51 protein-coding genes and 1 pseudogene (2 of these 52 running past the window's edge) are annotated in these 57,671 nt (G+C 47.5%); 27 read left to right on the forward strand and 25 right to left on the reverse strand.

Translation table 11 applies throughout. From position 1 onward, the window contains the following. Together B3A20_RS01375 and B3A20_RS01380 are read right to left on the reverse strand one after the other, a co-directional pair. On the reverse strand, positions 1-659 hold the 5' portion of the coding sequence (locus B3A20_RS01375; RefSeq protein ID WP_290761039.1) for a hypothetical protein. The gene continues 187 nt to the left of window position 1, outside the view; 659 of the gene's 846 nt are visible here — the first part of the coding sequence; the start codon lies at positions 657-659; the stop codon falls past the left edge of the window. A gap of 187 nt (positions 660-846) precedes the next feature. Further along, on the reverse strand, positions 847-1,290 hold the full coding sequence (locus B3A20_RS01380) for a hypothetical protein (protein ID WP_290761041.1): 444 nt from the start codon (positions 1,288-1,290) through the stop codon (positions 847-849). Between the two features lie 274 nt (positions 1,291-1,564). Here B3A20_RS01380 and B3A20_RS01385 point away from each other — a divergent pair, with 274 nt between their 5' ends. Next, positions 1,565-2,386, forward strand: a complete 822-nt coding sequence (locus tag B3A20_RS01385) for an outer membrane beta-barrel protein (RefSeq protein ID WP_290761043.1) — start codon at positions 1,565-1,567, stop codon at positions 2,384-2,386. Positions 2,387-2,509: 123 nt separating this feature from the next. Here the strand turns inward: B3A20_RS01385 and B3A20_RS01390 are convergent, their stop codons facing one another. After that, positions 2,510-5,611 carry a spermine synthase gene (locus tag B3A20_RS01390; protein ID WP_290761045.1) on the reverse strand — a complete coding sequence of 1,034 codons (3,102 nt, stop codon included), beginning with the start codon at positions 5,609-5,611 and terminating at the stop codon, positions 2,510-2,512. 238 nt (positions 5,612-5,849) lie between these two features. Here B3A20_RS01390 and metH point away from each other — a divergent pair, with 238 nt between their 5' ends. Both metH and B3A20_RS01400 read left to right on the forward strand, forming a co-directional pair. Next, positions 5,850-9,500, forward strand: a complete 3,651-nt coding sequence (gene metH, locus B3A20_RS01395; protein WP_290761047.1) for a methionine synthase — start codon at positions 5,850-5,852, stop codon at positions 9,498-9,500. Then, positions 9,500-9,982 carry a GNAT family N-acetyltransferase gene (locus B3A20_RS01400; RefSeq protein ID WP_290761049.1) on the forward strand — a complete coding sequence of 161 codons (483 nt, stop codon included), beginning with the start codon at positions 9,500-9,502 and terminating at the stop codon, positions 9,980-9,982. Before metH ends, B3A20_RS01400 begins: the two co-directional genes overlap by 1 nt. Before the next feature lie 38 nt (positions 9,983-10,020). On the opposite strand, the gene B3A20_RS01405 is transcribed toward B3A20_RS01400, so the two are convergent. Genes B3A20_RS01405 through B3A20_RS01415 form a run of 3 tightly spaced genes read right to left on the reverse strand, consistent with a single transcriptional unit; the run spans position 10,021 to position 12,314 of the window. Beyond that, positions 10,021-10,356, reverse strand: coding sequence for a P-II family nitrogen regulator (locus B3A20_RS01405; protein WP_290761050.1), 336 nt, complete (start codon positions 10,354-10,356; stop codon positions 10,021-10,023). Positions 10,357-10,358: 2 nt separating this feature from the next. Beyond that, on the reverse strand, positions 10,359-10,772 hold the full coding sequence (locus B3A20_RS01410; protein ID WP_073423875.1) for a hypothetical protein: 414 nt from the start codon (positions 10,770-10,772) through the stop codon (positions 10,359-10,361). A gap of 9 nt (positions 10,773-10,781) precedes the next feature. Then, positions 10,782-12,314, reverse strand: coding sequence for a DUF1538 domain-containing protein (locus tag B3A20_RS01415; protein ID WP_290761054.1), 1,533 nt, complete (start codon positions 12,312-12,314; stop codon positions 10,782-10,784). Positions 12,315-12,524: 210 nt separating this feature from the next. On the opposite strand from B3A20_RS01415, the gene B3A20_RS01420 reads away from it, so the two are divergent. The 7 genes from B3A20_RS01420 to B3A20_RS01450 all read left to right on the forward strand — a co-directional run bounded on the left by B3A20_RS01420 (position 12,525) and on the right by B3A20_RS01450 (position 24,677). Further along, entirely contained in the window at positions 12,525-13,070 is a 546-nt protein-coding gene (locus B3A20_RS01420) for an RNA polymerase sigma factor (RefSeq protein WP_290761056.1), read from the forward strand. Continuing rightward, complete coding sequence (locus B3A20_RS01425; RefSeq protein ID WP_290761058.1) at positions 13,063-13,410, forward strand: hypothetical protein; 348 nt, start codon at positions 13,063-13,065, stop codon at positions 13,408-13,410. Before B3A20_RS01420 ends, B3A20_RS01425 begins: the two co-directional genes overlap by 8 nt. Then, a complete protein-coding gene (locus B3A20_RS01430) occupies positions 13,410-14,135 on the forward strand; it encodes a Spy/CpxP family protein refolding chaperone (RefSeq protein WP_290761060.1) in 726 nt (241 codons plus the stop codon). Before B3A20_RS01425 ends, B3A20_RS01430 begins: the two co-directional genes overlap by 1 nt. Positions 14,136-14,289: 154 nt before the next feature. Continuing rightward, positions 14,290-18,021, forward strand: a complete 3,732-nt coding sequence (locus tag B3A20_RS01435) for an exodeoxyribonuclease V subunit gamma (RefSeq protein WP_290761061.1) — start codon at positions 14,290-14,292, stop codon at positions 18,019-18,021. A 2-nt stretch (positions 18,022-18,023) separates the two neighbouring features. Further along, positions 18,024-21,764, forward strand: a complete 3,741-nt coding sequence (locus B3A20_RS01440) for a UvrD-helicase domain-containing protein (RefSeq protein WP_290761063.1) — start codon at positions 18,024-18,026, stop codon at positions 21,762-21,764. Position 21,765: 1 nt separating this feature from the next. Continuing rightward, on the forward strand, positions 21,766-23,904 hold the full coding sequence (locus B3A20_RS01445; protein WP_290761065.1) for an ATP-dependent DNA helicase: 2,139 nt from the start codon (positions 21,766-21,768) through the stop codon (positions 23,902-23,904). 71 nt (positions 23,905-23,975) lie between these two features. After that, positions 23,976-24,677, forward strand: coding sequence for a hypothetical protein (locus tag B3A20_RS01450; RefSeq protein ID WP_290761067.1), 702 nt, complete (start codon positions 23,976-23,978; stop codon positions 24,675-24,677). Between the two features lie 323 nt (positions 24,678-25,000). Here the strand turns inward: B3A20_RS01450 and B3A20_RS01455 are convergent, their stop codons facing one another. From B3A20_RS01455 to B3A20_RS01480, 6 genes are all read right to left on the reverse strand, one after another. Next, positions 25,001-25,360, reverse strand: coding sequence for a hypothetical protein (locus B3A20_RS01455; RefSeq protein ID WP_290761068.1), 360 nt, complete (start codon positions 25,358-25,360; stop codon positions 25,001-25,003). Positions 25,361-25,450: 90 nt separating this feature from the next. After that, a complete protein-coding gene (locus B3A20_RS01460) occupies positions 25,451-26,329 on the reverse strand; it encodes a hypothetical protein (RefSeq protein WP_290761070.1) in 879 nt (292 codons plus the stop codon). After that, entirely contained in the window at positions 26,247-26,648 is a 402-nt protein-coding gene (locus tag B3A20_RS01465) for a hypothetical protein (RefSeq protein ID WP_290761072.1), read from the reverse strand. The genes B3A20_RS01460 and B3A20_RS01465 overlap by 83 nt, the downstream gene beginning before the upstream one ends. Positions 26,649-26,882: 234 nt before the next feature. Beyond that, positions 26,883-27,617, reverse strand: coding sequence for a hypothetical protein (locus tag B3A20_RS01470; protein WP_290761074.1), 735 nt, complete (start codon positions 27,615-27,617; stop codon positions 26,883-26,885). Continuing rightward, entirely contained in the window at positions 27,614-28,951 is a 1,338-nt protein-coding gene (locus B3A20_RS01475) for an AAA family ATPase (RefSeq protein WP_290761076.1), read from the reverse strand. The genes B3A20_RS01470 and B3A20_RS01475 overlap by 4 nt, the downstream gene beginning before the upstream one ends. Before the next feature lie 24 nt (positions 28,952-28,975). Beyond that, on the reverse strand, positions 28,976-29,419 hold the full coding sequence (locus B3A20_RS01480; RefSeq protein WP_290761078.1) for a hypothetical protein: 444 nt from the start codon (positions 29,417-29,419) through the stop codon (positions 28,976-28,978). On the opposite strand from B3A20_RS01480, the gene B3A20_RS01485 reads away from it, so the two are divergent. From B3A20_RS01485 to B3A20_RS01535, 11 genes are all read left to right on the forward strand, one after another. Continuing rightward, a complete protein-coding gene (locus B3A20_RS01485) occupies positions 29,418-29,690 on the forward strand; it encodes a DUF1016 N-terminal domain-containing protein (RefSeq protein WP_290761080.1) in 273 nt (90 codons plus the stop codon). The two genes, B3A20_RS01480 and B3A20_RS01485, sit on opposite strands and share 2 nt — an antisense overlap. Before the next feature lie 325 nt (positions 29,691-30,015). Continuing rightward, the gene (locus B3A20_RS01490; RefSeq protein WP_088660125.1) at positions 30,016-30,393 is read left to right on the forward strand and encodes an Hsp20/alpha crystallin family protein; all 378 of its coding nucleotides are present in this window, start codon (positions 30,016-30,018) and stop codon (positions 30,391-30,393) included. 204 nt (positions 30,394-30,597) lie between these two features. Beyond that, positions 30,598-30,990, forward strand: coding sequence for a Fur family transcriptional regulator (locus B3A20_RS01495; protein WP_290761084.1), 393 nt, complete (start codon positions 30,598-30,600; stop codon positions 30,988-30,990). Positions 30,991-31,359: 369 nt separating this feature from the next. Then, positions 31,360-32,457, forward strand: a complete 1,098-nt coding sequence (locus B3A20_RS01500; protein ID WP_290761086.1) for a metal ABC transporter substrate-binding protein — start codon at positions 31,360-31,362, stop codon at positions 32,455-32,457. A 15-nt stretch (positions 32,458-32,472) separates the two neighbouring features. Next, the gene (locus B3A20_RS01505) at positions 32,473-33,111 is read left to right on the forward strand and encodes a metal ABC transporter ATP-binding protein (RefSeq protein ID WP_290761089.1); all 639 of its coding nucleotides are present in this window, start codon (positions 32,473-32,475) and stop codon (positions 33,109-33,111) included. A gap of 79 nt (positions 33,112-33,190) precedes the next feature. Continuing rightward, positions 33,191-34,033: a metal ABC transporter permease gene (locus B3A20_RS01510; protein WP_290761091.1), complete on the forward strand. Its 843-nt coding sequence runs from the start codon at positions 33,191-33,193 to the stop codon at positions 34,031-34,033. Position 34,034: 1 nt separating this feature from the next. Beyond that, a complete protein-coding gene (locus B3A20_RS01515; protein WP_290761093.1) occupies positions 34,035-34,463 on the forward strand; it encodes a hypothetical protein in 429 nt (142 codons plus the stop codon). 3 nt (positions 34,464-34,466) lie between these two features. Continuing rightward, positions 34,467-34,637: a hypothetical protein gene (locus B3A20_RS01520; RefSeq protein WP_290761095.1), complete on the forward strand. Its 171-nt coding sequence runs from the start codon at positions 34,467-34,469 to the stop codon at positions 34,635-34,637. A gap of 82 nt (positions 34,638-34,719) precedes the next feature. Then, positions 34,720-35,265, forward strand: a complete 546-nt coding sequence (locus B3A20_RS01525) for a hypothetical protein (protein WP_290761098.1) — start codon at positions 34,720-34,722, stop codon at positions 35,263-35,265. A gap of 193 nt (positions 35,266-35,458) precedes the next feature. Further along, the gene (locus B3A20_RS01530; RefSeq protein WP_290761100.1) at positions 35,459-35,728 is read left to right on the forward strand and encodes a hypothetical protein; all 270 of its coding nucleotides are present in this window, start codon (positions 35,459-35,461) and stop codon (positions 35,726-35,728) included. Between the two features lie 75 nt (positions 35,729-35,803). Continuing rightward, the gene (locus tag B3A20_RS01535; RefSeq protein WP_290761102.1) at positions 35,804-36,517 is read left to right on the forward strand and encodes a TonB-dependent receptor domain-containing protein; all 714 of its coding nucleotides are present in this window, start codon (positions 35,804-35,806) and stop codon (positions 36,515-36,517) included. A gap of 50 nt (positions 36,518-36,567) precedes the next feature. Here the strand turns inward: B3A20_RS01535 and B3A20_RS01540 are convergent, their stop codons facing one another. Together B3A20_RS01540 and B3A20_RS01545 are read right to left on the reverse strand one after the other, a co-directional pair. After that, positions 36,568-36,861 (reverse strand): hypothetical protein, encoded by a 294-nt coding sequence (locus B3A20_RS01540; protein ID WP_290761104.1) that lies wholly within the window; start codon positions 36,859-36,861, stop codon positions 36,568-36,570. Further along, positions 36,791-37,582, reverse strand: coding sequence for a hypothetical protein (locus tag B3A20_RS01545; RefSeq protein ID WP_290761106.1), 792 nt, complete (start codon positions 37,580-37,582; stop codon positions 36,791-36,793). The genes B3A20_RS01540 and B3A20_RS01545 overlap by 71 nt, the downstream gene beginning before the upstream one ends. A gap of 215 nt (positions 37,583-37,797) precedes the next feature. Here B3A20_RS01545 and B3A20_RS01550 point away from each other — a divergent pair, with 215 nt between their 5' ends. Beyond that, a complete protein-coding gene (locus B3A20_RS01550; protein WP_088641010.1) occupies positions 37,798-38,703 on the forward strand; it encodes a DUF58 domain-containing protein in 906 nt (301 codons plus the stop codon). A 34-nt stretch (positions 38,704-38,737) separates the two neighbouring features. Here the strand turns inward: B3A20_RS01550 and B3A20_RS01555 are convergent, their stop codons facing one another. Genes B3A20_RS01555 through B3A20_RS01575 form a run of 5 tightly spaced genes read right to left on the reverse strand, consistent with a single transcriptional unit; the run spans position 38,738 to position 43,596 of the window. Then, the gene (locus B3A20_RS01555; protein ID WP_290761110.1) at positions 38,738-39,148 is read right to left on the reverse strand and encodes a hypothetical protein; all 411 of its coding nucleotides are present in this window, start codon (positions 39,146-39,148) and stop codon (positions 38,738-38,740) included. Between the two features lie 16 nt (positions 39,149-39,164). After that, on the reverse strand, positions 39,165-41,198 hold the full coding sequence (locus B3A20_RS01560; protein ID WP_290761112.1) for a GTP-binding protein: 2,034 nt from the start codon (positions 41,196-41,198) through the stop codon (positions 39,165-39,167). A gap of 18 nt (positions 41,199-41,216) precedes the next feature. Further along, positions 41,217-42,326, reverse strand: a complete 1,110-nt coding sequence (locus B3A20_RS01565) for a GTP pyrophosphokinase (RefSeq protein WP_290761115.1) — start codon at positions 42,324-42,326, stop codon at positions 41,217-41,219. Continuing rightward, positions 42,326-42,895 (reverse strand): HD domain-containing protein, encoded by a 570-nt coding sequence (locus B3A20_RS01570; protein ID WP_073424775.1) that lies wholly within the window; start codon positions 42,893-42,895, stop codon positions 42,326-42,328. Before B3A20_RS01570 ends, B3A20_RS01565 begins: the two co-directional genes overlap by 1 nt. A 2-nt stretch (positions 42,896-42,897) precedes the next feature. Then, on the reverse strand, positions 42,898-43,596 hold the full coding sequence (locus tag B3A20_RS01575) for an SIMPL domain-containing protein (protein ID WP_290761118.1): 699 nt from the start codon (positions 43,594-43,596) through the stop codon (positions 42,898-42,900). A gap of 218 nt (positions 43,597-43,814) precedes the next feature. Here B3A20_RS01575 and pgi point away from each other — a divergent pair, with 218 nt between their 5' ends. The 4 genes from pgi to B3A20_RS01595 all read left to right on the forward strand — a co-directional run bounded on the left by pgi (position 43,815) and on the right by B3A20_RS01595 (position 48,958). Further along, positions 43,815-45,479, forward strand: coding sequence for a glucose-6-phosphate isomerase (pgi, locus tag B3A20_RS01580; protein ID WP_290761120.1), 1,665 nt, complete (start codon positions 43,815-43,817; stop codon positions 45,477-45,479). Positions 45,480-45,819: 340 nt separating this feature from the next. Then, a complete protein-coding gene (locus B3A20_RS01585; RefSeq protein WP_290761122.1) occupies positions 45,820-46,221 on the forward strand; it encodes a putative toxin-antitoxin system toxin component, PIN family in 402 nt (133 codons plus the stop codon). Between the two features lie 197 nt (positions 46,222-46,418). Continuing rightward, entirely contained in the window at positions 46,419-47,912 is a 1,494-nt protein-coding gene (locus B3A20_RS01590) for a hypothetical protein (protein ID WP_290761124.1), read from the forward strand. 29 nt (positions 47,913-47,941) lie between these two features. Beyond that, positions 47,942-48,958, forward strand: a complete 1,017-nt coding sequence (locus tag B3A20_RS01595; RefSeq protein WP_290761126.1) for a hypothetical protein — start codon at positions 47,942-47,944, stop codon at positions 48,956-48,958. Between the two features lie 274 nt (positions 48,959-49,232). Here the strand turns inward: B3A20_RS01595 and B3A20_RS01600 are convergent, their stop codons facing one another. Next, the gene (locus tag B3A20_RS01600) at positions 49,233-51,173 is read right to left on the reverse strand and encodes a bifunctional diguanylate cyclase/phosphodiesterase (protein ID WP_290761128.1); all 1,941 of its coding nucleotides are present in this window, start codon (positions 51,171-51,173) and stop codon (positions 49,233-49,235) included. Between the two features lie 108 nt (positions 51,174-51,281). After that, a complete protein-coding gene (locus tag B3A20_RS01605) occupies positions 51,282-51,551 on the reverse strand; it encodes a hypothetical protein (protein WP_290761130.1) in 270 nt (89 codons plus the stop codon). Between the two features lie 113 nt (positions 51,552-51,664). On the opposite strand from B3A20_RS01605, the gene B3A20_RS01610 reads away from it, so the two are divergent. Continuing rightward, entirely contained in the window at positions 51,665-54,055 is a 2,391-nt protein-coding gene (locus tag B3A20_RS01610; RefSeq protein WP_290761132.1) for a histidine phosphatase family protein, read from the forward strand. A 477-nt stretch (positions 54,056-54,532) separates the two neighbouring features. Here the strand turns inward: B3A20_RS01610 and B3A20_RS01615 are convergent, their stop codons facing one another. The 4 genes and pseudogenes from B3A20_RS01615 to B3A20_RS01630 form a co-directional block, all read right to left on the reverse strand. Beyond that, a complete protein-coding gene (locus B3A20_RS01615; protein ID WP_290761134.1) occupies positions 54,533-55,516 on the reverse strand; it encodes an AAA family ATPase in 984 nt (327 codons plus the stop codon). A 237-nt stretch (positions 55,517-55,753) separates the two neighbouring features. Next, positions 55,754-56,509 carry a hypothetical protein gene (locus tag B3A20_RS01620; RefSeq protein ID WP_290761136.1) on the reverse strand — a complete coding sequence of 252 codons (756 nt, stop codon included), beginning with the start codon at positions 56,507-56,509 and terminating at the stop codon, positions 55,754-55,756. Next, positions 56,503-57,258, reverse strand: a complete 756-nt coding sequence (locus B3A20_RS01625) for a hypothetical protein (protein ID WP_290761137.1) — start codon at positions 57,256-57,258, stop codon at positions 56,503-56,505. Before B3A20_RS01625 ends, B3A20_RS01620 begins: the two co-directional genes overlap by 7 nt. A 19-nt stretch (positions 57,259-57,277) precedes the next feature. Next, positions 57,278-57,671: pseudogene (locus B3A20_RS01630) on the reverse strand (hypothetical protein); its annotated part runs 2 nt beyond the window's last position; the annotation flags it as partial.

Here is a 57,671-nt window from a genome sequence, read left to right on the forward strand (position 1 = left end):
TTAGCCGTTTTCAATCTATTGAAACGCGGATCTCCGCCAGCACTTAATCGCAAACCTCCACACCAATAATCCGTTTGTTCGTCATCATAAGAAGCAAGGCTGACGCTATTACGGTTTTCTCTGCACTGAGCTTGAACGGCTGCAGCCAAAGGAGCAGCGTGGTCCAAATCGATCCAAGTTCCTTGTTCGCACTTGAAATAGTAATAATCTCGATAATAGACGGCTGAATCCGTAAGCTGAACAAACATAGAATCAATAGCGCCTTCACGTTCCGAACCGCATGTCGGAAAAACTCTCAACGCTCTTTGATACCGAGATTTTTCCCAAGTTCCCTGTTTGCACTCATAATAAGTCCAATATAAAGCTAGCACAGAATCCACAGCACCTTCGTTATCGGTCCTACATTCAGAAAAATCTTCCACTCGACGAATAAACGTACTTGCCGAACTTAAAATTTCAGAACTACTCGAAGCCACATCGCTAGAAGACTCAGGGCTTGAAACAGCCTCGCTGCTAGAAGATACTGGACCTGAGCCTGTTTCACTACTAGAAGCCACGCTGCTCGACGATTCTACAGCTGACGATTCAGTCGCCACAGGCGCCGGGTTACTCACCGCATCATCGCTGCACGCCGTAAAAAACAAAAAAGATGCCAGCATCGCTAGCACGGAGACATGATTCCTTTTGAACATAAAAACAACTCCCATTATGTTCCAAAAATTTATCCGTAAAATACAAACTCACAAATTCAAAAACCATTTTTACAAAAAAAATGTAAGAAAAAAAGAAGCCCCAGAAGGCGGCCACCCTTCCAGAGCTAAAATTACAAGTCTACGCTATTAGTTTTTAGTTTTCACCGTTTCGCATTTCAGTCTGCTCACGGTCCATGGTGTAGGTCAGATATTCCTTGAAATCACGTTCGATTTTTACCTCAGGGGTATCATCAACATAACCGCCGAAAATATCAATAAGATCTCGATTGTCTGTCCAGCCAAACACACCGACAGCGTTAAACGTCATGGACTTATCGCCCGGAGCGCTTGCTATATATTCAATCTTCGCCTTTTCGACCCAGCCCTGTCCGCAGCTTCCTTTTACGAAAACTTCCGTGTCAGCTTCCCTGACAATCGTAAGAGCGTCGTTAAAGCCTGCCGTGCACACGACTTTGCCACCACCTTTTTCTGATGTAACATTGATATCACCCAGCTTAGACTTTACTTGCCTCGCCGCAAAAGAAGACGAGACCAGAACAGACAAAGCAAGGAACATCATCATCTTTGCGGTTTTCATGATTGACCTCCTTAGTTATTAGGGCGAACGTCCGCCCATTTTTCAAATTACAAAGTAAAGTTTACACAAACCACAAAACGCATGGTTTAAGTTAGAATAGAGACATTTTTTCCCGTTTTTATTCTCCATGCCTGGCAAGCGGCTTTCATGTCCAATCTGTAAACTTTCTTTTTCTATTTATTTAACCCTTATTAAAATATTTTTAAGTTGTTGAACCTCCACGATTTGTTATTATTTCGTCATGCTTCTAAAAAAATCTTGCTTACTCGCATCCATGATTTTCGCACTTACCACAAGTGCATTCGCACAAAGTTCCGATGACGACGAATGGGTCTCTGTAGACTCTCCAAGGCCCGAAGCCTCAAGTGACAAGTCCGGTTCTTACGACGGATCGAACGACAGTGAATTCGCAAACGACGAGGAATACGCAAGCGCATACGCAAGATACAAGACACAGACAACGTCTCGCTCAGAAATCAGCAAGCAGCGAAGCGAAGGGTTCTCGCAATCCGTGTTCCTTGGCGCACATCTGCAGGGTGGCTTCAACACATTCTTCGGTTCGCATTCCGATGGCTGGGGTGCAGGCTGGAACGCCGGCGCAGGCCTTCTCATCAAAATTTCGATGTTCACCAAGAACTTCAGTCTTGTTCCAGAACTTACGTTCAACTATCGCCAGTACAATTACGAAAAAGACATGGGCGAAGTTTATACAAACAAGGCAAAGATTAGCGTCATGCTGTTCGAACTTCCGATCATGTTCCGTTACACCTTTGACCAATACGATTTCTTCGCCGCGGCCGGCCTCCATCTTGGGCTTGTCATGACCGGCGAAACGGAATTCTGCCCCGAAGCAAAGAATGGCGTAGTCGCCAAAGACGAAAACAAGCGCACAAACACTTTCCGCACAACAAACATGGAGGTTGGCATGGCACTTGAAGGCGGCTACATGCTCACAAGAAACGTCCATCTGAACCTCCGCATCGTGCAAAGCTTTACAAACCTTCTGAACAAGGCTTTAAGCTCTTCGGAACCGTCATTTGACAAATCGACGCTCCTCACGTTCTACACGAACGTCGGCATTTCGTTCTTGTTCTAATCGAATAGTTATTAGTCAGTGGACATTAGTCAATAGTTAGAGCTATGAAAAGCAAAAAAGGAAGCGTCAAACGCTTCCTTTTTTATAACTGAACAACGCTCGCCCAGGACACCACACGGGCACTTACTTTCGGCGGACTCTCGGGATTTCCTTCCGGATGAGGAGTTTCTCGATCGGAGCGAATTCTTCGTGCGGCTTGATGGCCTCCTTGTAGAGCACGTCGGCAAGCGTCGGGTTGTGCGCAAGGAAAGCAATCAGAATCGCATTGCGCAAGAAAAACTCATCCATCGCAGCGACTTCGTACTTCTCGTAGAAATTCGCGACATATTCCGCAGCAAGCCTGTAATCCTTGGCACGGGCCGCTTCCATAATGTTGAACTCATCCACGAACGATTCCGGCAGCACGTTTGCATTCACAAGCTTGCGAACCTTAACGTAAACCTTATTCGTGTCACGAGCTTCCATCGGCACGCCACGCATCCATTCCACATATTCTTCGCGGAACTTTTTCCAATCCGGGGAAGTTTCATCCACCTTGAATTTTGGACGCACGAGGCTATCCACCGCCGTCGCTGAATCGACAGAATTTTCCGAAACTGCCGCAGTTTTTGCAGAAGAAACTGCCGCGGAATCCGAGCCCTTTTCAGAATCATCCGCATTGGATTCGAGCATTGCCGAAATACCTTCGAAAACCTTCTTGCGCTTTTTCACTTCCTTGATATACGCGAGGAGCGCACGTTCGCGATACTGGTCCGTACCCGCCTTGAGCATGGCCTGCACCTTTATCGGGCGGCGCAACGCATAATCTGCCGAGTCCAAATATTCCGGCCAGCAAATTTCGCAGCTGTCAAACACCTGCACAATGCGCGCATTCGAATGCACGAAGCGAGCCTCTTCCGCCTTGTTGTCGACAATCGGGATAAACGTGCTATTCGGTTCCACGCCATCCAAAAGCGACTTCACCATCTTGGAAGTAAACAAGAAATTCTGTTCGCCAAAGAAATCCGGTTCACGGTGGATGCGCTTGAATTCCTTCACGAGCGTTGAATCCGTGCTGAAGCGGCCAATCGCAGTCTGCATCACCGGCTCGTCACTTGCGACAATGATAATATCCGGTTCCTCAGGAGCCTTGTACAAACTCACGTACGGGAACGCCACATCAAGCGCCTTCAAGATGTTGAGGAACAGCAAGTCATTGAATTCATAAGTCTGGATCCACTGCACCCAAAGTCCACCCGGCTTCATGTAGCGACGCATTTTCGTATAAAATTCATGACTGAACAAACTCGCGACACCGCTAACCCACGGATTAGAGGGAACGCTAATCATCAAGTCGTACTTGCGGCGGTTCGTGAGGAAGAACGTCTGCGCGTCATCAATGAAAATGTGAATGCGCGGGTCGTCGTAGCCGCGGGCGTTCCACGGATAAAATCCGCGAGCGAGATTCATCATTTCTTCTTCGATTTCCACACAGTCAAAATCGCGGACCAGCGGATCCGAGAGCAAGTAATGCGCACCCATGCCACTGCCAAATCCAACCATGGCAGCATCGTACGGTTTGTCCTTCATGGCCATCGGCATAAATGCAGTCGCGGCCTGTGTAAGTTCATCGCCTTCAATCGGGCGTTCGCGATTCTTGCTCATGCTCGCATCAGCCTTGCCGTTCGTCTTTACGTAATAATGCACGTCGGATTCGTGGAAGCTGATCGTCGCCGTCTTGCCATCACGCACCACAATCTTTTCATCCGGATGCAAATTCTTGTAAGCGCGGAAGGCGCCAGACGTAATCATGTGCGGATCAAAATTCACAAAGAACGAAGGCAAAATCATCACCGCCGTCATCACGTAAAAAAGCACGCTATAGCGGAACTTTTTACGATAAATGACAAGCAAGATAAAGCCAATCATAAAGTCGAGCACGGCAGCGAGCACCAGCGAGCCCTTGAGCTGCATCAGCGGCAACAGCAAAAGCCCACCGCCCGCCGAACCGAGAATTGAGCCCACCGTATTCCAACCGTAAACCTTGCCAATCGGGGCTTCGCTCTTGAACGCACGCGTCAAAATCAACGTAATCAGCGGAAGCGTCATGCCCGCAAAGAAGCTCGTCGGCACCATCCACAAAATCGAAAGTGCGTACTTGAAAATGCTCCAGCAAACATAGCCGTCATTCGTCGTATTGAAAATCTGGTTCGCCACATTCATGCCTTCCCAGAACGGCTTGTAAAAATAGAGCGTACAAAGAGCAAAGAATCCCATGAAAATCTGCGCAAGCGAAAGTACCACAAGCGAGTCCTTCTTCAACAGTTTTCCGCTCACGGCACTGCCAATCGCAAGGCCCAAAATGAACGCCGAAAGCATCTGGTCAAAGCTGTGGCTCGAAGAACCCATCAACAGCGAGAGCAAACGGATCCAGACAATTTCATAGACAAACGAAGTAAGACCCGTAATACCCGCAATCCAGAACCACATGTTCTTCGGCGGCATGGCGAGCTTATGTTCCGCCACATAATCTTCGTTAAGCGGTCCCGCGCGCATTTCGCGAACTCCCGCCGCATCCCCGCCAGCAGTCGCCAGCGACCCAGAGCCTTCTTCTTCGAGTTCTTCCTCGTACGTCGAAGGCGTCGTATAGCCGATAAAGCAGAACACCGCCGCCAATAAGAAGTTAATCGAAGCCGCCACACAAAGCGTGATGTGGTTTCCGAGTTCCGGAATCAAGATATAGCTTGTGAACAAAATACCAATGGCACTACCGAGGCTGTTCGTAAAGTAAAGCATCGGGAGCGAAACTTCGGCACCGCTCTTGCGCATGAGCCCCGCCGCAATGAACGGGAACGTCATGCCCACAGCAATCGCAATCGGGAGCGTCGAACCCGTCGCGAGCACGACCTTCAGAATTTCCGCGCCGCGCGAGCTCAACCCCGCCACAAAATTCGAATCGTAAAAGTAATCCGTGAGCCAAATGTACATCGGGTGGTAAATGATGCCGCCAATGCCAATTGCAAGTTCCACCGCCGCGTACCCGAGCAGCGGCCTCTTCACACGCTCCACCAGCTTGCCCGCGACAAAACTGCCAATCGCAAGCCCGCCCATGTAAATGCAGAGCGTGAGCACCTGACCATAGCTCGAATGTCCGAGGAAAAGTTTAAGGTACCTGGCCCACGACCCCTCGTAAATGAGACCCGCAAAACCAGAAAGAGCAAAAAGTGCGTAAATAACGATATTCATGGTGCAAATCTATACTAATTAAGTAGTTATAAATCACCCGCAACGCTTTTTCATTGTAACTTTTTAAAGACTTTTCGTTCATCTCAAAAATGAAAATCTTTTCCTATATTTTCACTAGGAATATGTAATTTAGGGTATTATGGGTTCATGGCTCGTGACAGCAATTCTAGCATTTTCTACATTTTATGCATAAAAACAAATATACGCATAAATTCGAATTTTAAACACGGAATTTAAAATGACTCTTCGCGAAGCGTTTGAATCAAAGATGATGCTGCTCGATGGCGGCATGGGTTCTGTTATCCAGACTTACGGGATCAAGGGCGCCAACAACGACATGCTCTCCATCGAAAAGCCCGAGATAATTCTCGACATCCAGCGTCGTTACGTGGATGCAGGCGTAGATTGCCTCACCACGAACACGTTCTCAAGCCAGCGCGTAAGCCAGCACGAATACCATCAGGAACATCGCATCGCCGAGATGAACCGCGCCTCCGTGAAAATTGCGAAGCAGGCCGCCGAAGAAGGCTTCAAGAAGTATGGCCGCAAGGTCTACATTCTGGGCGACGTCGGCCCCACAAGCAAGATGCTTTCCATGAGTGAAGACGTGAACGACCCGGCAAGCCGCGCCATCACCTTTGACGAACTCGAAGATGCGTACTTGGAACAAATTTCCGTGCTCATGGAAGAAGGCGTTGACGCCATCCTCATTGAAACGATTTTCGATACGCTGAATGCAAAGGCCGCCCTCAGCGCTTACAGCAAAGCGAACGAAGCCCGCATTGCAGCCGCCAAGGCTGCAGGCACTCCCGAAGCAGACATCAAGCCAATCGAAGTCATGCTCTCGATGACCGTGAGCGACGCCTCCGGCCGTACGCTTTCGGGCCAGACGGTCGAAGCATTCGCCGTGAGCGTGATGCACATGCACCCGCTTTCCATCGGCTTAAACTGCGGTCTCGGTGCCGACGGCATGGTGCCGTACCTCCGCCGCATGGGCGCTATCGCTCCGTGCTACCTCAGCTGCCACCCGAACGCAGGTCTTCCGAACCAGTTCGGCGGTTATGACGATACGCCCGAAGACATGGTGCGCCTGATGCGCGTTTATCTGGACGACAAGCTCGTGAACATGATCGGTGGTTGCTGCGGTACGACTCCAGAACACATCGCCGCGATGCGCCAGATGCTGGACGAACTCCCGGCCGACTACAAGCGCCGTGAACCCGCGCCCAAGTACGTCACTTGCCCGCGCCTCCGCCTTGCGGGGCTCGAACCGTTATTCAGAGAACAGGTTCGCCCGAGCAACGGCGCCGACAGCTGCAATGCCGATGATTTCGTGAAGGTCGGCGAACGTTGCAACGTCGCAGGTTCCAAGAAATTCCTGCGTCTCATCAACGAGAAGAATTACGAAGAAGCGCTCGAAATCGCCCGCAAACAGGTCGATGACGGCGCCGACGTGATCGACGTCAACATGGACGACGGTCTCCTTGACGCCACCGCCGAAATGCGCACATTCTTGAACTTGATTGCATCTGACCCTGCCGTGAGCCGCGTGCCTATCATGGTCGACAGTTCACGCTTCGAAGTCATCGAAGAAGGCCTCAAGTGCATCCAGGGCAAGAGCATCGTGAACTCGATTTCGCTTAAGATGGGCGAAAAGGCGTTTATTGAACACGCACTCACCGTGAAACGCCTGGGTGCTGCCGTAATCGTGATGCTCTTCGACGAAGAAGGCCAGGCCACGAACTACGAGCGCCGCGTACAAATTGCGTCCCGTGCTTACGATATCATGGTGAAGCAACTGCACTTCGACCCGTCCGACATCATTTACGACCCGAACGTTTTGACAGTCGCTACCGGCATGGCGGAACACAACGCCTACGCCATTGACTTTATCCGTGCTGTCCGCTGGATTATGGACAACCTCCCCGGCGTCCGCATTTCAGGCGGTCTTTCGAACCTCTCATTCGCATTCCGCGGCAACAACTACTTGCGCGAAGCAATGCACACCACGTTCTTGCATTACGCCATCCCGAACGGCATGGGCATGGCGATCATGAACCCGAGTGCAATTATCAAGTACAAGACAATTCCGCTTGAGCTCCGCATGGCCATTACCGAAGTTATCTTCAACACGGAACCGGAAGCAAGCGAAGAACTCATCGAAATTGCAAGCCGCATGACGGCCGCCCAAGCCAAGGCAAAGGAAACTGGCGCCAAGTACGACCCGAAAGCCATTTTCGCCGTAAGCGCAGGTGCAAGTAGCTCTTCTGACGAAGGCAACGCCGCCGCTGATGCCAAGCCCACCACGCCCGAAGAGCGTTTGCAAGAAGCACTCCTCAAGGGAACATCTACAACATTACAACCGGATTTGATGGAACTCATCAATCGTGGCGATAGCCCAGTCGGCATTATTTCTGGTCCGCTGATGGATGGCATGAACGAAGTCGGCCGCCGATTCGGCGAAGGCAAAATGTTCTTGCCGCAGGTGGTAAAGACCGCACGTACCATGAAAAAGGCTGTGGAAATTTTGCAGCCCTACATCGAGGCGGGTAAAGACGCAAACGCATCGAGCCGCGGTAAAATCGTCATCGCTACCGTCAAGGGCGACGTGCACGATATCGGCAAGAACATCGTCTCCGTGATTATGGCCTGTAATGGTTACGAAATGGTTGACCTCGGCGTGATGGTTCCCGAAGATGTGATTGTCAAGGCCGCGATTGAAAACAAAGCAGATATCTTGAGCCTTTCCGGCCTTATTACGCCGTCTCTCGAAGAAATGTGCACGGTCGCAAAAGCCATGCAGGCCGCCGGTCAGCGCATCCCGATTATCGTCGGTGGCGCAACGACCTCGCCCACGCATACCGCCGTGAAAATCGCCCCGTGCTATGATGGTCCCGTTTTCCACGTGCGCGACGCCGCTAGCAATCCGGGCCTTGCCCAGAAATTGCTCGACCCCGCCACTCGCGAACAAACAATTCAAGAAAACCGCGAAGAGCAGCAACGCATCCGCGACAAGCAAAACAGCATCAAGACCGAAGCCGCAAACGCCATGGCCGCAGCCGCCTCCACGCCGGAAGAACGCCGCTTCCAGTACGACTGGAGCAAATACCAGCCGGTACAGCCGCCGTTCATGGGCGAAAGCAAGCTCCCGCCGATTCCTATCGAAAAGATTATCCCGCTCATCAGCTGGGAATACTTCTTCTTCACTTGGAAAATCAAGCCGGACGAAGAAGAGGCGAAAAAACTCAAGGCCGACGCCGAAGCGCTCATCAAGTCGCTCACAAAGCCCGAATACGCACTCCGTGCCGTTCAAGCATTCTACCCTGCAGCCGGTACTGAAAAGTCCGTCATCTTCAACACGGGCCGCACAGGCACGGACGCAGACCTCATCGAAGTCTCGACCGCACGCCAGCAGAATCCCGAAGGCACTTGCCTTGCGCTCTGCGACTACGTCGCTCCGGCAAACGCAAACACCGCAAGCGTTTTCGCCTCCCCCGCAGGCAAGGACGTTTTCCGCGACATCGTCGGTGCATTCGCAGTGACCATGAGCGACACGTTCGTCAAGCGCTTGGAAAAGCTCAAAGCAGAACAGGGCGGCAGCGATTACGACGTTCTCCTCATGCAGACTGTCGCCGACCGCCTCGCCGAAGCAGGCGCTGAATACTTGAGCCAGGAACTCGACCGCACAAGCGGCTGGAAGGGCATCCGCCCGGCCGTCGGCTACCCCGTGCTCCCGAACATCAAGGAAATCTTCAACGTCGCAAAACTCATCGACTTCAAGAGCGTAGGCATCAGCCTCACCGAAAACGGCGCCATGTACCCGCAAGCCTCCGTAAGTGGCCTCTACATCAGTCACCCCGAAATCGATTACTTCCAGGTAAAGTTATAATGCATATCAGAACCGCAACCATCAGTGATTTAGACGCAGTCGCAAACGTTGAAGCCGAATGCTTCCCGCCTGCCGAAGCCGCCACCCGTGAATCTTTCGCCGAAAGACTTAAGTGTTACGGCAATCACTTTTGGCTGATGTTCGATGGAGACAAGTTAATCTCGTTCGTCGACGGATTCGTCACTGACGAGCCCGACTTGACTGATGCGATGTACGAAGACGCCACCATGCACAATGAAAACGGCAAGTGGCAAATGATATTTGGCGTGAACACAATTCCCTCGTACCGCAAGCACGGTTACGCTGGAGAACTTATCCAAAAGCTCATTGACGATTCCAAGGCTCAAGGCCGCAAAGGCGTTGTTTTAACTTGCAAAGACAAGCTCGTCAACTATTACGCTAAGTTCGGATTTGTAAATGAAGGCGTCAGCAATTCCGTCCACGGCGGAGTCGTCTGGTACCAAATGCGCTTAACATTCTAAGTTCTAAGCTCTAAGTTCTGCCAACTAAAATCTTGTAATTAAGCTTTACTTTCCGCCTTCCACGGCGTAAGTCCAACGACCTGATCGACAGGGAGAGCAAAAGCAATCCCCTGTCCCATCGTATTGAGGCCAGCTTTTTCGTAAAGCGAATGGAGCACCGCATCCTTCACGTTCAGCGGCACAAGAATCATCACGACTTCTTTTTCAGGCTGGATAGCGATATGGAAAAACGCTTCTGCTTCCTTATTTGCCGTACCACGGGCGTTCAAGACCGTGCCACCACGGGCACCAGCCTCTTTAGCGGCTTCCATCACAGTGTCGGAGAATCCGTTATTCACAATGCAGATGATTAATTCATGTGTATTCGGTTTCATAATTACCCTCTCCCTACCTGAGATCGGTTGTCGCTCAAAAAGTTAAATACCGACTTGCCAATAACGCTTGACATCGGAATCGTATAGGCAATGCCCTTGCCGTTCACAATCGTCCTGAATTTTTCTTCCAAACATTCCAAGACTGCAGGCACATGGTCTTCACCAATGATGCTGATAATCACCGCGCGTTCAGAATCAGCAAGTCCAAGTGCAGCCATGATTTCGCGCGGAGCCGTGCCGTGGCCGTAAAATACGAACTGCATATTCGCGCCAAACGACTGGATGTAATCCATGTAAAAGTCCGCTTTTGCGCGGTTCACCGTCGTCACCAGAATCTTAAGGCGATTCATCGAAACTTTCGAATGAACCTTTTGAGGCACCGCCCGTTTCAAAACATTCTTTACTGTTTCAACCATCGTACGCCTCTACACAAAGTCAATAATCTGTTCGTCATCAGCATCCTGCAAGCGGCGCATCATAATCCTGTTGCGCCAGAGCCTTGCTACAATTGCCTTGAAACCAAGCACCTGGATTGTAATGAGCGGAGTCATCGCAACCATCGCCACAATGCCAAAGGCATAATTCAAAATTGAATCGCCGCCGTCGTGAATCACGGAGCATGCGCCAATCGCCAAAGGCAAAATAAAGCTCGACGTCAGGGGACCGCTTGCCACGCCACCCGAGTCAAACGCAATGGCCGTATAAAGTTTCGGCACAAAGAACGAGAGCCCAAGTGAAATAAAGTAACCCGGCAACAAGTAATAAATAATCGGGAACCCGATAATAATGCGGAGCATTGAAAGTCCAATAGAAATGCCTACACCCACCGAAAGCGCAATCAGCATCGAGCGCTTGGTCACAAGGCCACCCGTCACTTCTTCGACCTGCTTGTTGAGCACGTGCACCGCCGGTTCTGCAAGCACCACCACCATGCCAATGATAAAGCCAGCCGCCACAAGCGCATGCGGGCGTTTCGCAAGTTCACACCCAATTTCAAAACCAATCGGCAAGAACCCGACCTTCACCGCCGTCAAGAAAATCACAAGCCCGAAAAACGTGTAAAGAATCCCGACACCCACTTGCACAAGTTTCACCATCGGGAGCTTGAGCACGGTCCACTGGAGCGCCCCGAAAAACACGACAATCAGCCCAAGCGCCACAAGCACTTCACGGGCAATCACCATCACCGTAGGCAAAAAGTGTTCACCAAGGCTCGCGTCCACCGAATATGCCGCCGTCGAAAGTTCATACGTCAAGTCGCCCTTCGAAAATACGACCAAGCCCATCAGCGCTAAAATCGGTCCGACCGAGCAAAGCGCAATCAAGCCGAAGCTGTTTTCCGAAGCATGCTTACCGCCAATCGCACCCGCGACACCCACGCCAAGCGCCATAATGAACGGCACCGTAATCGGCCCTGTCGTCACGCCACCCGAGTCAAACGCAAGCGGCACAAACGCGTTACGCCCGACAGACACCATGAGCATCCCAAGCATGAACAGCACCATGTAAAAGAAAATGATAATCGAAGACAAGTCCTTCTTGAACACAATCTTTAAAATTGCAAGGAGCAAAAAAATCCCGACCCCCACGCCAATCGTCGAAATCAAAAGAATCGGCCGTACCGCATTTTTCACCTGTTCGGCAAGCACGGACAAGTCCGGTTCCGCAACCGTAATGAGCACGCCCATCACAAAGCACACCGAAACGAGCAACAGGAGCCGCCGCGACTTAGTCAAGCCCGACCCCACATAAGCCCCCATCGGAGTCATTGCAAGGTCCGCCCCCAAGTTAAAAAGTCCAATACCGATAATCAAAAAAATCGCGCTAACCGTAAAAACAATCTGCTCTTTCAACGAAAAAGTCACAAGCGGAGTATGCGAGACCACCAGCACAATAAGCGTAATGGGTAAAACAGAGGCAAAAGCCTCTTTCAACTTTTCAAAAAGAATTTTTTGCATCGCTATATAATATAATTAAATGGTTATTAGTTATTAGTTATTAGTTATTAGTCATTGGTCAATAGTCAACAGCAACTTATCATCCTGACCCTGGAGCGTAGCGATAGGGAGGGATCCAGTCAAGTCTAGTCAATACTATTGAATTTGATTCAAAAAAAATTTTAGTATTCGTGCAACCGCCCGTAAACCCCATGCATCAAAAATAACGAAATGGACGAAAAAGTCATTATAAAGAAGATTCAACAAGGAAGTCGTGAAGCCCTTGGCGTGCTGTGGAAGTCCCATAGCACGAACGTTCTGAACCTTGCATTCAGAATGCTCAAGAATCGCGACGAGGCTGAAGACGTCTTGATGGACATTTTCGTCTCAGTTCCAGGGAAAATCCAAAAGTTCCGCGGCGATAGCGCCCTCAACACCTGGCTGTACCGCCTCACCGTCAACGAGTGTTTAATGAGGCTCAGGTCCAAGAAGCGCCATGCCGAGCTCGAAGAAGAACATATCGATCTCGTGACGGACAGCGCTCTCGGGAGCAAACACGAGGAACAAACGGATCTTGACCCGGAACTCTTAGAAATTGGACTGTCAAAGCTCTCCGCCGAAACGCGAAGCATGCTCTGGCTCAAGGACGCCGAAGACCTCGGCATCAAGGACTTATCCGAGATCTACAACATGCCCGAGGGCACCATCAAGGCAAGGCTCAGCCGCGCAAGAACAGTCGTCAAGAACATTTTACAGGAGAACCTGAACTATGCATGATAAAATCGATTTTTCAAGACTCGAAAGGATCGAACCCCGGAAAGGCTCCTGGGAAACCGTCTGCGCTAGACTCGATTCTTCGGAAAAAAGAAAGTTTATCAACTTCATCCAGACACGCACCAAATACGTGCTCGCAGCAAGCTTTATCGTCGCTGCATTTTTCACCACGTTCATGACGATTACGTCAAACATGGTCGATTCCGAAGAAGTTCTCATGAAAAACGCAGCCTCTAATGAACTCGTCTCGTGGTACGGAAATCTCGGTGAACAGAGCGACGACGAACTTGAAAATTTGGACACGGACAACACCATCAGCTATTTATTACAGGAGACAAAATAATGAACGCATCCACAAAAACATTTATCGCAAGCCTCATTATTCTCGCTTGCTCCCTCGGATTTGCCATTGGCGCGTTTGTCTTTGCAGGCAACGGCTTTGGCGCTGCTTGCCATTCCACATGCACGTCATCGCATAAGCAATGCGTCTGCGGTTGTGAAAACCATAGCGATTGTGATAAGAACGACTGCGATTGCAACTGCTGCAAGCGCGGCGGCAAGTATCATGGCAAGCACCACGGCGAACGTTTCCACGACAAGGACTTCCGCGACGGCCGCCACGATGGTCCGCGCGACCACTTCAAGGATGGCAGGCGTTTCGACAAGAAGTTTGACTTCAAGAAAGGTGCCGAATTCATGGACTCCGTGCTCCAGGTGACGCATGAACAAAAGGCAGCCCTCGAACAGCAGCGTCATGAAATGGACTCTGCATTTAAAGACCTCCGCAAGCAGAAGAAGAATGCCGAAAAAGCTTTGCACGATGCGCTCGACAGCAATGACGAAAAGAAGATTGCCGCAGCCAAGGTCGAAATTCTCAAAGCCCAAGAAGCACTGCTCAACCACAGAATCAAAGGTGTAAAGGATTTCAACAAGATCCTCACTAAGGAACAGCTCGAAAAGTTCAAGAGCTTCCACAAGGATCACAAGCACATGAAACGCACAGACCGTGACGAACGCGGCCCCATGCAGCGCGACGAACGCGGTCCAAGACATCACGACGACGACTAATTCGCAACAAATTTGATTTTCATGATTCCTTGAATAACAAGCCCTCGGTTCAACCGAGGGCTTTCTGCATCTACAAATCAACAAAGGCCTCTTTTTTGTGATTTTTTGATTGTCAACGCCCTTTTTTGACACATGCGAAAGATATATTGTAGCCATGCTATACCTGAAATTCGCGCTGAACCTTGAAAACCTCGCCGACGAACTGATCGAGGCGGTATCCAAAGCATGGAAAAACCCGTTTGAAGCCCCGGCCGTCCTATTCCCGGACCCGAAACTAGAGCAGTGGTTCAGGCTGAAATGGGTACAGAAAAAGAAGTCCCTTGTCGGGTTCAATTCGATGATGATCGACCGTTTCCTCATGGAAATCCTCATCGGCGACGATCCGCACAAGCAAAAGCTGAATTCCGACATGCTCCGGAACGTGATTCTCGCGTATCTCGTCAAGGAGACAAACGGCACGCCGAACTACATGCAAATGGATGACGAAGTCAAGCGCTATCTGGTGATCAATGGAGCGCTCGACGAAACGCACCTTTTTGATTTTGCAAGCAAGATGGCTTCGCTGTTTTTGGAATACGAAACAAGCAGACCGAGCGATTTTATTCGCGGACTGGATGGCAAATCGGCGCCGGGCATTCTCGACAAGTGGAAGCAAGGGCAATTGGATGACTTTTTTGGTAAGGCAAACCACGACATCGCAAAACGCGAAGCCTGGCAGCGAAAGCTATACTCCGCCATTTTCCACGCCCACGACGGAAAGCAATCGTTACTTTCTGAAGTTTTCGAAAACGAAGCGAAGCGCAAGGGTATTGAACGCACGGAATACATGACAATTCCGTACCTCTACATTGCATGCCAAGATGATAAAGGCAATGTCACATTCCACACGGAACACACGGGCAACACGCCGCTATTCATTTTTGGTCTTGGCGGCATGGGCCAGTTCTACCGCGTGATTTTGCAGAAGTACGCCGAAACGCACGACGTTTACGCCTACATCCAGAACCCCTGTATGGAATTCTGGGAAGACACTTCAACTATCCACAACCAAAACGCCAACATCCACCGAAACTGGATTTCGCGCAGTGGACAGTGGAGCGACAAGAGCGGGAACATCGAAAATGTCCGTGCAAAGATGTCTGTCGGCATTTCGGATGCGGGCGAAAGCAACGACATCGATGACATTCCCGAATACACAAGCGCAGAAGCGGAAGCCGAAAATACGCTGCTCTGCAACTGGGGACGTTCCGGCCGCGACAACATCAAACTCTGGTGCCAAGCCGCCAATTACGATTTCGACTTCAGCACAAGCGGTCGCAGCGACAAGTCGAGCGATGAAATCAGCGATGCAAGCGAACTCCCGCACGACACCCTTTTGCACAAGGTACAGTACGCGATTGCAAACCGCATCAACACATTGCCTGACTTTGCCGCAAGCGATTGCAAATCAAAAGATTTTAGCCTTGATGTGACGGCTGCACCGACCAAGATTCGCGAAGTCGAAGCGCTCCACACCAGCATCTGCAAGCTCATGCAGGAAGGCGCACGAGTGAACGACATTCTCGTCGTATCGCCTGCGCTAGACGATTACCGCACCGCCATCAAGACGATTTTCGACCAAACTCCCGAAAGGAAAAAGTACGCTAGCGAAAACAACAGGGACGGATTTTTGCACATTCCGTTTGCGATTGTCGATTCACCTGCCAGAAGTTCGCAGACCGAAAATGTACTGGACAACTTGTTCTCGATTTTGGAACAGGGAACCATTACACGCCCGACATTCTTTGCGCTTTTGCGCAATCCGGTCGTGCAGCAGACGCGCCACATCAGCGAAGACGATGTAAACAATTGGGAAAGCTGGATTGAAGAGACGAACGTCTATCGCGACCGCGAGCACAAAAAAGAAGACTGGCTCGGAGGCGTTCGCCGATTGCTCCTTGCAAAAATGACGAAGAATCCCGTTGCATTTTCACACGGGGATTCTAGCGAAACGCTCATGCCGTATGCAGACATGGCAACAAGCGACAGCCGCTCGCTTTGCAAGTTTGTGGAATGCATCGAATCGCTCAAAAAGTGGATGAAATTCGCGGGCTATGACGGGAATTACGAAATTTCGAGCGAAAAAAAAGTTGCGGACCTCAACAAGCTCAGTGATTTTATCAGCGAATGGATCACGATGTCTGGCGCACCCGACGGTTTCGCCAGCGAAACGATTATCGTCAACAACGTGATGCAGGCCATCGAAGGTCTCCGCAACCAGATGGATGCCGGGCTCGAAAGCATCTCGTGGAAGGTCGTCAAGCAGACGCTTCTCACCGCCGCACAGTCCTCCGCTTACAGCTGCGGAACGCTTTTCGTCAACGGCATCACGTTCATGAACTTCATCCCGAACCGCATTATCCCTGTAAAGCACTTGTTCTTTATCGGTGGCGATTCCATGAATTTTCCGGGTGCAAAACAGCACAACACGCTAGACCTCCGCAAGTCTTGCCGCCCGTGGCCGGGCGACGATTCGCCTATTGCCAAGCGACGTTACGCGTTCCTCTGCCAGCTCATGAGTACAAGCGAAAGTTTCCACGTGAGCTACGTGAATCAGGACATCCGCAAGGATGCCGAACTTTACCCGACATCCGTTGTGAACGATATCCGAAAGTTTTTGGTCAACGCTATTAATCGCGATAAGAACGGTGGCACATCTAACAATGGAGAAAAGAATGGCGCGCCCGCTGAGAAAATCGGACTTTCCGATGCATGGCCCGAAAACAAGATTTCGCTGGATGAAACCCGAGACTTTACGGAACTTTTCACGCAAAAGAGCCTCCGCAACAAGCGCGCATTCTTAAACATGATGCAAGACGGATTTGCCCACGTGAATCCCGCAACGGGCGCCATGCAATCTGCGGACGAAAACATCGCCTTCAAATTGCCCGAGCGCGTACCGCTGTACATGCTCAGCGACTTTTTGAAAGACCCGTTCGAATTCCGCATCAGCCAAATGCTTGCCGCCTCCGAATCTGACGACCCAGAAAAGGAACTGTTCGAGCCGATTCATTTTGAACCGCTACAAAAGAGCGAACTTCTCAAGATGATGGTTGCCGCAGAGCTTTCGCACAAGTCCGAAGAGCTTGAAAAATTCAAGAAGGAATCCGCGCTTAAAGGCAACATGCCCGACGGCATCTTCGGAGAAAAACTTCTCGCCGAAATGGAATCGCAAAAGAACTTGATTCTTGCCAAAATGGGAGAAAATCTCGTTTCACAAATCAAAGAATCCTGGAGCTATCAAGCAAAAATTCAGGACATTCAAATGGACCGCGGAACCGACAGCAAGTGGACTCTTTCGGGAACGCTCGACTGGTGCAATAGCGAAAATCTCGACAACATTTCCGAGATGATTTCTGTTTCTTCGTCTTACAGCAAGACGACTTTAGACAAGTTCTTATCTCCTTACGTCAAGGCGCTAGCCGTCATTGCCCAGAGAGCAGGCTCTATTGATGCCAATGCAGAACAAACTGTAAAAATTTCCATTTACAACACCGACTCTACCGCAGAACCGACAACAGCGACAGTCTCCATGACACCGCAAAAGGCAACCGAGACTTTGCAAGAAATCTATACCGCAGCATTCGGTAACGAAACAGAGCGTCCCTATTCCAAGGCCGTTCCCGCCAGTTTACTCGACACGCCAGGCATTACAAATATCCGCGCATTCAAGGACAAACTTTTAGACTGCTGGAAATATTTCGACAAAAAGTCACTATTCGATCCCATTACCGATGTCGGTTTTGAAGCCAACAACTTTACATACCAGTGGAACGATGCGATAAAGAAAATGCGCAGCCTCATGCAAATTACAGTCTCCGAAAACACAAAGAAAAGGAAGGCATAATCATGGAAAATTTCAGTCTCCAAAAATTCGACCCTTCCAAAAGCCTTTTCATTGAAGCCTCCGCAGGCACTGGCAAAACGTACACCATCCAGTTGATGGTCGCAAAGCTTATCAGCCATGGTACACCGCTCAAGAAAATCCTCATCGTCACGTACACCGAGAAGGCCGCCGGCGAACTCAAGGACCGCATCCGCAAAAAAATTGACGAAGTCCTCGTGAGCCGCAAACTCGACAAGACTAACGAAGCAGAAAAGGAACTCGACGACGCGACACTTGCACTGTTTTCCAAAGCCTATCAAGATGTAGACAACGCCGCCATCTTCACAATCCATTCGTTCTGCCAAAAAGCGCTCAAGGAATATGCCTACGATGCAGGCAGACCGTTTGACATGTCGATGATTGACGACAGCGAAGTTCACGATCTCGTTGAACAGTTCATTCGCGACAAGTGGAGCGACAATAACGATTTCCAGTTTTTGCTCAAGACCGATTCCGCGCAGTCCATCGCTAACAAAGTTGCAACCGGCCTCGAAAACATCGTCAACGTCTATCGCGGCAGCGAAGGCGACCGCGAAATCATTCCTCTCGACAAGCCTGAGCAAATCACTTTTGGCGATACCGCTTTAAACGATGATGACATCCGCACCATCGCCGTTGCAAAAACATTTGACGATATTCTCGGCATCGCCATTTTCCGTGACGCATTTTCGACACTCGAAAAGCATCCGACTGAAAAATTTGGCAAGACTTCTAAAAATTGCATTAGCGATTTTTTAAGCACACTCAAGCTCTGGGAAAAAGACAAGACACTCTTTTCAGGAGTCTCGTTCAGGGATAGCGATTTCGTTCGCACAACATGGCCAACCGACGCTTACGAAGCATTCTTATCATTCAAAGCATTGAAAGAATTGCTCCCATCCATCAATAGCGTTTTGCTCAACAACTTCTTGATTCCGCAAGCCGCAACCGTCTTTGACGAATGGCAAAAGTACAAGACCGAAAAGAAATGCCAGTCGTTCAACGACATGATTCTCTCGGTTCACCGCGCAGCACTTGACACGAGCAAAGGCGATTCGTTGCTCAAGAGCAGGCTCCGTGCGCAATACACGTACGCCATCATTGACGAATTCCAGGACACGAACCAGTTGCAATGGGATATTTTCAGCGCCATTTTCGACAAGATTTTTGTCGTGGGCGACCCCAAGCAATCTATTTACAGTTTCCAAAGTGCCGACGTGAATGTCTATCAAAAAGCTATTCACGAAATCAAAAACGGCATGTCGCTACAGACAAATTTCAGATCTACCACGGAAATCATCTACGGCTGTAACGAGCTTTTCAAGGGTGACTTTTTCACACCGAACGAAGGAGCAACAAAACTCGTCGATTTTGAGCCATCGCTCCCGCCGCAAAACGAAAAGCAAGTCAAGGCTCCGCCTAAAATCAACGGCAATGAAGTAGCCCCCATCTGGATTAGCGAGCAAGACATCAACGAAGTCGATTTTGCGCGCGCCGCCGTTCAAAAAATCATTGACTGGTGTACTTTTGTCGATGGCAAAACCGTATTGCAAGTTTTCAAAAAAGAAGACTGCACGCAATACCGGAACGTGACTTTCAAGGACTTTGCCGTACTCGCCCGCAGCCGTAACGAAATGGACGCCATCGAAGATGCGATGCGCTCTGCAGGCGTTCCATTCAGCCGTTATAAAGACAGCAATCTTTTCAGTTGTCGTGAATGCGCCGAATGGATTGCCATTTTCAAGGCGATTAACGCGCCCGATTTTTCGGCATGGAACAGACGCCTTTTAAGCGAAGCGCTCATCACAGATTTTTTCAGAATTGCCCGCCAAGACATCCACTACGCCGAAAGCAAAGCATTCGATGACCCGAACAATCCCGTGCGTCAAAAATTAAACGCATGGACGGAACTAGCGCAAAAACGCCGTTACGCCGAAATGCTCGAACGCATTTACAGCGACACGCAAGTCGAAGAACGCTTGACCGAAATTTCGAGATTGCAGAATTTGGCAAGGCTCCGTCAAATCGGCAATTACGCCATCGAATACCTTTACAATCACAACTGTTCCATTGAAGATCTCGTGCGCCACTTGGAAGCGCTCGCGAGCTACAGCGAAAACGCCGATGATGAAGACGGAAACCTCGTCGAAAAAAGTAGCGATTACGACGCCGTGCAAGTCATGACGATTCACGCCTCGAAAGGCCTTGAATTCCCTGTCGTGATTTCTGTCGCAGGTTTCAAGGGCAAGCGCCCCGCAACAGGCCCGTTCCTTTATCATGACAACGATGAAATTCGTCTTGGCTTCAGTGAACACGCTAAGACCACACGCGAGCGCGAAGAACTTGAAGAATGGAAGCGACTCTTCTACGTCGATTTCACACGCGCATCTTCGATTCTCATGTTGCCGCGTTACGAGAAATGGAAAAATACCAAAGGCGTCAAGCCGGAATACGCATTCCTTGAAAGTTCAATCAATGGTCTCATCGAAAACGCATCGGATCTGACGACGATTTTACCGAAAACGGAAAACTGGAATCCGCAACAGCTAAGCGAAACCGTCAAGGAGCACATTTTAAAACCGCTCAATGAAAATTCTGAAATCGGAAAAGCCTTGAGCGCCGATGAAATTCGGGACAACATCATCCAGCAAAAATGCGCCATGGCAAGTTTACAAAACAAGCTCGCCGACGCAAGTATTATGCAGTATTCGTACAGTTCACTTTCGGGCAAGGCAGATTCGCCTGTAGACGCCGATGACGGGAACCGCACGAATCGCGAAGGCGAAGAAATCGCAACAGCGCGTACGTCAACGGTCCAGATTCGTGATATCGATACCGCAGCAGTCAACTGCACCATCGCAACCGATGCTTCGCTTGATTACCAGACGCATTTGAACGAGAGTGCTCACAAGTTCCCACGCGGTTCACACGCCGGTAACGCCCTCCACCGCATTTTCGAATGCACCAAGTTCCAGCAGTTCGGTCTGGAAAACAAGACGCTCGAAGACGCGCTCGCAAATCCGCAAACGAGAAACATCATTGAAGAAGAATTCAAACGCGAATCGCTCCCCATCTGGAATCATCGCGACGCCTGGATTGATATCGCCACGCGCTACACGTGGAATACGCTGAATGCAAGGCTGCCGGAAATCGCGGGCAGTTCCGTGCAATACGCAAAACAAGATTCCGCAGGGAACGCCAAACAAGATGCGCCGCAGACATTCGCGCTGATTGACATTCCGCTAAGCGACCACAAGCCCGAAGTACAGTTCAACCAGAACGCCACCGATGAAAGCGGCGACATTCTCAAACGTTTCTGCAAAGGCTTCATCGACTTGCTTTTCGTCCGCACCATAAACGGTCAAAAGCACTATTCCATTCTCGACTGGAAATCGGACATGCTCGAGAACAACAATTACACGCCCGAAGCGCTCAAGGAAAAAGTCGATAACGATTACTCCATCCAGCGCGTACTTTACAGCTATTGTCTGATTCAATGGCTCAAGCAGTTCTACGGCGAAGGTACAGCCGAGAACTTGAGCGAATCTGAAATTTTCGAAAAACACTTCGGCGGTATTTATTATGCATTCATTCGCGGTACCGAAGGCGGCACTCCCAAGGGAATTTACGCACAAACTTGGAATAGTTTTACCGATCTCACAAACGCCTATCAAAAAGTGAAAGACCTTATGAGCAAGCCCTCCATCGTTAAGGAGGAAAACTAAAATGGACAAGAAAATACTCGCTACAGAATCGATTGACGAATTCATCGACGCGCTTATTGAAATGCGCGGACTCGTTCCGCTTAACAAGCACTTGCTCCATCTGCTTTTTGAAATCAAGAACAACATTTCGCTCCATACGCAAAAATTCCTGACGCTATGCATGTCGCTCCTCGACGACGGCAACACGCGCGTTCCGCTGGACTCCCAGCATTTCTCCGCAATGTGGGCCCGCAAATGGAACGGCCTCGTGATGCTCCGCATCAGCACCGCCGAAGAAGACATCGACGAAAACGCATTTGCAACCGCTGACGATTTCGCAAGCATTATCGCAAACGGCATTCAAGACATCTTGACAAGCGACTTTTCTACGATCATGGAAAGCCGCGAGACCGACACCGCATCTGCCGAAGATTCGTTGAGCAAGCCGTTTATTCTCGCCAAGCGCGAAAGCGGTACGCACCTTTATTTCACCAAGCATTTCGATGCCAAATGCGTGATTGAAAAAGCGGCGAACATCTTGTTCAAAAACGGCAGCAAGCCAAGTGCCGAAGAAATTGCGCAGTGCACCGAAAAAGTCGCAAGCATCTGCAAGCCTTTCGGCGACAAGCCCTTCACCATCAAGAAGCGCCAAGCCGAAGCCATTATCCGCGGGCAAACCGAGAATCTCGTTGTCACCGGCGGCCCAGGCACCGGCAAGACTACCGTCGTTCTCTACATTCTGTGGAACTTGCTCGTAAGCCACAGCGAAATGCTCGACTGGAACATCTATCTCGCCGCCCCGAGCGGCAAAGCTGCCGACCGCATGCGTGAAAGCCTTATCGACGGTCTCGCGAGAATCCGTGACGAACAAAAGACCGACAACGAGCGCATTTTCCGCAAGCTGAACGAACTCGAAAGCAGTACCATCCACCGTCTGCTCCGATTCTCAAAAAGCACGGGCGGCTTCATGTACAATCACGAAGAGCAATTCCCCAAGAATTCCATCTTCGTCATTGACGAAGCGAGCATGATCGACATCGAAATGTTCGCCGCACTTCTCGAAGCCATCCCTGAAGGCGCACGTATCTTTATTCTCGGTGACCCGTTCCAGCTCCCGTCTGTTGATTCCGGCGCCGTTCTCGGCGAAATTTTGAAAGTGCAATCCGGCAAGGATTTTTCCGTCAAGCTCAACGAATCCAACCGATTTGACGACCGTTCAAACATCGGCAAACTCGCCGCAGAAATCAAGGAAGTCGCCGAAAGCAAGGATAACAGCAAGTTCGTTCCGCACAAATTTGCAAGTGGCGACGCATCTAGCGATTTTGACGCATCCACCAATGAAATTGCGCACAGCCTCGACGAATCGGGAAACGCCACGACTTTTAAAGACAAAGTTTTTTACAGAAAGCTCGAAACAGACACCCCGCTCACGAAAAAAGAAGAAGACAAGCGCATCGAATCGTTCATTGCCGAATGGTCCCGCGACTTTGCAAAACTCCCCGAGCTCGCCGAGCAAATCAACCCGCAACGCACCGGCACCGAAGCAGATGACCCCGACCACAGCGAAACCGCCCGACGCAATCAAATCTGGCAACTTTCGCTAACAAAGCGAATCCTCTGCGCTGAACGACGTGGCCTCCGCGGCATTGAAAACATCAATAAAAAAGTTTGTTCTAAAATAAAAAGCCTTTGGCGCGCTAAAAAGAAATCGCAAGGAGAAGCCGTCCAATGGGATGACTCCGGCTACTTCCCGGGTCAACTCCTCATCATCACGCGAAACCAGGAAATGTTCAAGCTCTATAACGGCGACACGGGAATCGTCGTCTTCGACGGCAACACCCCCTGCCTCATGCTCAAAAAAGCGCCACCCCAGGGCAGCGAAAGAACCCGTGACGATTTTGTCTTCTACCCGCTCTCAGTCCTCCCCGAAGATTCCATCACCACAGCGTTTGCCATCACCATCCACAAGTCGCAAGGCTCCGAGTACAAACACGTCACCATGTTCCTGCCGACCAAAATCGGCCACCCCCTCCTCACCAACCAAATCATTTACACAGGCATCACACGCGCCAAAGAGAGCGTCACCATCATCGCAAACGACGACACATTCAAAGCCGCCGTCACGACCGTCAGCGAGCGCGACACGGGAATTTCGCTATAGTTTTACAATTCTCTGTACCTGCGCCCACATTTCTGTGTATATTTAAGTAAGAAAAAAATAAAGGAAGAAAAATGGCAACAATCAAAGAACTCAAAGCAAATGGCGCCCCGCGTTTCAAAGTCCCGGGCAAAGAAGAAATCTACGACGCATTCGACCAATTTCTTGCGGAGAACTTCCTCGGCGAAACCGTCGAAGCCATCCCTGCAGCACCGGCCAACGGCGAATTCGCCCCGCAGGCAGTCGCCCTCTACGCCATCGCGAACACCGGCAAAGGCAACGCAGGACTCTGGAAAGCAGGCACCGGCACGTCCCCCAAGAACTGGGACCTCAGCTTTTTGCAGGGCATCCTGAACCAGTTCTCCACCCTCCCGGCAGCCACCCGCGGCAAGACTGTTTCCGAAATCAAGGAACAGCTCGAAGACTTCGCCTCCAAGAAGTTCGCAAAGAACCCCGCAAACGCCCGTAACGGACTATTGCACCTCTGCAACCCGAACATCTACGCCCCGATTTATTCATTTGCAGATAAACTTGCAATTTGCAAGGAACACTCACGCTTGCTCGAAGACTTCAAGCTTTCGAACCGTTGGGATAGCGGCCTCTTGAAACTCAAAGTTTTCCGCAAAGACGGCTACGTCGCCATCCAAACAGACGAACAACTCTGCTGGATTTTTGACAAACTCTCGACCATGCATAAAATCGAAGACGAAGAATTCGAACAATTCATGAAGAACTACTTCACCGCTCCAAAAAAGAGCACCGCAAAGAAGAAGTAAGTAATTACAAAGTCATCATTCTCTCATGTCATGCCCGCCTCCGAGCGGGCATCTCCTTTAGATTTTTAGACGACTTCAAGTTTTTTTTCCTTTTTAAGGTCACTACGGGCGTTCCCCGGCCCAAGTTCCCTGAGCCTGCCGATATATGATACTTGGCAACTTATTGCCTTAGTAGAGTTAGGTTCGAAGGAGCAGGCCGGGTCGGGCTATATTGTAAGGCGCCCCGTGCGCACCCAGTGCGCCCGCGCCACTTTTGCAACGGCGCCACGCTACGCGCGTCTCCGCCCCAAGGGGTCACTATCCCTAACGCGAATGCGGTATTGTTATAGTTTTAGTGATTCTTCTTCCCAACCGGGATGGCGGCGTAATTCGTCATCTTCCCAAATTTCACTTGGCTGAAGATAGAATACCTCACATCCGGCATCTTCCACTTTACTGCGAATGATTCGGTAATCGTCTGTAGCACCCACTTCAGAAGCATCAACAATCTTTCGTTCCAATGCAAGAATAAGGCATTTCGAAGTTTCCGCCGAACGGAATACGCGTCCCACAAACGATCGGAAATTGTCGTCAACAAACCGTTTTAATCGTTCCTGATAATCTGCACTTTCCCAATTTGGCAAATACAACGCCCAGAAGTAATATTTTTCATCTAAAAGCGTCAAAAAATTTTTGCGGAACATTCCACGAGCTCTCTTCTTGAATTCCTCACGAAGGCTTGAGCGCTTTGAAGTGTAAGCTTTGAGTGCATACAAGAAGTTCACGTTATAGACTTACAGCAGAAGCGTATCGCGGTCAAAAAGACGGTTCGCAAAATGACGGTTACGTTCATCCCACAAATCCACATCATCTTTCTGTATTAAATCCTTATTTTCTGGGTCAGGACTTTGCCTGAAATACGGTTCCTTGAACTGCGTTTCCTCTTTATAACCGGGAATCTCGCCGCGAATAAAGAAGTTCGGCGTGACACTATAACCTTCAGTCAATTCATCGCGGTAACGCATCAGGCTTTTATCAGAACCTTTCGCCAGCAAGTCATTAACGTTGTACTGAATGATGTTCCGGGCATAAGTAAACTGTTTATGGAGCGAAGATCCAATAATATCGCTTCCGTCCTTGTAATACTTGCTGTCGCCAATAAACCAAATCTTCTGATTTTCATCGGCAAAAATGAGCTGGCGATCCTTGTAAAGATGATCAACTTCCTTACCATCTTTCTGCGATTTAAGGTATTCCATCTGCTCGGGCAATTCATCGCCTACAAGTTTGTCAATCATCGCCTTGAAAACAATGTTGTACTTACTCGTAAGCAGGTATTCGCTTTCGAAATCATTTGCACTGAAATTGGCACCCCACTTAAAAAATGCCTTCACAATATTGTACAATTTCAGAAACCTGTCAGCAAAGTACTTGTGCTTTATGCGGCGCAGTTCCACAAGTCCACGATGCCCCAATAAGCGACGAAATCCGTTCACACGAATCGGTGCGTAGAATTCCGATTTTGGCATCTTGAAACCGAAGGTCTCCTCGATGTAGTTCATCGCCGAAAAGAATAGCACCAAAAGGCGGTCATCCAAATCGAAAACTTTTTTCTTGTTTTCGAGTTCCATGTAAATCGGCGTATCGCCCTGCGAACGGCTGCGTATGCGCAACCGTACGGCGCCAATCTATGCGATTATTGCCGCTGTGCTTGTTCTTGGCGGTAAACACGAACAAATTACGATTTTTAGCATAAAACAGCTTCATCGCATTCATTACATCGATGAGCGTAGAAGCCTGCTTGTCGCTGCCAAATTTACGAGCATCCGGGGCTTCAATATTTTTGCCGCTTGGGTGTGCTTTCCGGTATTGGGCGATTGAAGAGCATACCCACATCGAAAGATTCGCCAAGAAATCCTTGGGAGCATCGTCTAAAGCAAAATCTTCGTTTGTTTTGAGCTCATTGCCAAATGCGGTTTTAGCCTCATCCATGAAGACCTTGGGCAACACAAATACAATGTTATCCGACGCATTATCAACAGTTTTTTAGGCGACTTGTTGTAAAAGTACCCTACGCCATCCAATTTGCAGTCACGCCCCACAAAACCATTGGGCAACCCCTTGAAACGCCCCACACTATCGGTCGGGAGCACCTTCTTAAGGTAATCCAAGGAGTAAGAAAACTGTTCAAAGAGGAAAATCAATATAGGCTACATTTCCAGTGTTTCAAGTAGGATCTGCTTGTCCTGGATTTCTGTCTAAAGGCTCATAACCATTAGCGGCATCAAAACAATTCGCTGCAGTGCCCGCAAATGAATCTATTAATTTTTTCCGAACAGCATCATACCCGCGAAACACGGTAAACCAAATAGACCAATGACCATATCCTCGCACAAGATCAACAATTGTATCAACATCAACCTTCCCTGCATTATATTTCGTAAGGTATTTCTCTGCTAAATCCCATGATTTTGATCGGTTCTGCCATCTTTTGTCTGCAGGAGTTGATGTTGCTGGACCTTTATCTAAACAAACCAGATTTAACAAACTTGTTGCATTAGCATATGCAATTCCGTTCAACGCAGGATTTACAACGACGACACCCCCCTTCTTATATAAAAAACTTTTGAAAGTATTATTTTTGTGTGGGAAATGGCAACCCATTGGAGGAACTTTCTCACCTTTATTTGCAGCTCCATTACAAGCGGCACAAGACAGTAAAAAATTACTCCATTTAGTTTCTAAATGGGCATATTGAGGATTACCTTTGGGATAAACATGTTCTACATGTTCCGCTGCAGGTTCTTGTAAATGTAACTCACAGTAGGAGCAGAACTCATTTAAATTTGCAACAAGGTGTCCTTTCGCTTCGCCATATGGAGTATAATCAGTTTGTATAGTCTCTTGTTGACCATTTACAACAACTTGATTCCCAGGATTTAATTTTTCTACAGGCCTCACGTAGATTTCCTTTCTGCTTTTAGCAATGCTATATATGCAGGATCATCTGAAAATTCTTCTTCAAGTTTTTTCAGTTCTTCATCCTTTTCAACATCTTTTCCATTTTTTATGAGCTGATAAAAATTTTCAGCCTTTTCTATCATTTCATTAAACTTCGCACTTCTTATTGTTTCCTTATCCATTCCCATACGGCGTATTGCAATTTCTTCAAGACTTTCTTTTTGTGGACTTCCATCAACATTGGCATATTCATCCAAAGAGATCAATTCTTGCTGAGATACACTTTGAATTATAAATGGAGAGTGCGTTGTCACAATAAATTGAATATTTGGAAACGCTTTTCGTAAATCGGCCAATACATGTCGTTGCCATTTAGGATGCAAATAAATATCAATTTCATCTATCAATACAATTCCTGGAGTTTCCAATATTGCGTTTTCACCAAGAAAACCATTCAACTCAATACATCTATGTGCAATTTCCGACACGACATTCATCATCGCTTTAAAACCATCACTCATTTGAGAAAAACGATGGCGTTCTATATATCGATTATCAGTTTCAATAAAAGCTTCAATTTCACCATAAGCCCAATTTATATCAACGTCATAAATGGAAGGTATCGCAGTTACCAGGGCATTAACGAAAGCCTCTCGCGTTCCTTTAAATTCTTTTTCTTCTAAAATGTTCTTTCCAGCTTCGACAAACCAATTATACGCACCAACAAAATCAACTCTATCCATTAAAGCAGCTTTATACGCGCGTTCAAGTCGGGTCATTCTTTCTTTTGTTGCCCTTGTCGTGCGAACTTGAGAAGCAAGTCTATTTGTTCCAAAAGATAATACCAACGGTAATATTGATTCTTTTGTATAATTCGTTTTGAAATTTTCTTCCAATTTACGTTGCTGCATTACTGTATGAACCAATTCCTGCAATCGTCCCACACTCGCTCTACTATTGGAAGTAGTTGATCCAACTAGTTCACGATACCAAGACAAATGACCATCATCAAAGGAAGAATCAACAGAAACTCGAGTCACTCCTTGACTCGGTTTATATCCCTTTGCAAAGGAGTCAAAAGGACTATAGCGTTCATCTTCTTGTATTTGCCTTCTAAAATGTTTATTTGCAGGTAATTCATCAATACATTGTAAAATGGCACCTAAAGCAACTTGAATACCATTTAAGACCGTAGTCTTGCCACTGGTATTATCTCCTGCAAGGACAGTTAAGGGATAAAAATCATGCTCCCAATACTGAAAACCCATAAAGTTTTCGAGTTTTATGTGTTTTACCAAAGGTTCCTTTTTATCGCTATAGAAGTAGTAGTGCATAAAAGAAAAATAAAAAAAAAAAAATTAAAGCGTTTTACCAATTTTTGTTTTAGTCAATTTCAAGTTTAACTCCATGAAATTTTTAAGGATTTCTGCATATTTGCGCATTTCAGAATCTTTCTTATAGAGGTCTTGGAAGGTAAAAAAATTTCCATTCTCTGATTCACGAAAGAACGAACCGTTCTTGTGATCGTCCTTGCAGACTTCATTCCAAAGGTAGAACATCACCTTACCCAAGAAACGATCTTTCGAAATTACATTGCCGTTATCGGGCTTGATGAAGAATTCACCAAGCTGTTTGTCTTCAGATTCAGTGAGAGCGAGAATTTTCCCGTTGACCGTCTCGACGAACGTTTGCCAGGAATACAGAGAACCATCGATGTCGATTTGGAAATTGGCAGCATCCTTACCATCGAAACTTATAGGCACATAAGTCCAATCGAAACGGCGTTTGAACGCACTGTCCATGGTTGTTGCAGAATTAGACAAAGTTAATTTTAATCAATCTAACAGAGGCATGCCCACGATTTTTGCCGGAATTCCTTGGGGACACCACGTTGCAATTATCACCAAATGCAAGTCTGCAAAAGAAGCTTTATTTTACATTGAAAAGACTATAGAACAGGGAATGAGCCGAGCCGCTTTAATGAACGGCATCAAAGCCGATCTTTACAGCCACCAAGGCAAAATTGTCCATAAGAAGTACACTCAACAAAACGGCTCATCCAGAAAAAAGTGAAAAAAGAATAAGCCCCACCCCATTTCAATTTGATCCACCGGACGTTTCACGCACGAAACACAGGGCGTTTCGCGATGAAATACTGCGCTGAGCAAATCGCAAAAAACAGCCTTTGCCCGAGATTTTTCGCATTTAAGCCCACCCCAAATTGTTGTTTTTGAGCGAATTTCGGCATTTTTCGAGCCGCAATCACAAATTTTCAAAGAAATTTCTGCGCGAAGCGCGCTTTTAAAAAAAAGTTGGCACGGCTTTAGCTTAAAGTAGGGTGTAAAACAAAAGGGCCAACGGTAAACGCCGAGCCCGCAACAAAAAAGAGGTTAAAATTATGATGAACACACAGATTCTTCCGAACGCTTTCTATGGTATCCAGAATTTCATTGACAGCTTGAACGCCGCAAACGCAAAGTGCGAAGGCACCTACACGCCAAAGGCCGACTACTACGAAACCGAAGGCGGCTTTGCTCTTGAAGTCGAACTTCCGGGCGTCAAGAAAGAAGACATGGACATCCAGGTCGAAAAGAATATCTTGACCGTCAAGGCGACCCGCGCACGCAAGGACGAAAAGTTCACTTACGAACGTAGCTTCCGCTTGGCAGACGATATCGATACCGAAAACATTAAAGTCTCCTTGGAAAACGGTATCCTGAAATTCGACCTTACCAAGAAAGCTCAGGCTGCAGCCCGCAAAATTACCATTGCCTAACGGCAATCGGGCTAGCGCCTCGTGCTGAAAAGCACATTAAGCAAGCAATTTTTCATACAACTCCTCCTTAGAACAAAGAAATTCCCGGCAGAGATGCTGGGAATTTTTTATTGCCAAAAAAAGATTTTTGTACTATATTTAAATTTGCAAATGATTTGCAAATTGACTTTACATGCAATTTGCGTAACAGCAAACGAGGCTAAAGTGGAATACAAGACGCAAACGCGACAAATGATCATGGATCTTATCGCCAAGAATCCCGATAGGATTTTCAGGGCTTCCGAGATTGCGCGCGCCTTGCCAAACATTTCGCCAAGCACCATCTACCGCAATCTTTCTCGTCTCGAAAAATCGAACATAGTGCAAATTGTGGGCGCAGAGGTGAACAACGAGCTCCAATATCGCTATACAGGACCCGGTCGCTGTGAATCAAAGATGCATCTCGTCTGCAAAGATTGCGGCAAATTTTTCCATTTAGAAGGCCCCGCGCTTCGACTTCTCAAGCATTCCATTTCACGTTTAAACGGTTTCATTCTTGACCAGCAGCAATCGGTTTTGCTCGGTCATTGCGCGGCATGCAGCAGGCAAGCTAGATAGTGATTCATTCTCTGGACAGACTGATTGTCGCAATAGCGCTCTTTTATACGGAGCGCCACATTGACCATCACTGCCACGGCGAGCATTGTCACACATGCCACCATCTCCACCATTGCCTTGATTTAATTTCAAATTTCTGCTTTGAACTCATAGCGGCCCCGATTCAATTCATCTGTCGCTGTTTTCTCTTCAAGTTAGTGAAATTCGCAGTCATTACACTGCGTCCAATTACACTTGTTTCTCAAAAAATTTTACTGCTAAATTAGCAAGTTTATTAACATTAGACCGTTCGTCTAAACATTTTTCAAAGCCTCATTTGAGGCGTTTTAAACCATTCAAAAAATTTTAAATTTTTCAAACAAGGTAAAAATGAAAAAGCTTTCATTTCGTTCTTTGGCATGCACATTTTTCGCCACGGTAACATTAGCAGCAATATTCTCTGCATTCACAGCATGCAACCCTTCCGCAGAAAGCAAGACGCCAAAGGCGAACAAGCTTTCCATCGTAACAACAATTTATCCAGAATTCGCCTGGACAAAAGAAATTCTTGGGAATCTTGCCGATTCCAACAACCTCTCACTCCTCATCAAGAACGGCGTAGATTTGCACAGCTACAAGCCATCGGCACAGGATATCGCAAAGATTGCTAGTGCCGACATGGTTGTTTACGTGGGCGGAGAATCCGACGAATGGATTGAAGACGCTCTCAAGGCAACTCCCAAAAAAGGCCGCACCGAAATAAGCCTAATGAAAGTCCTCGGTAGCCGCGTCAAGCCTGAAGAAATTGTTGAAGGCATGCAAGGAGAGACGAAAGACGAAAGACGAGAGACGAGAGAAGACGCAAAAGAGGACCACGAACATGCAGAAACGCATGAATCAGACGAGCATGCCGAAGATCACGACCACCACCATCACGATGGAGAAGTTGAAAACGATGAGCACGTTTGGCTCTCGCTAAAGAATGCAGAAATCCTCGTGAAGAAAATCGCCGAAGGACTCGCAAAAATAGATTCCGTACACGCCTCTAGTTATGAACAAAACGCAACCGCCTACGTCGCAAAAATCAAGGAACTCGACAGTGAATACAGCACTGCAATCGAAAAAGCCGCACGCAAGACCGTTCTTTTCGGCGATCGATTTCCTTTTCGCTATCTGGTGGACGATTATGGTATTAAGTATTATGCCGCGTTTGTTGGCTGTTCCGCCGAAAGCGAGGCAAGTTTCGAGACTATCGCTTTTCTCGCAGGAAAAATGGACTCCGATTCGCTCCCTGCAATTTTCACCATCGAAAAAGGAAACAAAAAAATAGCAAGCGCCGTACTTACAACAAGCAAAAGCTCCAAAAACGCCGCTATTCTTACGTTGAATTCGATGCAATCTGTGACAGAACAGCAAATTGCAGAAGGTATCGACTACTTAACGATAATGCGTTCCAACCTGGACGTTTTGAAAAAAGCTCTCAACTAAAATTTTTAACAAATTATGATTTTGCTCAATTGTCACAATTTAACGCTCGGTTACGGAAGCAAAAATATTCTCAACAGTTTTAACTACGAAATCAACTCTGGAGACTATCTTTGCATTGTCGGTAGAAATGGCTGCGGAAAGACGACACTTTTGCGCGGGCTTGCAGGCATTTTACGCCCCAAATCTGGAAAAATCGAACTTTGTGACAATTTAAAGCGTAAAGAAATCGGCTACCTGCCTCAAATAACAATTGCACAAAAAGACTTTCCCGCCTCCGTCGAGGAAATCGTATTGTCGGCGTTCCAAGGCAAAAGCTTGCTATTGCCATTTTACGAGAAGGCTCTACGAGAACGAGCTAGCGAGTATTTGGCGCTAACACATACAGAAAATCTGCGAAAAGCAAGTTTCCGTGAGCTTTCTGGCGGTCAAAAGCAGCGCGTACTTTTAGCACGGGCGCTTTGCGCCGCCGAACGCCTTTTACTTTTAGACGAGCCCGTCACAGGTCTTGATCCAGATTCAACAAAGAACATGTACGACATCATCCGCGAACTCCATGAACAAAAGAGAATGACCATCGTGATGGTTACGCACGATGTCGAAGCCGCCCGCAACAACTCCACCCGAATATTGAATTTCAACGAAATAGCACAATAACGGAGATGCACGCCCAGTGGCGGGCATGACACGACTATAGCAACCTGTTTACTAACCACTAATCACTAAACACTTAGCAATGTTCGATAAACTATTCTTCTATCTAGATTTCCCTTTTGTTCGTTACGCCATCATCGTAGGGACGCTCATTTCGCTTTGTTCATCTCTGCTGGGAGTCACACTTGTACTTAAACGATATTCCTACATTGGCGACGGACTTTCTCATGTTGCTTTCGGCGCACTCGCTATCGCATCTGTTCTAAAAGTCTCAAACAACATGTTCATCATTTTGCCCGTCACCATCGTGGTTGCCATTTTGCTCCTCTGTAGGAGCAAGGATACCCGCGTCAAGGGCGATGCCGCTATCGCAATGGTTTCTGCAGGGGCACTCGCTATCGGTTATTTGCTGATGAACATTTTTTCAACATCTGGAAATGTCGCAGGAGATGTCTGCACAACGCTTTTCGGCTCTATGTCAATTTTAACGCTAACTGCCACGGATGTTTATCTATGCATAATACTTTCCACAACTGTTCTCATTACCTTTATTTTATTCTACCACAAGATTTTCGCAATCACATTTGACGAGAATTTTGCGCGGGCAACAGGCGTAAACGTTAACTTTTTCAACCTGCTCATAGCAATAATCATCGCCGTCATTATCGTGCTTGCCATGAACCTTGTCGGAGCACTCCTCGTTTCAGCACTTGTTGTATTCCCGGCGCTTTCTGCCATGCGGGTTTTCAAGAGTTTCTTTTCCGTCACAATCGCAGCGGCGAGCATTTCGGTCATCTGTTCACTTATCGGGATACTCACAGCTATTTTAGCAGGCACCCCTGCTGGCTCCACCATCGTCGCGATGGATATTAGCGCGTTCATTGTTTGCTATACGATAAACGCCATCTGTAATAGAAGAATATAATTTGTTCAGACTATTCATTGCAATATTTCTTTGCATATTTATTGCTACAGCATCTTCATTTGCCAAGGGCAACGCCCCAGCAAACCATGTCGACATAGACCTCACAAAGATGAGCAGTACCATGGTTTTCACGATGGTCTACAAAATGGTTTCCGAACCGCATAAATTTGTCGGCAAGAAAATCAAGATGAAAGGAATTTTTTCAAGCTATTACGATGAAACGGTAGATCGTCGCTTTTTCGGATGCATCATCAAGGACGCTCTCGCCTGTTGTTCACAAGGACTCGCCTTTGAAAGCGCTTTACCCCGGAAATTTCCTAGCGAATATCCCAAAGAAGGGTCTGAAATCACAATCATCGGAACTTTTGAATTCGAAAAAGACGAAGACGGCATCGGATTCCCCATTATACAAAACGCTCTCCTTTTTTAGCTAATGAATCACTTTTCTCTCATGCGCAAGTTCATCATCGTGCTTTTAGCAGCATGCCTTTTGGACATTGCCGAGCATCACCACGATGATTTTGAGGAGCACGAAGACTGTCCCATTTGCGCACTGATTCACGATGGTTTCGATTACGACAACATCACAACACAAATACCCTAACAGCAACAATCTTCTAGGCGTCTAGATTTACACCTCGCTAGACGTCTAGAAGTGATATACCCATTTAAAAAGGTCATTACAAATGAAGAAATTTCAATTTTTGGCTCTTGCCATTTTCGCATTCCTCTTCGCCGCTTGTGGCGACAGCAATTCCACCTCCACCGAACAGCACGAGCACTTCGATGTCGAAGGCTGGAAACTCAATTCCGCAGAATGGGAACCGCTCTACAGCGTTTACCGTGGCAAGGAAGATTCTAAGCTTCCGGGACTTAAAGTCAACGCCAACTGTATGAGCGCCCACATTCACATCAAATTCATCGACGATGACAACAAGGAAATCGCAGGTCCGAAGGATGACGAGCACACCCTCGGCTGGGAAGTCGGTGATGACAAGATTCTCGACATCGAATGGGAAGGCGGATGGGGATTCCACCTCAAGGGTCTTAAGGAAGGTGAAACGACATTAATCCTTAAGGTCAAGCATCACGACCATGCCGATGCAAAGACGCCCGAAATCAAGGTCACCATCGAAAAAGCTTTAGATGCAGACAAGTGCCCATTCCAAGAAGATGAAGAAGAAGGCAAAGAACACGATTACGAACATGAACACGAGCATGATCATGAATAACACCCTTTTTAGGGCTGCCATGGGGGCCTCCTTTTAGGAGGCTTCCTTCATTTTTCGTTTGCCCAGGAATTTATTCAGGATTTAGGCAATTCGACCATTGTAGACGAACAATCTAGTGAAATAATTTTAGATGGGCTCCGCAAAGACGAAGTTTTAAAAGACGAAAAGCTCGACCGCAAAATTTCAACAACCATTGCAGAGACAATTAAAAACGAGCCCGACATCGCCATACGCTCCATGGGCCCCGCCGCCCGCAAACGCAAACATTAACGGCCTTTCGATCAAAGGAGAAGTTTCAGCCCGCAACATGGGCGACATGGAAACCGCCAAGGGCACACTTAAAAATACCGAAATTGACAACAAAGGCTTTGCCGTCGGGTTCATCGGAGGCCACCCCAACGGCGTTGATATCGAGCTATTCAAGCGCGACCTGACTTTACAGGGCATCTACACGCTCCATTGAAATGGGCGGTTATGTTTTTACACCTCCAACAAATTCATACGCGGCATCGCTATTTTCTATCGCTAGTTTAAGCGGATGGGATGGTTTGGAAATTACCTTGTCCGCGCCACGCGCGCCCCGACCATCGAAGAACTCTACAACCAAGGTCCGCATCTTGCCGCACACACCTACGAACACGGGAACCACAAACTCAATGCCGAAAGCGGTTACGGTGCCGAGCTTGAATTCCGTGATTACGGGGAAATATTCAATTGGCGTGCGTCCGTTCACAGCACATGGTTCTTGAATTACCTCGCTCCACGCGCTACTGGCGACACCAACTGGTCCCAACTTTTGCCAATCTACCAAGTCAGCGGTGACAACGCACTCCTCATGGGAGCAAGCGCTTCCGTAGAAACCATCACAGATTTGGGATTTTACGCCCAAGCGGGAGTAAGTCACGTCTGCGGATTCTATCAAAACGAAAACTGGAGCGACATGCCGCAAATTCCACCATTCAAAATGCACGGCGAAATAGCCTATCTCTGGACTCACGTTCGCACAGGAATCAGCACAGAATTTGCGCTCGCGCAAAACCGCCTAGACCGCTACGAACAACGCACCCCCGGCTACATCACGTTCAGTGCCCTTCTAGAATTCCATTGGGCGCTTACGCTCGCTAATTACAGCATCATCCTCCGTGGCGATAACTTGTTCAATGCCGATGTTCGCAACCATCTTTCGCGCCTCAAATCCGTCATGCCCGATAAAGGCAGAAACATAAGTTTCCTCGCCAAAGCGGAGTTCTAAAAAAGGGTCTCCGCCCCATTTTTTATCATATAAATTTTTTCTGAATATTACTATCCATCATAATCACCATTATCCCCTATAGGGCCATAATAAATATGTGCTGATGATTTTAGGGTAATATTTCTTTTTATAGCACTTCTTTTTATTTGAATATCACACTCAGATCGTGCTTCATATTCTATTCCTTTTATTTTGAAATAGATACGCTTTCGGCTAAATCCTTCTTTACCAAAACATATCGTAGCATTTGAAAACGTTAGTGATGATGATATGTTATTTTTTTGATGGTTCTTTTTTTGTATTTTTTCTTTTAACTGCTTTCGCGTTATTTTTTTTGTCATCATAAATAAAATCAGGCTCCCATTTGTTTAAAGCATTTTCACTGTTCATTCTGCATTCATTTATTAAAACAATCGGTTGAGCAGAAATTTTTTTTTCATTTTCACAATTTATTTCTTTTTTTTGTAAATTGGAAAAATTGTGGCATTCAAAATAAACAACATCACACAAGCAAATTAATGCAATTACAGATGATGCAAATATACCATTTTTTAAGCAACATACGGATTTTTGTTTTTCTTTATTGTTTTTTAAATACATATTACTAAAACGTATATTGGCAGCAATTTTTTCCACAATAAGGCCATCTTTTATTTCATCCTTTGTCTTACTAGGACTATTTTTTTCTTCACTTTCTATGTATTCAAGATGATTTCCTAGAGAATCCTTATACCTATAATTCATAGTAAGGCTTGAACTCAGCACATATACGGAATAAGCTACAGCAATAGCCAAAAGAGCAACGAAAATCAAAAAAAAGACATCATTATCTAAAATGAATTTTTGGGGAATTCTCATTGCAAACACATACAAAGCAACAGATAAACTAATTATATGAGGAATAAATCCAGTAAGTTCACCATTTAACTGAATTCTATAATTGTATTGACTTTGGAAATCAGCATTAGACACTTTTTCAAGAGAATCTTCATCTTGATATCCTTTTTTAATGCATTTCCTTACAGCATCTTTAATTTGTTCTATATTTTCAGTATCATTTAGCATATACAAAATTCCTATTTTCTGTATTCAGTAATATAGTTATTATTTTACAATAGATAAAGTATATGCTTTGATTACAATTAAAAACATTCATCTTTTAAAGTATTTTTCTTCAATATTAATATCACATAACAAAAAGAGCATATAGATTGCACCTTTTGCATGGTCTCTTCTGCACAATATTTGTATATTCTTTAGCGTAAAAAAGAAGAATTACGATGGCCGATAAAGAATTGCTTGATAAAGAAGTTTTAAAGACCGTAAGCCGCATTGAACTTTCTGTGCGCGGCACGCTCGACACCGTGATGACCGGAGCCTACCATAGCTCTTTCAAAGGGAACGGCATGGAATTCAGCGAAGTCCGCGAATACATGCCCGGCGATGACGTGCGTACGATTGACTGGAACGTGACGGCACGAACCGGCACGCCTTACGTCAAAAAATTCATCGAAGAACGCGAAATGACCATGCTCCTCATGGTCGACGCTTCCAGCAGCTCCGAATTCGGTTCCGGCAAGCAAATGAAAGGCGAAGTCATGGCAACGCTCACGGCTCTCCTCGCATTCGCCGCCATCAAGAACAACGACAAAGTCGGTCTCCTCATTTACACTGACCAAGTCGAACTTTTCATCCCGCCTGAGAAAGGCCGCAAGCACGTGCTTCGCCTCATCCGCGAAATTCTCTACTTCAAACCGCAGCACCACGGCACCAACACGCAGGTCGCCCTCGAATACGCCGGCAAGATTCTGAACCGCAAAGCCGTGGTCGTCGTAATGAGCGACTTCCTGGACGAAGGTTTCGAAAACGCATTCAAGATTCTCCGCAAGCGCCACGACGTTCTCGCCGTGTCCGTCGTCGATCCGCGCGAAATGGAACTTCCGCCCGCAGGTCTCGTAGAACTCGAAGACCCCGAAACCGGCGAAACGCTTTTGATCGATACCGGCGATGCCGCCTTCCGCGAAGCATTCGCCCGCGAAGCCAAACGTCAAGGCAAAGCAACCAAGGAACTCTTCCAGCGCATGTCGATTGACTTTGTCCGCATCGAGACACACGATGACTTCAAGGAAACGGTCGCCCCGCTCATCGAACACTTTAGGCGTAGGGCGAAAGCCGCCCGACTCTAAAGCAAAGCGCCCTCCATTCGAGGGCGTTTTTACATTATTTAGCAGACAAGTTCTCTTTGAAGCCGTACAAGAAATACTTCCCTTCGGCTTTTCTCAGCACCAAGGATTTTCCCGCTTTAAGAATCGTGTACGGCGAACCGACAAAGGAACGGTAATCCATTTCGCCATCCAAGCGGATATCGTCCAGCGACGAATACTCCTTTTCAAATACGTAATGCCCATAACTCCGGCCGGAACTTAATGTGGGATAGACAAAAAGATCGGTTCCGCCAAGAAAATACACATCGTCATTTTCTTCGTCCACCAACTCGGCGTATTCACGCACACCAAAAAACTTCTTGATATCATTCTTGACATCTTGATCGTTCTTGGAATTTCCTGCAAACACCATGGAGCACACTAGAATAAAGACGAGCGCCAGCACTCTCATTTTTTCAATCAACATTTTTTCCTTTGTCGTATCAAACCGTCGCCGGTCTATACCCGAGCAATTTCATGCTGTAAAGCGCAGTGCCCTTGCTGATGCTGCGAACGCCTGTAGCATATCCGAAAATTTTTCGAAGCGGCACGTCAGCTTTTAAAAAGTGCGTTTTGCCATCGCCTTCGATTTCCTTCACCTTGCCTTCACGCGCCTGGATATCGCCCGTCACAAGCCCTGCAAAATTCACCGGGCATTCAAGCGAAAGTTCCATCACAGGTTCATACAACTGCACATCCGCAGGTTTCACAAGTTTTGCCACCGCATCAGCACAGCACTTCTTGATCATCGGCGGGAGCGCCCCTTCCGTCCAATCAAAGCGATGGACTTCAAAACGCACGCCCACAAGCGGGCCCTTGCCGAGCACGCCGACTTCAGTCGATTCCAAAAGCGCCGAGCGCACGCCTGCCAAAATTTCAAGCGGAGCCTTTTCCATAAATTCAGCAGACAGGCGAATGTCATGCGCATCACCTTCTAGCGGAGATGCCGAAATACTAATGGACATTTTATGCGGACCAATCTGGAATGTGTTTTCGGCAGGCCCGACTGCACGGCACAAGCGTTCTTGCCAACGCACTTCGGGGCTACCGGCACGCACTTCGCAACCAAATTCACGCTTGAGGCGGGCAAGCAAAACATCGAGCTGCACTTCGCCCACGGTATGCAAATACCAGAATCCACCATCATCCTTTTGCACGCGGAAACTCGGATCCATTCGTGCAAGTACCGAGAGGCAGCGTTCCACGTGGGCATAATCATCCGTACGTACGCACTCCACACGAGTCTGCAACAACGGCAAATAATTTTCGCTGATCGACGGCGCTGCATTCCCATTCGGCGCGGCACTTCCAACAGCGTTAGAGATTGCTTTGCCTTCAGCTCGCAATGACGTTCCCGCCGCATCTCGTCCCGCGCTCTCGCCGCACATTCCACAACCGTCTAAATAAATCACCTGCCCAAGTTCCGTCTCAAACGGCGAGACCATCGCATAAATATCGCCCGAACGGATTTCATCAACCGGCAAAAGCATATTCGCTTTGAGCCGTGAAAATTCAAAACCCGCCGGCCAATCGCGACGCAACAAATCCACATGACTGCGGAACAGCGAAATTTCGCCCACGCCACGGAAATGTCTCAAGCGCACAACTTGCCCAAGCTCATTTTCTCCAAACGTCGGGACTTCCGGCAAAAAGAACGAAAGCGCCGTCACAAGGCTGCGAATGCCAAAGCCTTCCAGTGCAGAACCCGCATAGCAAATCACGTACTCATCGCTAGCCGCAAGAGCTTTGAGCCCACGCAAAAGCATCTTCGGCGGCACCGGTTTATTGTCAAGCGCAAGTGACAAAATCTCATCGTCAAAATTGCTTGCAAATTCCACAGCCTCGTCGTAATACTTTTTTAAAAGCGCACGCTCTTCCGCCGCACCCGCATCCGATTCCCAACCGTCATCGAGAACTTCCGCACCCGATTCCGAATGCACCAAGCGGCTCTGGCTCAGCACATCGAGCATCGCGCACATCTTGCCATTTTTAAACTGTGGCACAGACATGAGCACCGGGCGCACGCCAAGCGTTTCTTCAATGTTGATGAGCGTTTCATCAAGCGAATAATCGGGATTATCAAGCTTGTTTACAAATAAAATTGTACGCACGCGGGACTCGCGCAACTTGCGAAACGATGCAAGCGTCTGCGTCTCAACGCCACTTGCGGCACTCACCACAAGCACAGCGCCTTCCACAGCCGTAAGTGCCATATCGACTTCGGCACCAAAGTCGACATGCCCCGGCGTATCGATAAAATTGAACCATGTATTTTTCCATTCGAAATGCGCCACGCCACTTTCAATCGTGATGCCGCGTTCCTTTTCTTCGGGCATGTAGTCCATCGTGGCTAAGCCATCTTCCACGCGCCCCGGGCGGTGAATCTCGCCCGCCGCGAAAAGGATTCTCTCAGAAAGTGTCGTCTTGCCCGCATCAACGTGGGCCAAAATGGCAATATTTCGAATCGGCTGTTTCATAAGCCCAAAGATACATTTTTACCGATTCATGAACGAGAGTTTCAGCGCATTCTTGTAGAGTCGATTTGCCCAAGCTTCGTGGCTTGCAGATTCGCCATAAAGGTCATCCAGAACCGTCCGGATTCCCGCCACACCGCCACCTTTTTTCAAGATGTACACCACAAGCAGGCTAATCACACCCAGCGACGAATTGATAATGTCCAAGTCCGTATTTGCAAGCTGAAACGCTGCCAAATGGTACGCATCATCGGAATCCTCCTTGATGAGTTTATCTACATCTGCAAGCGTTTCAAAGCGTAAGAACTTCAGCGCCTTCAAAAAAGGCATCATCGACGACTCGTGAATTTCCGCCTGGTTGATTGCGGCAATGCGCTGGTTCAACTTATCAAACGGTCGCAATTTCAGGTAATTCGTAAACGAGTCGCCGTTCAGCGCCACCTCATCAAAGCGCCCTGAATGTACAAGTGACTGCACATGAAATCTGTAATTATTGATTTCCGTTCGAATTTTGCAGAACTGTTCATCGACAAGTTCAAGCATGCCCGCAAGGCGATTCAAATTGCGCAAGTATTCATGCGGAATTTCAAAGCCCGACTTGTAACCCGTATCGTGGTCCAGCGTTGCCCACACATGTTGCAAAGCCGTACGCATCTGGATTTCAAAACGAATTTCATTAAGTTCAGGGCACTCCGGATCTTCGAACAATGCTTTCGGAATGGTACATATAAAATGCAACGAGTTATAGCCAAAGCTATCGAGCTCGTGCATTTTGCGCTTGTCAACGCTATTCTTCCAGTCGATTTTGAACAAGCTTTCAACAAGTGCAGCAATTTTATCCACATCGTCATTGTAGAACGCAATCACGCGAGCGCCCAAAATGTCCGTCAAATCAGTCAGAGATTTGTACTTGCCATTTTTACGTTCAAGCTTTTCGGCAAGGCTCGCTTCGGCCTTGATTCGCGCTTCAACGGCAGTCACATAAATGTTATTCTCTGCCACTTTTTTCTTGAGCAAATCGCAGACAAAATCCCTCATTTTTTCAAAAACAGGGAGCTTATCGCGATAATTTTCAAGAATCATCGTTTCAGCAGGATTCAACCCATATTTTTCAACAGAGTCTTCGCTCATTACTTTCTACCGCCAAATATCTTTTCAATCAAATCCGTAAATTCTGCATACGCGAAAGTTCCTTCAAGTTCTTTCAACGACGCCGCCAATCCGCGATAATGCCATTCATGTTCCTTTATATCGGTCACGTGGAAAATTTTCCAGAGTTCATCGCCTTTTTGGACAAAATCACGGTAAATAATTCTTGCATTGCTGAGCTTATCGCCAAGCGCCACAATCTTTGCATCGCGACTGGCTCGTGCCAAGCGGTCAATCGCCGCCTGCTTGCGGGAATGCCAAGAATCCGATTCACTCACGCCTTCCATGAACACATCCGATTCTTCTTCCACAAGTTTCGCCACGCGCGGCCCAAACTCACGGCTGATATCATCCAACGTAACGGACGTATCTTCAACGGTATCGTGCAAAGCCGCAGCCGCCATCAATTCCTGGTCATCTGTCATGGTCGCTACAATTTCCACAGCCTCCATCGGGTGGACAATATACGGGAAGCCTTTCCCACGGCGACCCGTACCGGCATGCGCCTTGACCGCAAAAACAATTGCCTTGTCAAGAACAGAAGTATCCACTTTTAGTCCTCCAAGAAATACTGGACATTGGTCACTACGCGCACGTTCTTGATAAACGGCGTATTCTCATCGCGGTCGCTAATGGAGAACTGGCCCTGCGTAGCCGTCTTGATTTTACCGAGCTTGCTTTCGGAATCCGTTGCAAACTTTTCAGCAGCGGCACGAGCATTTTTATTCGCTTCGTCGATCATCGCGGGCTTGATTTCGTTCAGGCCATTGAAGCTGTAAATTTTGCGGTAGCGGTAATCATCGCCAGCAAAAGCAATACCTTGTTTTAAAAGGTCGCCTTGCTTGCCCATAATTTCACGGACGCGGTCTACATTCTTCGATGCAACCGTCGTCACCACTGTTGCAATGTAGCGGAACGGGCGGCGGTTATCGCCATAGCGTTCGCCTTGGGCATCTTCAATTTCCGGAGCAGACCAACTAATTTCAGCAGTATCCACACCATTGTCGCGCAAGAACTTCGCAAGCGTTGCGTTTTTCGCCTGCACGGCATCGTGAATCAACGAAAGGTCATTCCCGACTTCTTTGTACACAATAGGCCAAATCACAAAATCCGCCTTAACCTCACGCTCAGAGAGTCCACGGACCGATACCACGCGGTCCCTATCCTTTGTATGAATCATGGCACAATAGAGAAACGCACCAAGGCCGAGAATGGCAACCGCCAACAACAATGCTTCTTTTACTCTAGACATATTTTTCTCCTTTGCCGTAAAATACCCACGGCTATAAGTTTAATATACAATCTTGAGTAGTTACTAGTTATTGGTCAATGGTCATTAGTCGTTGGTTTTTACCCAAGACAACAACATGATTATACATCTAATGACCAAGAACTAATGACTAAAGACCACATTCTAATTTCTATATTTTCCCCCGTAACAAAAACCCGCGTGTGCGGAAAGGATAATCTATGTCTAAACTGACTGATTCTAAGGAATGGAAGGCCCTCGAGGCCCATGCCGAAGTCGCCAAGACTTGGCAGATGAAGGAACTCTTCGCGAAGGACCCGACTCGCGCCGACAAGTTCAGCGCCGAAGCCTGCGGACTCTTCCTCGACTACTCCAAGAACATCATCACCGACGAAACCATGGCAAAGCTCCAGGACCTCCTGAAGTCCGCTAATTTCGAAGACATGCGCGCCAAGTACTTTGCTGGCGAAAAGATTAACACCACCGAAAAGCGCGCCGTGCTCCACACCGCACTCCGCTACAAGGGCAACGATCCGATTTGCGTCGATGGCAAGGATGTCATGCCCGAAGTCCGCGCCGTACTCAAGCACATGGAAGAATTCACCAAGCTCGTGCGTACCGGCAAGTGGAAGGGCCACACCGGCAAGTCCATCAAGTACGTGGTGAACATCGGTATCGGCGGTTCCGACCTCGGTCCGGTGATGGTGACCGAAGCCTTGAAGCCGTATGCCGACAAGCCGGCTGCTGGCGAATACTCTCCGGAAGTCTACTTCGTTTCTAACATCGACGGCACCCACATGGCCGAAACCCTCAAGAAGGTGAACATCGAAGAAACGCTCTTCATCGTTGCTTCCAAGACGTTCACGACTCTTGAAACCATGACGAACGCCGAAACCGCAAAGGCTGCCGTCCTCAAGGCATTTGGCGGCGACAAGTCCGCTATCGCAAAGCACTTCGTCGCTCTCTCCACCAACACCGAAGCCGTTACCGAATTCGGTATCGACCCGGCAAACATGTTCGAATTCTGGAACTGGGTTGGCGGCCGCTATTCTCTGTGGTCTGCAATCGGTCTCTCCATCGCTCTCCGCATCGGCTTCGAAAACTACATGAAGCTCCACCAGGGCGCCTACGAAATGGATCAGCATTTCAAGACCGCTCCGGTCGACAAGAACCTCCCGGTCATCCTCGCCCTCATCGGCGTTTGGTACAACAACTTCTTTGGCGCTTCTAGCTACGCCATGCTCCCGTACGACCAGTACCTCCACCGCCTCGCCGCCTACTTCCAGCAGGCCGACATGGAATCCAACGGCAAGACCGTTGACCGTGACAGCAAGCGCGTGAACTACCAGACGGGTCCGATCCTCTGGGGCGAACCGGGTACGAACGGCCAGCACGCCTTCTACCAGCTCATCCACCAGGGCACCAAGATGATTCCGTGCGACTTCATCGCCCCGGCCAACAGCCACAACAAGATTGGCGATCACCACCAGAAGCTGCTCTCCAACTTCTTCGCTCAGCCGGAAGCTTTGATGAACGGCAAGACTCTCGCCCAGGCTCAGGAAGAACTCCGCGCCGCCGGCAAGTCCGAAGAAGAAATCGCATTCCTCGCCCCGCACAAGGTGTTCGAAGGCAACAAGCCGACGAACTCCATCATGATGGACTACGTGAGCCCGGAACGCCTTGGCGCTCTCATCGCCATGTACGAACACAAGATCTTCACGCAGGGCGTTATCTGGAACATCAACAGCTACGACCAGTGGGGTGTTGAACTCGGCAAGCAGCTCGCGAAGAAGATCCTCCCGGAACTTGCAAAGGCCGACGCCGAACTCCACCACGACAGTTCCACTAACGGACTGATCAAGTGGTATAAGGCCCACCAGGCTTAATCAAGACCTTTATAGAAAAGCCGCAGCACTCCGCTGCGGCTTTTTTTTTGCAATCCGAAGCAGAATCCCACAAGCTTGCATTTTCATCTTAGAAATTATATATTATCCATAGAACTCAACAACAAAGGTGTAATATGCTAACAGAGCAAGTAACAAAAGGAATTTATCTGGACGTTCCCGAAAAGGATTGGGCTCTGTTCAATGAACTTATCCGAAAATTCGGATGGCGCACAAGAACCAAAGAGCAAGTCCTTGAACGCTTTATTGCCACACGTCCTAAAAAGCCTCTTCTTAGCGAAGAAGACATAATGGCCGAAGTAAACGCAGTTCGATACGCCAAATGAAAATAATCTTAGACTGCAACATTTGGATTTCATTCCTTATTGGTCACCAGATTTCTTTCGTGCGTCAGTTACTAAATGACGCACGTTTTCAAGTATATGCCTGCGAACGACTACTAGAAGAAATTCAAGATGTTTGCAGTCGTGAAAAAATCAAAAAATACATTCGAACCGAAGACGTAGCCGATTTACTTAACATCATATACGACTACTGCCAATTCGCAATTATTGGAGAAAACACACAATCTCCAATACGAGATCCCAAAGACCTTTACCTGCTAACACTAGCAGAAACAATCGATGCAATCTATATAGTCTCAGGAGATAAGGATCTCCTGGATTTAAAACAGCACAAGCAAACACGAATCATCAAGCTTGCAGACTTTCGACAGATGCTTTAATTCAGCACGTCATTAGACAATTCCGTATTGCAATCTTCCACAATCAATTTGAGAAAACCTGAAGTTTAATTCAGGACGTTGTAACGTATTTAGCAAAATAAAATTAAAGATATTTTCAAAAATAACATCTTTTATAAAGATTTTTTTGCAAAACAATAGTTAAATTATAGCCTATAAGTAAGGAGCATTTTCATAATATGTCAAACGACGCTTTCACCAATGCAGCCGCTAATAGGGTTCTACACGAACTAGTATCCCGTTATGGCGAAGCAGCTTCACTCGATTTATCGGCTTATGACGGAATGTCAGGACTTAACGGCCAAAGCAAGAGAAGCTTAAAAAGCATAGCTGAAAGCAGACTCGGAAAAACAGCAGACGAAGCTCGTCGTAATTTGCAACAGCAAGCCGGATTTTCAGCTGAAGTCACAGAAACAACCAAAATCAACAAGCAACGGATTATCAATGGAGAAAAAGTCCGCAATTTTCGTATGGACGATCTAGGCAAAACCAACGATCAGCTAGTCGATACAGTCGATGCCGTACAAATGTCTGACGGCACATGGAAAGAAGTAGCTGGCACAGGAGCCCAGATGAAATTCATCGGGAAAAACGGAAGTGAAACGTTTGACAAGCTTTGCAGTGCAAAGCACGAAAAATACTACGCAAGCGGAACTCCCGTTAAGATTCCCAAGGACTATTATCCCGATTTTGTCAAAAAAGTGGACACACAAATAAACGCATTAAAGCAAGAAATCAAAACCCTAAATGCACAAAAAGCAAATCCAGACTTAATCGCTTCGAAAAAAGCCCAACTTAAGAAATACGAAACTATTCGAAAGAATACCTTCAGTAGCGAAACTACAAGCAAAGAAGCACTTTTTGCCCGCACCAATCCAAAACTATATACAGCACAATCAATGCTTTCAACGGCACACGATGCCGGTATGGAAGGAGCAAAATCAGGAGCCCTAATAGGTGGCGGGATGGCAATCGTCAGCAATCTAGATGCCATACTCAAAGGGAAATCCATTGACGATGCAATAAAGGACGTTGCGACAAAATCTGCAAAATCAGCGGCTCGTTCTTACGTTGTAGCAAGCGGAGCAACTCTTATCGAAGGCGGTCTCCAGCATTACAAAAGCGACTTACCAAAACTTTTGAAAAATGCCAAAGCACCCACTGAAGTTGCAGGATTCGTCGTAGACGCCGCCTCAGCATTTTACAACTATTACAACGGAAGCATATCCGGTGTAGACTGCATGAAGCAGCTCGCTTCTAGCGCATCACTCGCTCTTTTAAACCTAACTCCAGTTGGTCAAGCAGTATTTATCGCACGTACAGCTTATACACTAGCATCTATTAGTGTATCTGTCATAAGGGACGCCCTAAAAGCCCCCAAAATTGCGAGAGAGCTCCGCATTCAAATTGAAAACGAATGTCGTGAACAAATCCAAGCAATGAGAGCTTTCCGAGAAGAATTCGAACAACGAACGCATACATGGATCAAGGAAACCACCGAAACGTTCAAAACAGCATTAGACACAATGGACAACGCCCTGCAATTAGGCGATATTGATACCTACATCTGCGGAGCAAACAAAATCACACACGCCATGGGATGCAGCACCCAATTCAACAACTGCAAAGAATTTGACAGTCTGATGGAATCAGACGAAGCTTTTGTACTATAGAATAACAAACTAATCAAGGAGAAATAATTATGCCTATACCATTAATCATCGGAGGCCTTGCAGCCGCAGCCGGAATTCTCGGTGTCAAAAAAGCATATGACGCACACGAAACGAATAAATGCGCTGAAAGTATCAATAACCGAGCAGAAAGCGACATAAATGAAGCTAAAAGGGACGTAGAAAGAAAACGTTCCGATTGTCAAAAATCTTTGGAACGTTTAGGCACCGCCAAGCTCAACGTGTTGAATCAAGGAATTTTGCCATTCGTCAGAGCTTTTAGTAAAATCAAAAATATTGAATTACGCGATAGCGCGGGGCTTGATGAACTCGCCAAATTTAATATGACAAAAGAAGAACTCGCCGATATGCAAAAAATGGGGTCTTTAGCAGAAAGTATGGTCAACGGCTCAGCAGGCGGCGTCGCCGCAGGTGCATTAGCCGCCATTGGAGCATATGGAGCCGCAACCACATTCGGTGTCGTTGCAGGAACAGGAACAGCAATCGGAACACTTTCTGGCGTAGCAGCAACCAATGCAACATTAGCATTCTTGGGAGGTGGATCCCTCGCCGCAGGCGGCTTTGGTATGGCAGGGGGCATGGCGGTTCTTGGAGGATTGGTCGCAGGGCCAGCCCTCGCAGTCATGGGTTTTGTAATGAGTTCCAAGGCTGAAGAAAATTTGGAAAAAGCTCGCGCAAATCGCGCTGAAGCAGAAAAAATCGTAGAACAGTGCAAAACAGTCTGTTCCACATGTCTGTGCATCAAAATGAGATGCGATACCATATCTGGAATCCTAAATAGATTAAACAGCCGATTAGCTACAGCAGTTTATACAATTGAAGGATTCATCGTTCGTCATGACGACGGAACAGGCTCCGCCGACTATCGCACATTTAGCGCAGACGAAAAGAAAAAGCTCGCTGCAGCAGGAGCCTTGGCAAAATCCATCAAGAGTATTTTGGACACTCCTGTTTTGACCGAAGACGGAAAACTCACAACAAAGTCTGAAATAATCGCCGAAACCGATTACGATGACGACATGGATTAATGTCGTCAAAGAACTTCAAATGTGACTGTTGCGGTCTATGCTGCCGTTCCCTGAAAAAGGTTCCCGCCCTGGCGAACTTTGACAGGGGTGACGGCATTTGCATTCACTTAAGAGACGACAATCTTTGTTCCATATACGAACATCGTCCCGAAATCTGCAACGTAGACTTAATGTACGAAAAGTACTATTCTTCAATTTACACAAAAGAAGAATACTACAAGCTAAACGAAAAGCAATGTAAAAAAATTAAAAGCTGGTTTTAAACCAGCTTTTTCTATATCGAAACGCCCTTTTCCTTGAGCACTGCCATCACCTCGTCATACGGGAGCGGTTTCGAATAATAATAGCCCTGCACGCGGTCGCATCCAATTTCCTTCAAAAAGTCTAGATGTTCCTTTGTTTCCACGCCTTCCGAAAGCGTTCCAATATGCAATAGCTTGGCCATTTCCACAATGGCGCGGATAATCACCTTGGACTTTTCCGTGAAGTTTCGCAAGAACATCATGTCGATTTTCAAAAAGTCAAAGTCATAGTCTTTCAGCACGTTCAACGACGAGAAGCCCGAGCCAAAGTCATCCATCCAGACTTCAAATCCGTCATTTTGGAAACGCGTCACCTGTTCACGGATATAGCCGTCCTCATCACCGTCCAACACCGATTCCGTAATCTCGATATGGATCATCTCATGCGGCACGTTATATTCTTTAGTCAACCGCGTGAGTTCCTTATAAATGTCACTCAGCTTAAAGTCCAGGCGCGAGAGGTTGAACGAAATCGGAACGCACTTGTGCCCCAAATTCGTTTCCTTACGATACTTTTCGCAAATTTTCTTGAGCATGAACAAGTCTAGTTTCTGGATTAAATGAGCATCTTCGAGAATGCCGACAAATTCAAACGGAGGCAAGAATCCGTGTTCCGGGTCATCCCAACGGGCAAGCGCTTCAAAGCCACAAAGCTTATTTGTATTGATATCAACAACGGGCTGATAATAAACCTTGATATACTCGTTTTTCACAGCATCATCAATATGCGCAATCAAGTACATTTTCAAGCGTTCGCGGGCCCCCATCTCATCTACATAAACCGCAAGATATTCATCGTAAACACCCTTGGTCGTCGCTTCCGCAAGGCGAGCCCTCATAAAGCAACGTTCTACATTTTCATTTTCCACGCGCTGCACATACACGCCTGCCTTGATTTCAAGTACGCCCTGAGTCGAGAAACCTCGAATTTTATCATGCGCCTCTTTTATTTTGGATTCCACCCCGGCAGCATCGCACACCACGCGGAACGTATCGCACGACACGTGCATCACGTAGCGTTCCCCAAACAGAGACTTGAACACGCTCGCCATAAAGCGTAACGCATTATCGCCTTCTTCAAAGCCAAGCCTTTCGTTAAACGCTTTGAAATTTTCCAAATCAAAAACGACAAACGCATAACGTTTTTTGCGATTTCTAAAGAGCAAATCCAGAACATAGTTCGAGAACAAAAGTTCATTCGGCAGTCCCGTCAGTTTGTCATGGTTACGCGCAATTTCAGCCTGCTGCGTCAGTCGCACCGTTCTAAAGATAAGTTTCACGGCAATCGTAAGCGTAAGCCAGAAAAGCCAAGCAACAAATACCAAATAATTCAAAAATTCTGGAGTCACCTCGATCATGCGTACGCACACATACATGGCGAGGTTCACAAGCAAGCTAAATAACGTAACAAATCCCAGGAAACCGAACCGCGTAAAAATTTGCGTATTGCGTACAAACGAAAGTTCATTCCAAAGAAGCCGCCACCAAATGACAATTGCGACCAAGTTCACCAAGGCCGCCCCGATTTGCGTCTTGCCCACGACCATGCCGAGGTAACCGACACCGACAGACGCCGATATCAAGAACAGCGATTGCGACCAATGGACAGAGAGTTTTTTATTGAACACAAAAATTACAAGCGGAATCAGCACGATGCGGCTCAGATAGTCCACGATTACATCGAGCATCAAAGGGACCTTGCCCATCATGCACGAAAGCAAATGCATGAGCCCGTGATAAAGCACATCCGCATAAATCATAAACGGGGTCAGCGAGAAAATTGCGCCCCAAAAAAGCACTCTCTTCAGGTTCTGTTTTTCGTCAAACGCCACCAGCATAGCAAGCAAAAAGCCGCTAACCAACAGCGACGGGAAAAAGAACACATGACTTGCGTAATCCAGAAAATTTATCATTGCTTATACCCTAGTATTATAAATATAATGTATAACCCCATCCCGCGCACGCGAATGGTGAAAAAACGCACATTTTAGGCGCTATACATTGGAATAAGCGCCAGGGATTTACTTCACTTTATCAAAATCAAGCTTGTCATCGACCGGAATCGGTTCATTTAAGTTCCGAACATTGACATCCACCGGTTCGGGCGTTCTAGAATTCGACGGCGGCGCAGGCAATTTTGCCATTTGGGCAGACTGGTCATCGCGACCTTCCTTTCGCAATTGCATTTCATCCGGATTATTTACAACACCGATTACAGCGGGGCAACCCCTCGGATTATCGCACACACAACCTAAAACGAACAAAGAAAAGGCAATCAAAACAAATTTCATACTTTGTAACATACAAAAATAGACAATTAGTCAATACAAAATAAAGTCATAGCACCCGGCAGTGAGTGCATTTTTTTAGATTTGGCGCGAAAAATTTCATTTGGGAGCAATATATGAAATCCAAATTACTCTTAACAACATCAATTTTCACACTATCCATGCTCTCGGGCTGCCTTGACGAGGTCACCGAAGCAAGCGCCCTGGACGTGTCCGAACTCGCCTGCAAAACGGAACCGCTAGATGACAACAGCGGTCTCAAGATTATTTGCGGCGGCGATTCCGTGGGAGTCGTGCAGAACGGCAAAGATGGTAAGGATGGTAAGGATGGTAAGGATGGCGAAGACGGCAAATCCGGCGCCAATGGCAAAAACGGTAAAGATGGTTCGTCCTGTTACGTCACCGAAAACGCAGAAATAAATGGCTACGATGTATTCTGTGGTGACGAAAAGATCGGCTCCATCGTAAACGGCAAGGATGGAGAAAAGGGGGCCGACGGCAAGGACGGTGATAAAGGCGCGGACGGGAAAGACGGCAAGGATGGTGCCGACGGGAAAGACGGCAAGGATGGTGCCGACGGTAAGGACGGTTCGTCCTGCACGATTGCTGAAAACGCAGAAATCAATGGTTACGACGTCATCTGCGGTGACAAGAAGGTCGGTGAGCTCCATAACGGAAAGGACGGCCAAGACGGAAAGAATGGTACCGATGGTAAGGATGGAACGTCCTGCAGCGTTGTAGAAAATAAGGATATTAACGGTTTCGACGTCATCTGCGGTGACAAGAAGGTCGGTGAAATTCTCAATGGTAAGGATGGCCAAGACGGAAAGAATGGTACCGATGGTAAGGACGGTAACGATGGTTCTTCCTGCACGGTCGTAGTAAATGACGACATCAACGGTTACGATGTCATTTGCGGCGACAAAAAGGTCGGCGAACTCCGAAACGGCGCCAAGGGCGAAAACGGGAAAGACGGCAAGGATGGTGCCGACGGGAAAGACGGCTCGTCCTGTTACGTCACCGAAAACGCAGAAATCAACGGTTATGACGTCATCTGCGACAACAAGAAGGTAGGCGAACTCCGAAACGGTGCTAAGGGCGAAAATGGGAAAGACGGTAAGGATGGTGCCGACGGTAAAGACGGTTCGTCCTGCACGATTGCTGAAAATGCAGAAATCAACGGTTACGACGTCATCTGCGACAACAAGAAGGTCGGTGAACTCCGCAACGGTAAGGATGGCCAAGACGGAAAGAATGGTACCGATGGTAAGGACGGTAACGATGGTTCTTCCTGCACCGTCGAAGTAAACGATGACATCAACGGTTACGACGTCATCTGCGACAACAAGAAGGTAGGCGAACTCCGAAACGGCGCTAAGGGCGAAAACGGGAAAGACGGCAAGGATGGTGCCGACGGTAAAGATGGCTCGTCCTGCACGATTGCTGAAAATGCAGAAATCAACGGTTACGATGTCATCTGCGGAGATGAAAAGGTCGGCGAGTTCCGCAACGGTAAGGACGCAGTCCTTCCTTCCTCCAGCAGCATCGCTTCTTCAAGCAGTGCAGCACCTTCTAGCAGCAGCAAGGTTTCCTCTAGCAGTGTCACACCTTCTAGCAGCAGCGTCGTTTCCTCTAGCAGCGAAACCCCGTCTAGCTCCAGCGTAGAACAGCTCAGCGAAAAGTGCAAAACGCTCCGCGCCACAACGGACGTATTCAATTCCCTGTACGACGTTCTTGGCTGCACCCGTTCTGACGAAAAAGTCGTCATCATCCTGCGCCACGCCCAACGCGACATTCACAAATACGGCGATGACGATGGCCTCATCGAAGTCGGTAGACAGCAAGCAAAACAAGTCGGCGAGAAACTCAAAAAACTCAACCTCGACGATTTCTATTATATGTACACCAACGTCAAGCGCACCGCAGAAACCGCACAAATCATCGCCATTAACAAAGGCGAAAACGTTTCGACAGACATCAACGACTGGCACAAACACAACATCGCAAACCTAACCGAAATCAACCAGAACCTGAAAGAATCTTGGTACGTCAAGCCCAACCAAAATGCAAGCAACTGCAAAGGTGGCGCTAGCTGGGGCTGGAGTTCTTACTCCAAAATCGCCTATCAAGAATACGAAGACGACAACAACCGTCAAAACTGCGAAAACGCATTCTACCCCATCGACACAAGAATCGAAGCATTCATCGAAAACTACTTTACATACGAACAAATGCACAAGTACACTTTAGCCATTTCGCACGACCAATACCTTGTACCGTTCGTCATTACAATCAGCAACAAAAAAATTCACGACGACATCGTCAACTCCAAATACGACCTCCGCTTCCACAAGCATGACCGCGGCATTAACGGGAATCCAGATTTCAACTACTGGATAAACTACCTCGCCGGCGTAGTACTCATCGTCGATTCGGACAACAATGTTATAAAGCTCCCCGTCAAAGCACTAGACGACGGATTCCTGCGCGAATACAAAAATCCATAACAAACAAGCTTCAAAGCCCCCGCCCGGGGGCTTTTTTCGTATATCAAGCATCATGCCAAACGAGAACATAGCAGATCTTGAATCGGCCATCTGCGTAGCCATCTACTTCCTATTGGGAATAGTCCTACTAGGCCTTTGGGGATATATGTACGACAAAGTAGACGCCTCAAAACTCAAGAACATTCCTAAAATTGACCTTTTCCATTATCTCTATGTTCCCATTAAATACCTACAGCAAAACTGGAAATCAGAGAAACACAAAACAATTATTCTCTTTTTATTCTTCTTGATAATATTCGTCGGCGCCATAATTATTGGACATCACGCCCATTAAAAAAGCACCCCCATCGGGGTGCATTTTTAACAAAGTCCGCGACTCTCGCGAATACAGAAAATTACGGCAATTGCGCTTTTCAAGCGCACTGCCCGGCGGCTCAGCCATGTCAGAACGCAAGCGTTCTGCCGCGGCATTCGCCTTTACGGCACTTCAACAGAATCCAAAATCTTCTGCACGACGGTTTCGGCAGAGACCTCTTCCGCTTCGGCTTCGTAGCTCAGAATTACACGGTGGCGGAGTACTTCCATCGCGACAGCCTTCACGTCTTCCGGCGTCACGTAGGCACGGCCCTGGATAAACGCATGAGCCTTCGAAGCCTGGGCAAGGCCGATAGAAGCACGCGGCGAGGCGCCCACTTCCACAAAGCCCACCAAGTCGCTACGCTTGATGCTACCCGGATCACGCGTTGCCAAGACCAAGTTAACGATGTATTCGCGCACGCGTTCGTCCACATAAACCTGCTTCACGAGCTCGCGAGCCTTCAAGATATCTTCCTTCGTCGCAACCGCATTCGGCTGACGCAACCCCGCACCCGAGACAGCATCGAGAATTTTCATTTCGTCGGCCTTGTTCGGGTAGCTCACCTTCACCTTCAAGAGGAAACGGTCCACCTGAGCTTCCGGCAGCGGATACGTACCTTCCTGCTCAATCGGGTTCTGCGTGGCAAGCACCAGGAACGGCTCGTCCAGCTTGAACGTTTCATCGCCAATCGTGATGTGGCGTTCCTGCATGGCTTCGAGCAAAGCGCTCTGTACCTTCGACGGAGCACGGTTAATTTCATCAGCAAGCACGAGGTTCGTAAAGAGCGGGCCCTTGCGCGTTTCGAACTTTGCTTCACGGGCGTTATAAATCGTCGTACCGAGCAAGTCTGCCGGCAGCAAATCAGGAGTAAACTGGATGCGCTTGAAGTCGAGCGAAACAGCATCGGCAAAAGCCTTCACCGCAGTCGTCTTGGCCAAGCCCGGAAGGCCTTCCAAAAGCACGTGGCCATCCGCCAAAATACCCGTCAGAATGCTCTCGACCATTGCCTTCTGACCAATCACCGTATCTTCAACTTCACGCAGCAAGTTCATGCAAAAAGAACTCTGCTGCTTCACCTTTTCCGAAAGTTCCTGAATATCCATTTATTTGTCCTCTAAGTTTTTCATGCTTTAAGATACTAAAATCTTTCAAAAAAAACAAATGACGTGACAAAGTGGTTAGTGATTAGTGGTTGGTGGTTAGGGAGGAGGGGGGGGGAAGGCTCCCCCTGATTGCAGCCTTGCCCTATTGTCATGCCCGCCACCGAGCGGGCACCTCCTTCTAGGGCAAGTCTTCCATCACCCTCACGCCTAAGGGCTCCGCCCTTAAGAACCCGAATTCTACCAGCCTTGAATAGCGATCGAATACGAATATCGATTTCTACTGTTAGCCTTACCATTCTGGTCTATACGTTTATACGTCAAATCCCTTCCATAACGGAATTCAAATATCACTCTATTCTGTTCATACGGGATAAAAGAAATATACCCACCAAATCCAATTTCATCGTAAAATTTAGGTGCAGAATGGTTATAAGCAATGCCGCTGCCATCTGACGCAAGTCCCGCATCACCGTTCCTAGACAAGTGCTGGGTTAATCCAATCCAAAAATTATCATCTAACGGCAACTGCTCAATCAAAGAAATTCCGCCACCCCACTGAAAATACGCATATTCAATTTTTTCAAATTGCCACAGACACAAATTACTCCAACCCATTACGCCAAAGTAATCGGAAACATAACCGGCCTGCACAAAAGGCGTCAACATATTTATTCCAAAACCATACTTGAAGGAGCCGCGACTTTTTTGAAATTCCAAAATATAATCAAAGGGATACTCGTTATCCTTATAAGACCATTCTTCATTTTTTTCTTTTTTCAATGATTTATCTGCTTCAATTTTTTGGCAACCGCCATCCTTCCAATAGCAGTCATTCAAATGTAACGCAACAGAAATATCTTTTACAAATTTGTCTTCACTCTTTTCCATAAACGCCGCAGCAGATGGCGGACGAATAACTGTAACGCTGCACCCCGCCAGCATCACCGCCACAAGCAAAACAACAAAACAAAATCGTCCTACCACATTCACCATCCTTGAAGATCAACCACAATTGAATAACGATTCATATCACCAACCACACCTTTTTTAGAAAAGTCAATCTGTTTATACGTTAAATCTCTCCCATATCTAAACTCAACACCAACTCTTAGCCTTTCCATAAGGGGAAAAGACACATAACCACCTCCTCCTATTTCATCGTAAAAAATAGGCATCGGCATCGGAATTCCAAAAGCAATCGCATCTCCGTATGTATAATCTTCACGACCATTTCTAGACCAATGCTGAGTCAGACCTATACGAACATTTTTGCCAATTGGCAACTGTTCAATAATGGACACACCTCCACCCCACTGAAAATACTTGTGCTCCACCTTTTCCAATTGCCACACCCAAAGATTACTCCAACCCATTACGCCGAAATAGTCTGATACAAAACCAGCCTGTACGTAAGGCGTGATAAAATCTAAGCCCAATCCGTATTTAAAATAGCCAACAATTCGCTGTAATGATACAGAAAATTCAATAGGCCACTCAGCCGCACTATAAGACCAATCTTCATTTTCAATTCGACCTACTTTTTCTCTAGCAATATAAAACTCGTCTTTTTTTCCATAAGCAATATCGCCCAAAGTTACAGTAAGAGAAGCATTTCCTATGAAAGAGCTTTTGCTTTTCTCCATAAAAGCCGATGCTGATGGCGGATGAATAATAGCAACGCTACACCCCGCCAGCATCGCCGCCACAAGCAAAACAATCCATAAAATTCTGCGAAATACCATTTTACAAGGCTCCCCGAAGCTACTTGCTGTAATTCCATTCCTTTAAGAAAAAGGCATAGTTCAACTGAAAATAAAAGCGGTTATTCGGTGCCCCGATTTCTCTTCCATAGCGTAACTCTGCCGAAAAGCCTTTATACACAACATAAGCACCGGCACCAAATTCTGGATATATCTCAGGATACAAAGTATTGAAAGTGCAACACCCCGGATCATCGATAACCATATACGAATTGCGGGAAATATGTTCACTTATTCCCACCTTGAAATTTTCAGATACAGGATACTGTTCAACAAGCATCACCCCACCTACATGACGCATTCTCGACGATGCCCCATCACGCCGCTCATCAATTGCAATTCCATACCACCCCTGAACCCCAAAATACTGGGATCGGCCACCCATAATGGTTCTG

Origin of the sequence: Fibrobacter sp. UBA4297, assembly GCF_002394865.1 — a bacterium.
Classification (GTDB): Bacteria; Fibrobacterota; Fibrobacteria; order Fibrobacterales; family Fibrobacteraceae; genus Fibrobacter.

Bases quoted from the DNA above. Each gene is read 5' to 3' on its own strand.
- B3A20_RS01380 (WP_290761041.1), bottom strand. From the start codon at position 1,290: ATGAAAACCGCAAAGATGATGATGTTCCTTGCTTTGTCTGTTCTGGTC.
- B3A20_RS01385 (WP_290761043.1), top strand. From the start codon at position 1,565: ATGATTTTCGCACTTACCACAAGTGCATTCGCACAAAGTTCCGATGAC.
- B3A20_RS01390 (WP_290761045.1), bottom strand. From the start codon at position 5,611: ATGAATATCGTTATTTACGCACTTTTTGCTCTTTCTGGTTTTGCGGGT.
- metH (WP_290761047.1), top strand. From the start codon at position 5,850: ATGACTCTTCGCGAAGCGTTTGAATCAAAGATGATGCTGCTCGATGGC.
- B3A20_RS01400 (WP_290761049.1), top strand. From the start codon at position 9,500: ATGCATATCAGAACCGCAACCATCAGTGATTTAGACGCAGTCGCAAAC.
- B3A20_RS01405 (WP_290761050.1), bottom strand. From the start codon at position 10,356: ATGAAACCGAATACACATGAATTAATCATCTGCATTGTGAATAACGGA.
- B3A20_RS01410 (WP_073423875.1), bottom strand. From the start codon at position 10,772: ATGGTTGAAACAGTAAAGAATGTTTTGAAACGGGCGGTGCCTCAAAAG.
- B3A20_RS01415 (WP_290761054.1), bottom strand. From the start codon at position 12,314: ATGCAAAAAATTCTTTTTGAAAAGTTGAAAGAGGCTTTTGCCTCTGTT.
- B3A20_RS01420 (WP_290761056.1), top strand. From the start codon at position 12,525: ATGGACGAAAAAGTCATTATAAAGAAGATTCAACAAGGAAGTCGTGAA.
- B3A20_RS01425 (WP_290761058.1), top strand. From the start codon at position 13,063: ATGCATGATAAAATCGATTTTTCAAGACTCGAAAGGATCGAACCCCGG.
- B3A20_RS01430 (WP_290761060.1), top strand. From the start codon at position 13,410: ATGAACGCATCCACAAAAACATTTATCGCAAGCCTCATTATTCTCGCT.
- B3A20_RS01435 (WP_290761061.1), top strand. From the start codon at position 14,290: ATGCTATACCTGAAATTCGCGCTGAACCTTGAAAACCTCGCCGACGAA.
- B3A20_RS01440 (WP_290761063.1), top strand. From the start codon at position 18,024: ATGGAAAATTTCAGTCTCCAAAAATTCGACCCTTCCAAAAGCCTTTTC.
- B3A20_RS01445 (WP_290761065.1), top strand. From the start codon at position 21,766: ATGGACAAGAAAATACTCGCTACAGAATCGATTGACGAATTCATCGAC.
- B3A20_RS01450 (WP_290761067.1), top strand. From the start codon at position 23,976: ATGGCAACAATCAAAGAACTCAAAGCAAATGGCGCCCCGCGTTTCAAA.
- B3A20_RS01455 (WP_290761068.1), bottom strand. From the start codon at position 25,360: ATGTTCCGCAAAAATTTTTTGACGCTTTTAGATGAAAAATATTACTTC.
- B3A20_RS01465 (WP_290761072.1), bottom strand. From the start codon at position 26,648: ATGGATGAGGCTAAAACCGCATTTGGCAATGAGCTCAAAACAAACGAA.
- B3A20_RS01475 (WP_290761076.1), bottom strand. From the start codon at position 28,951: ATGCACTACTACTTCTATAGCGATAAAAAGGAACCTTTGGTAAAACAC.
- B3A20_RS01485 (WP_290761080.1), top strand. From the start codon at position 29,418: ATGGTTGTTGCAGAATTAGACAAAGTTAATTTTAATCAATCTAACAGA.
- B3A20_RS01480 (WP_290761078.1), bottom strand. From the start codon at position 29,419: ATGGACAGTGCGTTCAAACGCCGTTTCGATTGGACTTATGTGCCTATA.
- B3A20_RS01490 (WP_088660125.1), top strand. From the start codon at position 30,016: ATGATGAACACACAGATTCTTCCGAACGCTTTCTATGGTATCCAGAAT.
- B3A20_RS01500 (WP_290761086.1), top strand. From the start codon at position 31,360: ATGAAAAAGCTTTCATTTCGTTCTTTGGCATGCACATTTTTCGCCACG.
- B3A20_RS01505 (WP_290761089.1), top strand. From the start codon at position 32,473: ATGATTTTGCTCAATTGTCACAATTTAACGCTCGGTTACGGAAGCAAA.
- B3A20_RS01510 (WP_290761091.1), top strand. From the start codon at position 33,191: ATGTTCGATAAACTATTCTTCTATCTAGATTTCCCTTTTGTTCGTTAC.
- B3A20_RS01520 (WP_290761095.1), top strand. From the start codon at position 34,467: ATGAATCACTTTTCTCTCATGCGCAAGTTCATCATCGTGCTTTTAGCA.
- B3A20_RS01525 (WP_290761098.1), top strand. From the start codon at position 34,720: ATGAAGAAATTTCAATTTTTGGCTCTTGCCATTTTCGCATTCCTCTTC.
- B3A20_RS01535 (WP_290761102.1), top strand. From the start codon at position 35,804: ATGGGATGGTTTGGAAATTACCTTGTCCGCGCCACGCGCGCCCCGACC.
- B3A20_RS01540 (WP_290761104.1), bottom strand. From the start codon at position 36,861: ATGATGACAAAAAAAATAACGCGAAAGCAGTTAAAAGAAAAAATACAA.
- B3A20_RS01545 (WP_290761106.1), bottom strand. From the start codon at position 37,582: ATGCTAAATGATACTGAAAATATAGAACAAATTAAAGATGCTGTAAGG.
- B3A20_RS01550 (WP_088641010.1), top strand. From the start codon at position 37,798: ATGGCCGATAAAGAATTGCTTGATAAAGAAGTTTTAAAGACCGTAAGC.
- B3A20_RS01555 (WP_290761110.1), bottom strand. From the start codon at position 39,148: ATGTTGATTGAAAAAATGAGAGTGCTGGCGCTCGTCTTTATTCTAGTG.
- B3A20_RS01560 (WP_290761112.1), bottom strand. From the start codon at position 41,198: ATGAAACAGCCGATTCGAAATATTGCCATTTTGGCCCACGTTGATGCG.
- B3A20_RS01565 (WP_290761115.1), bottom strand. From the start codon at position 42,326: ATGAGCGAAGACTCTGTTGAAAAATATGGGTTGAATCCTGCTGAAACG.
- B3A20_RS01575 (WP_290761118.1), bottom strand. From the start codon at position 43,596: ATGTCTAGAGTAAAAGAAGCATTGTTGTTGGCGGTTGCCATTCTCGGC.
- pgi (WP_290761120.1), top strand. From the start codon at position 43,815: ATGTCTAAACTGACTGATTCTAAGGAATGGAAGGCCCTCGAGGCCCAT.
- B3A20_RS01585 (WP_290761122.1), top strand. From the start codon at position 45,820: ATGAAAATAATCTTAGACTGCAACATTTGGATTTCATTCCTTATTGGT.
- B3A20_RS01590 (WP_290761124.1), top strand. From the start codon at position 46,419: ATGTCAAACGACGCTTTCACCAATGCAGCCGCTAATAGGGTTCTACAC.
- B3A20_RS01595 (WP_290761126.1), top strand. From the start codon at position 47,942: ATGCCTATACCATTAATCATCGGAGGCCTTGCAGCCGCAGCCGGAATT.
- B3A20_RS01600 (WP_290761128.1), bottom strand. From the start codon at position 51,173: ATGATAAATTTTCTGGATTACGCAAGTCATGTGTTCTTTTTCCCGTCG.
- B3A20_RS01605 (WP_290761130.1), bottom strand. From the start codon at position 51,551: ATGAAATTTGTTTTGATTGCCTTTTCTTTGTTCGTTTTAGGTTGTGTG.
- B3A20_RS01610 (WP_290761132.1), top strand. From the start codon at position 51,665: ATGAAATCCAAATTACTCTTAACAACATCAATTTTCACACTATCCATG.
- B3A20_RS01615 (WP_290761134.1), bottom strand. From the start codon at position 55,516: ATGGATATTCAGGAACTTTCGGAAAAGGTGAAGCAGCAGAGTTCTTTT.
- B3A20_RS01620 (WP_290761136.1), bottom strand. From the start codon at position 56,509: ATGGTGAATGTGGTAGGACGATTTTGTTTTGTTGTTTTGCTTGTGGCG.
- B3A20_RS01625 (WP_290761137.1), bottom strand. From the start codon at position 57,258: ATGGTATTTCGCAGAATTTTATGGATTGTTTTGCTTGTGGCGGCGATG.